Genomic DNA, 55410 nt, shown 5'->3' with positions numbered 1-55410 from the left:
CGCGCCGGGCATGCTTAGCGACGAGTTCGCGCGCACCGTCGTCCTCATCATCGAACACAACCTGGAACACACCCTTGGCGTTGTGCTCAACCGCCGCAGTGAAGTCGCCGTGGCCAATGCGCTGCCGGAATGGCTCGACTACGTGGCTAAACCGCAGGCGCTGTACCTCGGCGGACCGGTCAGCCCCCAGGCCGCCATCGGTGTTGGTGTGACCACCGCTGGCACTGTTCTTGAGGATCACCGGGAGTTCACCCGCTTGGCCAACCGCCTCGTCCACGTGGACCTTCGCATCGACCCCGCCATGCTTGACGGCCTGCTCGAAGGCGTGCGCATCTTCGCCGGTTACGCCGAATGGGTGCCTGGCCAGCTCAATGAGGAGGTTGAGCGCGGCGACTGGTACATCGCCCCCGCCCTGCCCTCCGATGTCATCGCGCCTGCCGGCACCGACCTCTACAGCGACATCATGCGCCGCCAGCCCATGCCTCTGCCGTTGTTCTCTACGTTCCCGGCGGATATTGATGACAACTAACTCTCAGATCCGCTCTGAAATCCGCGGTGGCATCCGGGACACCTGGCTCGTCGGCCTGGGCCTCATCCCTCTTGGCTTGGCGTTTGGCCTGGTCATGGTGCAAGCCGGCTTCGCGTGGTGGTGGACACCAATCTTCTCCATCATCATCTACGCCGGTTCGATGGAATTCCTCGCCGTTCAACTTGTCACCACCGGGGTCGGCCCCCTGTCCGCCGCCATCACCGGTTTCATGGTCAACTTCCGCCACATTTTCTATGGCCTCACCTTCCCGCGCCACCTCATTTCCTCACCGCTCGGCCGCGCGTACAGCACCTATGCGCTTACCGACGAGTCCTACGCCATCACCTCCTCCCGCGCCCGAACCGCACCCAATTCTGGTGCCCGTGTGCTGACCATTCAGATCCTGTGCCAGCTGATGTGGGTGCTGCCCGGCATCGTGGGGGCGTTGCTTGGTACCGCGATTCCGTCCTCAGTGCTTGGCGTCGATTACGCACTGACCGCACTCTTCATTGTTCTGGCCTACGAGGCTTTCCGCGCGAACCCGGATTTCTCCCTGCCACTGACCGCCACTGTGATTGCTGCGCTTCTCGCCGTGCTTGCTCCCAGCTGGCTCCTCATGGCCGGGTTGAGCACCTACTTCCTCGTGCTCATCCTCCGTTATGCCCGGCCCGGCGTCGACCGTGCTCTTGAGCTCCGCGTCCCTCGTCTTTCTTCGGGCGGTGAAAAGTAGTGGGGGTTTTTGGTCTTCCTGAGGGCATCACCTTATCTATGGTCGCCGCGGTACTCATCCCCGTGGCCATTATCACCGTTTTGCTGCGCGCCCTCCCTTTCTCCTTCCTCCGCCTCCTCAAAGGCAGCCCGTTCATCGACTTCCTCGGCGCCACCATGCCCGTCGGTGTCATGACCGTCCTGGTCGTCTACACCTTCTCCACCATCGCCCACGACACTGCCATCCCCCACGGCCTTCCTGCCGCTCTCATCGCCGGGGCCCTCACGCTTGCCCTCCATGCCTGGAAGCGCCGCGCCGGCCTTTCCATCCTCGCCGGAACCGCCGCCTACATGGTGTTGGTGAATTTGGTGTTCTAGTGGGCGTTTTAGCTCGTGTTTTAATGCCCAGGTAGTTTTATTGCCAAATTGAAGTTTTGGCAAACTATTTGGGAACTCGCTTTCCAGAGCTCTTTGCCAGCGTTAATCTGCAGTTGCTGTCCCACGTACTGCTTTTCCTATTCAAGGAGCTCCCATGACGCGCCGTTTCGTTGCTGGTGGCCTCGCAGCCACCACTGCACTATCTCTGTCCGTGGCCAATGACGAAATGTTCAAGTACAAGATCGGCACCACCTTCGACATCTTGCTCGGCACAGGCATTGCAGCTGCCATCCTCGCCCTTCTCGGTGGCGCCGCGCAGCAGCAGGGCCTGATCAAGCTCCCGTTCTAAAAACCCCGGGACTTTTTGGCCTGAACTAACCCCGACCATTTCTCCATGCTCGAACTGAGTGCGGAGAGGGTGGTTGGGGTTTTGGGTTTTTGGGGGGCGTCGATAAGCAAATGGCGCCTTGAGCTGCCGTGAACTTTTCATGAATGCGCTGCTTGAATGGTGGATCGGTCCTAAGCTGTGCGTGCTTGAAACTAGCTTAAGGAGTACCGATGAAGTCCCGTTTTGTTGCTGTCGCGTTGGCTGCATGTGTGCTTGTCGGGGTGGCGGCGCCGGCGCATGCGGAGGCGGGCCACCCTGTTGACCAGCGCAGTTCCGTGAAGCCGGTTCTTGAGCTCAGCTCACCTTCGCACAGCTCGCAGCACTGGTCTTTTGCCACGGATGAACAGCTTAAAGAAAAGTGGGATGCGGCGGTGCGCGTGGGCTTCTTCACCCCCGTGATTGAGCAGATCTATGGCCTTGAGATCAGCGACGTCACTTGGCAGGAGCGTCAGGCGGCGAATGAGGGCAAATTTGAGGCGAACCCGATTCCCAATCAGGTGCTTGGCAGTTCGCTCAAGTGGGACGCGGCGCGCGGGCAACAGCTGGGTACGGCGCTGAACTGGTGGATCGGTATTGGTGTTGCCGCCACTGTTCTGACTGCCGGTGTGGCGGCGTTTTTTGGTGGTGCTTTTGATTAGGTGCAGGGCTTTAACGCTGCTTTAGCTCCCTTTTTCGACGGATTTTCACCCGCGCTGACCTTGGTGTTGTGGATAAGTGTTCGAAAATAGGGCCCATCTAGCGCTTCAAGGCACGGGGCGTGTCGCACCCATATGAAAGTATGTTCGCATGTGCTCAAGGTGAGCGCATGGCAATGACGTCACTTGGGGAAAGGGGGCGACATGAGTGCACCGGTAAAAACGCCGAGTTTTGCCACGGAGAACCCGTCCGATCCGGTCGCGCGAGCGCATTGGGCACTCCGTAAAGCCGAGTATGAGCTGTTCAAAGAGTATGCCGAAGGCGACCGTGAGTTGGTAGACAGCCGCGACTTCGACCAGGAGTACGCGCGGTTATCCAAGTCCACTGGCATGCCAAAGTGGCAGGTAGACCATGCTGTCATGGCCTACATGGCCCTGCGAGAGCTACCTCGCTTGAGGGAATTGCAACGGGAATATCAGCGCTTAGATCTGCCGCGCCTGAAGGCCGTGAGCGACGCGATGGACAGCTTCGGGGAGAACGCATCGCCCGAGGTCTACGCCGCGGTGGATGAGGTGCTGGTGGAGATCTTCACACCACACCGGCACAACGCCGCGCTGCCTACGGTGAGCACCATCAAAAGGAGAATCAACAAGCTCATCGCGGACTTCGACAACGCGGCGGCGTTCTGCCCCGAGAACCGCAAGGAACGCGAGGAGCGCCCCAAAGAGATACCGCCGGGCTCATGTGAAGTCACCTTTCACAATGGCCGCGTGGGCGCTCATGCCAGCGGGATGACCGTGATGGGCGACATTGCCACGATGGCGATGACAAGGGCGGTTATTGACGCGACTGCGCGCGCCCACGCCCTCACCCTCGAAGAGACAGTGCTCAAGCTCCTCACCGGGGAGATCACCCCGTCGGGCAACGCCACCGTGAGCGTCTACGCCCCGAAAGGCCCTGATGGTTCGGTGGATCTGACCAAGTCCGTGTTCTTCCCCGGCTTCGGCTGGACCAACGCGGTGGGAACGGAGAAATTCCACGCGCTCGCTGGACTGAACGGGTTTGAGACCAAAAACCCCGCCACTTTTGTGGACCTCGACTCCACCGCCACGCATACCGTCAACGGTCACGCCGCGCCGGAGAAGGTCAAAGAATTCGTGCGGATGCGTGACGGTCACTGCATCTTCCCCGGCTGCACGGTCCCCGCCCGACGGTGCCAGCTCGACCACCGCATCCCCTTCGAAGAAGGCGGACCCACCACCGCCTCAAACCTCTACTGCCTGTGCCAAAAGCACCACAACGTAAAAACCGACAAAAGGGCCTTCTACCTGCCCGATCCCTTCACCGGCGACATCGTGTGGCTCGTCGCGGACGGTACCTACGTCATCACCAAACCCGCTGGCTTCCTCCGCGACCAGGTCACACCAACAGCACCGCGCTGGGTCTCTACGCTCAGTCAAGTTCGCCGCCACAAGCAAAAAGTCGCCCACTTTTACGCAAAAGCACACACGCTTGTCGACGGCTATGAGGCCGGCACCCCCTACCCCACCACCATCGAAGCGCTGGAGAAACTCGAACAAGAATACGGGCTCAAGTTCCCCTTCGCGCCTGAACCGCCAGCTCAGGAGCCAGATCCGGACTACGAGCCACCGCCGGAGGACGACGAGGTTGAGGAGGAGGTGGGTGCCTAGGTGCCTAAAGCTCCGGGAACTTCGCGCGGGCCTCCGCCCAGAGTCCCTCAAAGTGGTCCGCGGTGACGTGTTCAGCCTCGATGCCTTCGAACTGGTCGTAGGTGTCCGGGTGCGGGACGGTGTCGAGGGGGCGGTTGGCATTGCCGATGACGCGGCCCGCGATAAACGCCCCCGTAATGGCGTGGTCCGGGGTGAGCTCAATCATGCGCACCATGCGACACTCGTGGGGGTTGAGCTCAACGAGTTCGGCGATGTTGACTACGGAGCCAGCGCCCGGGATCGTCAGTGTCGTGCGGACAAAAAGTGGCGGGGTTTTTGGTTCAGGCTGTGGGTCAGACACCGCTTCCCTACTCCTGCTCGCCGGCGATGACATTCCCGCCGTCCTGGGTGACGGGGGCGGGTGTCATGCCGGACTGGGAGGGGCCGTCCACAACCTCGCCGGTGGCGATGTCGAAGACGGAGCCGTGGGACGGGCAACGCACCGTGTTGCCCTTGACCTGGGTGATTGGGCTGCCCTGGTGCGGGCACGTGGTGGAATACGCCACAAAGTTGCCCTCAGTTGGCTGGGCGATGATGAATTTCCCCACGATGACGGCACTGCCCACCGGCACCTGGGTTGCAGCGACCTCAGCTGGAGCGGGCTTGCCACAGGCGGCGAGGAAAGCGCCGGCAAAAGTGGTGGCGGTGCCGAGGATGAACATGCGACGGGAGCAGACGGGGCCGGAAGGGTTCTGGGCTGCTGAGTTCTGAGCTGTCATGGTTTCAGGGTAGCGCGCTTCATGGCGGTGACGTAGGAAGTAAGTTCGGTTTTCAGGGCGTCCATGTCGCGGATGGTGCCCGGGTTGGGGTGGGTGTAGTCCACGTGAGCATCGATGATCTTCGCGATGGCGGAGCCCGTGATGGCGCCGGACGCGCCAGCGGCGATAGCGTCGGCAACGTGCTGCGGGGTGGAGATGCCGAAGCCGAGGAGGACGGGCGGGCCGCCGTAGGAGGTGATGTTGGAAACGACGTCCGAAAGCCCCGTCGTCTGCGACTCGTGCTCGGTGCCGGTCACGCCGTCGCGGGAAATGGCGTAGATGTAGCCACGGGAATGGGCGGCAACGCCTTCGAGGACCTCGGGGCGGGCTTGAGCTGGGGCGATGAAGACGGGGTCGATCCCAACGGCGGTGGCGGCCTCAACGAAGGGGGCGCCTTCGCGTACTGGGGCGTCAGGGACGAGGACTGCGTCGGCACCGGCTTCGTGGAGTTCCGCGTAGAATTTCTCCAGGCCACGGACATACGGCACGTTGGCGTAGACGAGCATGCCGATCGGGGTGTCCGGGTGGTGGCGGCGGATCTCACGGATCTGCTCCATGCAGGAATTCACGGTAGCGCCGCCGTCGAGGGCGCGGAGGTGGGCCTTCTGGATGGTGGGGCCGTCGGCGACCGGGTCGGAGAAGGGAACGCCGAGTTCGAGGGCGTCTGCGCCAGCGTCGATAAGCGTAGAGATGATCTCCACCGCATCGTCGGCGGATGGATCCCCGAGCATGACGAATGGGACAAAAGCTCCCTCATTTTTTGCTTCGAGGGCTTCAAACAGTGCGGTGAAACGGGACATTAGTTGGTTCCCTTCTCTTCGTCAGTAACCACGTACTCCGGGTGATCTTCCAAGGTCCTGCGGACGTGAGCGATGTCCTTATCTCCGCGACCCGAAAGGGACACGAGGATTGTGGTTGGGGTCTGGGACTCCTTGGCTTCGTCTGCGCGCTGCAGCGCGTAGGCCAGAGCGTGGGAGGACTCAAGTGCGGGGATGATGCCCTCGTGCCGGGATAGGTTCTGGAAGGCGCGCAGGGCTTCGGCATCGGTGACGGGCACGTACTTCGCGCGTCCGGTCTTAGCCAAGTGGGCGTGCTGCGGGCCGACGGCCGGGTAGTCCAGACCGGCGGAGATGGAATAGGACTCCTCCACCTGGCCGTCCGGATCACGCATGAGGTAGGACTTGGTGCCGTGCAAAATTCCCATGGTCCCTGCGTAAATAGCAGCGCCATGCTGGCCGGAGTTAACGCCGTGGCCGCCGGGCTCAGCGCCGACGAGCTCCACGGATTCGTCCTCGATGAAGTCAGCGAACATGCCGATGGCGTTGGAGCCACCGCCGATGCAGGCAACGACAACGTCTGGGAGCGCGCCTGTCTGCTCCAGCATCTGGGCCTTCGCCTCAACGGAGATGACCTTGTGGAACTCGCGCACGATCGTGGGGAATGGGTGCGGGCCGGCGGCAGTGCCGAGGAGGTAGTGGGAATTGTGGAAGGTGGCTGTCCAGTCACGCAGCGCCTCATTCACCGCGTCCTTGAGGGTGCCGGAACCGGAATCCACGCCGACGACCTCAGCGCCCATGAGGCGCATGCGGTACACGTTGGGGGCCTGGCGCTCCATGTCCTTGGCGCCCATGTAGATCACGCAGTCCAGGTCCATGAGTGCGCACGCCAGGGCGGTGGCGGTGCCGTGCTGACCAGCGCCTGTCTCCGCGATGATGCGGGTCTTGCCCATCTTCTTGGCCAGCAGTGCCTGACCAATCACCTGGTTGGTCTTATGGGCGCCACCATGCACGAGGTCCTCGCGCTTTAGGAAGATCCGGGCGTAATCGTTACCGCGCGTGAGGTTCTTCGCCTCCCACAGCGGAGTCGGTCGGCCTAGGTAATCGCGGAGGAGACGGCGGTATTCGGCCATGAACTCCGGGTCGTTCCAGGCATCTACAAAAGCCTGTTCTAGTTGGTCAAGAGCCGGAAGCAGTGACTCCGCAACGAACTGTCCGCCAAACTCCCCGAAGTATGCGGGAAGGATGGTCCGGCCGCCGTTACGCGAGTCCGTGGAGCGCGAGTCAGTGGAGTCAGTCATGTGGTTCCTTTTAGTAGTGAAAGTTTCGGATCCGCTCAAACACGGCGCGCAGCGCGCCCGCGTCCTTCTGGCCGGCCCACTCCCCTGCTTGGGCGGGGTATTCGACGCCGGAGTTGAGGTCAACGCCGAGGCAGCCGACAGACAGCGCGGCGTCGAGGTTGTCGGCGCCGATGCCGCCAGCAAGGAGGCTTTTGTTTCGGACTTCGTCGGGGATGGTGCTCCAATCGAATTCAGAGCCGGAGCCGCCGTCCTTCGCATCGAGCACTAGCTTATCGACGTCCCCCGCCAGCCCCCGCGCAACCTCCGCCCCATCGGGGTGCGACATGGAGACGGCGCGCCATATCTCAGGGGCGGGGCTGGCCTCGGGAAGGGTGGCTAGGTCGGTGCGGATGGCGCGAATAAGCTCGTGCTCTTTGGCGAGACTCCCCTGGTACGGAGCGTGAATCTGTACGGCGTGGATGGGGCCGTCGATGCTGGAAATGAGGTCGGCCCAGCCTTCGGTGCGGCGACTGACGGCGACATAGTGGAGACCGGGTTCGTGCGCCATAATGTTCTGCGATGTTTCACGTGAAACATTGCGAGGGCTGGCGTCCTCGAAGATGAGACCACCGTAGACGGCGCCAGCGGCGCGAGCCGCTTGGGCGGCGGACCAGGAGGTGAGGCCGCAGACTTTGTTGGGGCCGTAGACGAGCATGCGGGCGGCCCAGTCGATGTCTGGGGTTCCGGTGAGTTGGGAGCCGACGAGGAAGCCGTCGGAGTGGCCTCCGAGGCGGCGGACAGTTTCCACATCGCTGATCCCGGACTCGGAGACGATGAGGGAGCCTTCGGGGGCAAGGGGCGCAAGGCGTGCGGATCGGTCTAGATCAATGGACAGGTCGTGCAGATTGCGGTGGTTGACTCCGAAGATCCTGGCGCCGAGTTTGGTGGCGCGGGTGGCCTCCTCTTCGTCGATGACTTCTGTGAGGACGTCGAGGCCGAGACGGTCGGCTTCGGCGTGGAGGCGGGTATAGGTGGCGTCGTCAAGCACGCTCAGCATGAGCAAGATTGCGTCGGCGCCGAAGTATCGCGCGGCGTGGATCTGGCACTCGTCGATGATGAAGTCCTTGCACAGCACCGGGAGGTGTGTGGTGGAGGCGACGGTGGCCAGGTGGTTGTAGTCTCCCCCGAAGCGTTCCGGCTCGCAGAGGACGGAGATGCCGGCGGCATAGCGGGAGTAGATCGACGCGATGGCTCCGGGCTCGTAATGCTCGCGGATCATGCCGAGTGACGGCGAGGAGGACTTGCACTCCATGATGAAGCGTGTGCCGGGGCGTGCGAGCGAATCGTAGAGGGAACGCTCGGAGCGTGGCAGGGTCAGCGGGTCCACGTGGGAGATGCGGGCGCGAATTTCGTCAAGGTGACGAAAACGAGACTGGACAATACCCTCCAAAACAGTTGGCAGGCCCTCAGGCTGGCGCACAGAGGATCTACCCTGGTCAGAGGGGTTAAGATTAGGCGCCATAATTCGCGCCCTCGTGCTTGGCTAACCATTCGCGGACGGTGCCGTTGTTGATCAGCTCGGTGGCCTTGGTGACACCCTCGGCCATGGTGTCCGCCTTGTCGTAGAGGTAGAACATCACACCGGCGGTGGCGGCTACGGCATCGCGGTGGGCGTCCGGGCCGGTGCCCTCGAAGGTGGCGCGGATGGCGGCGGCGTTCTCTTCGCCATTGCCACCGGTCAGTTCCTCCAGGGTGTAAGTAGGCAGGCCGAGATCCTGCGGGGTGATGGTGTAGTGCTCGATCTTGCCTTCGCGGTCCAGCTCCCACACGTTGGTGGGGCCGTGAACGGCGACTTCGTCGGTGCCTGCGCCGTGAACGATAAGGGCGCGGCCACGGCCAAGTTCACGCATGGTCTCGGCAATGGTCTGGCCAAGAGCAGGGTTGGCAATACCCATGATCTGGTACTCAGGACGGCCAGGGGCGAGCAGCGGGCCAAGGGTGTTGAACAGGGTGGACACGCCCAGGGACTTACGCACCGGCTGCACGTGGGCGATCGCCGGGTTGTAGGCGGGGGCGAAAAGGAAGGTGAAGTTGGATGCCTCGAACTGGCGGACAGCACGGTCTGGGTCCAGGTCAAGCGGGATATTCAGTGCCTCCAGCACGTCGGCGGAGCCGGACTTGGAGGAGACGGAACGGTTACCGCACTTGATCATCTTCACTCCCCCAGCGGCGGCGACGAGGGAGGCGGCTGTGGTGATATTGATGGTGTTCTTGCCATCACCACCCGTGCCGGCGGTGTCCATGAGGCCCTCACCAGTGATGGGGAACGGACGGCCCGCAGCCAGGAAGGCCTTGGCAGCACCGGCGATATCGGCGAAGGTTTCGCCACGAGTGCGCACGGTGGCAAGGAGGGCGGCGATGTGCACATCGTCATAATCACCCACGGTGAGCGGGGTGAACGCCTCGACTGCCTCTTCCAGCGAGGGGTTCTTGTTATCCAGAAAGCGACGGAAAATTTCGAGGGACTTTTCACTAGCCATTGTTGCTCACCTTAACTTTCTTCTCTAATAATTCCTTCACACACCGCTCCAGCAGCACGGGCCCAGCCGGGGTGAGGATGGACTCGGGGTGGAACTGGAGGCCGATGGACATGCCATCGGTAGTCTGCGCGGCCATGACCACATCGCCGACTTTGGTCTCGGTGCGGGCAAGTACCTCGATGCCGGCGGGGACATCGACAGTGCCCAAGGAGTGGTAGCGCGCCACGGGAACGAGGCGTCCCGGGGTATCGCCGTGCTCGGGGCCACTGTCGATGGTCAGGCCGGTGAAGAGGGGGCTGGCCACGCCAACGTCGCTAAGCGTCATTGCCTCACTGACACCATGGACCGGGCCGCAGGGGCTGACCTTGCCACCGAAGTGCTCGATAAGCGCCTGGTAGCCAAGGCAAATGCCGAGGATGGGAATGCGCCCTTGAGCTACGCGGATGAGGTCCATCATGCAGCCGGCGTCCGCGGGATAGCCGGGGCCGGGCGAGAGGATGATCACGTCGGGCTCGGCGGCAAGCACCTGGTCAACGGAGACGGTGTTGCGGAACACGGTGAACTCGATGGCGGGCTCGGTGATGGTGGCCAGAGCGTCCACGAGGTTGTACACAAAGGAATCTTGATTATCCAGCAGGACAACGCGGGCGGGCGAGTTCATCGGATCACCTCCACGGTCTTGGCCTGCGCCATCGCAATGGCATTAAGCACAGCGTAGGCCTTGTGCAGGGTTTCATCAGCTTCGGCCTGCGGATTGGAGTCACGGACAACACCGGCGCCGGCCTGCACGGTGGCCACCCCGCCGCGGACGTAAGCGGAGCGGATGACAATGCATGTGTCGAATTCGCCGTTGCCACGCAGGTACCCCACTGCCCCACCGTAGGAACCGCGGCGGGTGCCTTCGAGTTCGCGGATGAGCTGGGTGGCGCGCAGCTTCGGGGCGCCGGTCAGCGTGCCCATGTTCATGGAGGCGCGGTAGGCGTCGAGGGCATCCAAGTCGTCCGCAAGCGTTGCGGTCACGCGGGAGACTAGGTGCATGACGCGGGAGTAGCGGTCCACTTGCAGCAGCTCACGCACTTGTCGGGTGCCGGGGCGAGCTACGCGGGCCATGTCATTGCGGGCCAGGTCAACGAGCATGGTGTGCTCGGCGATCTCCTTGGCGTCGGTCCGCAGTTCCAACTCCATGCGCGTATCCAGTTCATGTGTTGCACCACGCGGGCGGGTGCCGGCGATGGGATAGAGCTGCACTTCGCGGGTCGCGGCGGAGAATTTCAGGTTGGACTCTGGGGACGCACCGAAGAGCTCGTACGGCTCCCCCGCTCGATCGAGCCCGCGCACGTAAAACATGTACGGCGACGGGTTGGAATCACGCAGCTGCTGGTAGGCGGCAAAAGCATCCGGGCACTCGGTCGTGAACGCACGCGCCGGGACGACCTGATAAATATCGCCGTTATAAATATTGTCTTTCAGCTTGTCTACATCGCGGCGGAACTCATCATCCGCCAAGCTCGCCTCCACGCGCAACGTCCCCTCGCCCTGCGGGGTTGCGGGCGTGGGGGTGTGTGCGGTGCGGATCAGCTCAGCAAGTTCAAGCATTCGCTTATCGACGTCCCCCGTCCCCCAATCAACCCCCGACAACCTCGCCGTCGACGCGCGGTGATCGATGGTGAGGACGATTTCGGCGAGGATGAACTGGAAATCCGGGTAGGTGTTCGTGCTTTCGGCAACGTCTGGCAGTTCCTCGAACGTGGCCAGGTAGTCGAAGGCGAAACCGCCGACGACCATAGGGAGGATGTCCTCAACGTCGGTGTAGCCCGCATCGCGGGTCAGCGCACGCAGGACCTCGACGGTACTCGGGGCGGTGAGGCGCTCGCGTTCGTCCGCGGCCGTGGACGGCGGGAAACTGAACGTGACCGGCTCACGCGAGGTGAGGTTAGTGCTCAGCTGCTCCGTCAGGCGCGTAATAATCTGCTCCCCCGCTGGACTCAGTGGCTCCGCCACAACATCGTGGCCGTTGCACGTCAAACGCACAGAAGCGCCGAGCACCGCTACGGACTGCAAGCCGGATTTCGTAGTGATGTCCGCCGATTCCAGCAGCACCGTATCCGTGAGCGTTGTGCCCCCAAGGTGAGCGAACAACGCGGAGGCATCAGCGTGATACGCCACGTCCATGTGCTGAACACGGGGTTCAACGCTGTTGGAAGTTCTGTTCATGCCGTCAAGTTTAGGCCGGTGAGTAGGCATTTAATCCTGATCCGCCTCACGCGCTGCATTCCGGAGCGCATCCAGATTTACTGAGGTGGCCGGGGCATCGTCGGCGGGGGTGGTGGCAGTGTTTGCCCTGGCGTCGTCGATAAGCCTTGCGGCACGCGCACCCATGTTCCCGCCGAGCGCACATGCGACTACCGCAAGCACGGCGAGCAGAACAGGGGCCAGCCACAGCCAACCGGAAGCGATGAAGGAAAACGCCGCCCCAAACGCCAGCGCAGCACCCCCGAAGATCAAGTACGGACCCACAACGCGGTGTGCCTGCACCCAAATACCTTCATCCTTGCGCACCTCCGGCACGCGCAAACCAACAATGCTGTTGCCCGGCAGGCGACCCGCAGTGGCGAGCGCGCCGGGAACCAGCAAAGCAAGAGCACAAACGATAAAGATAATTCCGATGATGGCGCCAGCAGTCATGCCTGGAAGTCTACTGATAGGGCGACAGTTTCGTATTGCGGGGTTCCGTGTTGGACAATGCAGGAGTACATGTCAATTCCCGTACAAAGGTTTCAACTATGAACTCTAAGCCGATCACCCGGTCGCTGCTGTTCTGGATCGTCGTGGCCATAATCCTCGGCATCGCCTGCAGCTTCTTCTTCCCCACGTGGCTCGCCCGCATCTTCATCACCTTCAACGGTCTGTTCTCTAACTTCCTGGGCTTCTTCGTCCCGGTGCTCATCTTCGCGTTGATCACCCCGGCCATCGCCGGTCTGGGCAAGGGTGCCGGCAAGTGGCTCGGCCTTACTGCTGGTATTGCGTACGGCTCCACCATCATCTCTGGCCTCATCGCCTGGGGCCTGTCTGTGGCGCTGTACCCGCGGCTGCTGGGTGACCAGAAGCTCATCACGGCTGTTGACGACGTGGAGGAGGGCGCCCTGTCCCCCTTCTTCTCCGTGGAGATTGATCCGCCGTTCGCTGTCATGACTGCCCTGGTGCTCGCCTTCTGCGTGGGTATTGCTATGACCGCCGTGAAGTCCGACACGATGTACAAGTTGGCCACCGAGTTTGAGGGCGTGATTATGAAGGTGGTTACGTCCTTTGTTATCCCGCTGCTGCCGCTGTTTATCTTCGGCATGTTCCTCAACCTGGGTATGAACGACAACATGGGCGCCACCCTCACCGCCTTTGGCAAGGTGCTAGTCCTGGCCGTCATCATGACTATCCTGCTGCTCATCCTCCAGTACCTCATTGCCGGCGCCATCGCTGGCGTCAACCCGGTGACCGCCCTGCGCAACATGCTGCCGGCCTACTTCACCGCCCTGGGTACCTCGTCGTCTGCAGCAACCATCCCGGTGACCCTCAAGTCCACGCTGAATAACAAGGTGGATGAGAACGTCGCCGGCTTCGTCGTCCCGCTGTGCGCAACGATCCACCTGTCCGGCTCCATGATGAAGATCGGCCTCTACGCCTTCGCCGTCATCTACATGGCGGGCATGGACATCTCCTGGGGTCTCTCCCTCGGCTTCATCCTCCTGCTCGGCATCATGATGATCGCCGCGCCGGGCGTCCCGGGTGGCGCCATCATGGCGGCAACCGGTCTGCTCGCTTCTATGCTCGGCTTCAACGACGACATGGTCGCCCTCATGATCGCCGCCTACATCGTCATCGACTCCTTCGGCACCGCCGCCAACGTCACCGGCGACGGTGCGATTGCGCTTGTGGTCAACCGTTTCGCCGCCGGCAAGATGGAGCGCACCTCCACAGAGGATGCTGAGAAGCAGGAGCTTATCGACGAAAGCGCGTAGCTCCGTCTAACCCCTCTTGGCTTTAGCCAAAAACCGATGTTTCACGTGAAACATCGGTTTTTCTTTGTGCGCCTAGGATGGGGCGCATGGCTATGGGATCAACAAAGAAGTTCACCCTCGGCGCACTCAGCGTCGTCGCCCTCGCCGGGGCTGGCGGTGCCGGACTGACCTACGCTTTGACGGACGCGCCCGACCCGGCGCAGTTCGTTGTTGAGGTTGGCCAGGCACCCACCGTGACTATCGACGACCCCCAGGACGTCCTCTCCCCAGAGGACGAAGCCCGTATGCTTCGCGGCGCCGAGCGTCTAGACCACCCCGCCGTGGTGAAGGAACTCCACTACCTCGTCTTCGCCACTAACCACGAGAATGTTCTCGACTCTGTGGAGGAGTACGTGCGTGACACCTACCCGGAGCTCATTGGCAATGCGTCTAACGACGATGGCCGTTTCGCCGACGGCACCGCCATCATCGGCGTTGGCCTTGATCCCCGCCAAGCCTTCGCCTACTACGGCGATGACGTAGCCGCGCAGCTCCAGGTCGATTACGGCCAGCGCGATGAAGAGGTGCTCGACGCCATGAAGCCCGGCGTCCGTGACGGCAACATCCCGGCCGGCCTCTTCGCAGCTGCCAAGACCGCTTTCGACGTTGAAGCCGCCGAGGAATATGGCTTCGACCAAGCAAAGGGTGACCGGGACGGCCTTGCTATTGGTGGCGGCATGGGTGCTGTTGGTGTTGGCACTTTCGTCGTTGTTGGCACCGGCATCTCCCGGTGGAGCCGCCGCCGGAAACTAGAGCAAGCACATGAGGACTACAAGGCCGTGACAGGTGAGTACGCGGCGCTCTCTGGCCGCCTCGACGAAGTGGACATTCGCGCTAACTCACTCTCTTCCGCCTTCGCCGATGCGGAGATGCGCAAACAGTGGGCTGAGGTCCGCGATCGCTTCCTTGGCTACCACGAGACCGTCAGCGGTGCCGGCGGGATCGGCGACATTGACATGACCAATGACAAGCAGGTGCTGAAGAACAGCAAGAAGCTACGCGAGGCCGCTGAGTCCGTCGAGCATGTCTCCAATGCCGAGAACAACATCAACCGGATGTTCAACATCGACAACGGCGACGCCGCCACGCGCCGCACCAGCCTCACCGACCTGCGCGAGGATGTCATGGCCGCCCGCGTCGGCGTGAAGAATGACCGCTTGAGTTACGAGCTCGACCAGCTGCTAGAGCGCATCAACTGGCTCGATGCCAACCCGACGGCCCCGAACTTCATGGACGAATTCGTCCGTGTGCTTGGGGATTACCGGCTGCTCCTCGAGCAGGTGAAGAAGGAAGAGTTCTCCGACGTGAAGGAATACGAGCCACTCCGTCGCCCTGCCGTCTACGACCGCGATTACTACTACTACCCCGGTTACGTCACCTACGCATCCATGAGCAGCTGGCACGACAGCAACGTCCGCGCCCACGAACAGGCCCAGTCCTCCAGCACCAGACCGGGCGTTTCCTCCTCCGGCTTCAGCGCATCGGGTAGCTCCTCGTCGTTCTAGGGAGAGACATCTTGACCGCCGCTATCTACTACGCCAGCTTCTACGGCGCCACCAAGCAGTACGCCGATGAGCTCGCCACCCGCCTTGGTACCACCGCCGAGGAGATCACCGAGGGCAGCGCGTCTGCTATCCGCGCCACCGACGAACCCCTGATCATCCTCTCCCCCATTCACGGGCCATCCCATCCTGGCGTGAAGGTGGTGAAGGAGGTGGGTCAGGAGGGCGTCGAGAAGCGAAAAGTAGCCCTCGTGACAGTGGGCATGACTCTTGACCACGTGGTTGAGGCGCAGGACCCGGCTCGCGCGCTGCTCGGTGATCTGGCTGGGCATGTCAAGCGCTTCTACCTGCCCGGCCGGCTCAATTACTCCGAGCTGAGCCCCAAGCACCGCAACATCATGAAAGGCCTGATCACGATGTTGAAGCTGAAGCCCGGCAAGACCGAAAACGAGCGCATGATGATTGATACTTATGGCAAAGACACTGACCGCGTCGACCTGGACAGGCTCGACGCGATCGTGGAGTGGGTGAAAAAGTAGGGGTTTAGTCAACCGCACCCTGCGATGTTTCACGTGAAACATCGCTAGAGGCGTCCGGGCGCTGTGCTGGTGGGGGTGACCTATTACACTGGCTAACCATGACTAACGCGACTGGACCGGCGTACCGCTACACGGCGGGTATTGCTAATGAGATTGAGCAGAAGTGGCAGAAGTACTGGAACGACAACGGGACGTTTAATGCACCGAACCCGGTGGGCGATCTAGCTACGGGTGAGGGCGATCTGCCGGCTGACAAGCTCAATGTCCAGGACATGTTCCCCTACCCCTCCGGCGCGGGCCTGCACGTGGGTCATCCGCTGGGCTACATCGCGACGGATGTCTTCGCGCGCTACAACCGCATGTTAGGCAAGAACGTGTTGCACACGCTTGGCTACGACGCTTTCGGTCTGCCGGCAGAGCAGTACGCCATCCAGACGGGTACGCACCCGCGCACGACCACGATGGCGAATATTGAGAACATGACGCGTCAGCTGGACGCGCTGGGCCTGGGCCACGACCGTCGTCGCGCGGTGGCCACCACGGACCCGGAGTTTTACAAGTGGACGCAGTGGATCTTCCTGCAGATCTTCAATTCCTGGTTCGATGAGGATCAGCAGAAGGCGCGCCCAATTAAGGAGCTTATTAGCGAGCTTGAGGCAGGCACCCGCACCACCAAGGATGGCCGCGTGTACGCCGACCTCGATGCGGCGGAGAAGCAGAAGGCTATCGACGAATTCCGCCTCGTCTACCTCTCTGACTCCATGGTCAACTGGTGCCCGGGCTTGGGCACGGTGTTGGCAAACGAGGAGGTCACCGCTGATGGCCGTTCGGAGCGCGGCAACTACCCGGTCTTCCGTAAGCGTCTGCGTCAGTGGATGATGCGCATCACCGCCTACTCGGACAGGCTTCTCGACGACTTGGAGCTGCTCGACTGGCCGGACAAGGTCAAGGCAATGCAGCGCAACTGGATCGGACGTTCCCGCGGTGCAGAAGTGACCTTCCGTGCCCAGGGCCCGGCAGGTCAGGAATTCGGCATCGACGTCTTCACCACCCGCCCCGACACCCTGTTTGGTGCCACCTACATGGTTCTCGCGCCGGAGCATGAGCTCGTGGATGAGTTGGTGGCTGGGGAGTACCCGGAGGACGTCGATAAGCGATGGACCTATGGCGAGGCGACGCCGAAGGATGCTGTGGCGGCGTACAAGCGCGCGATCGCGGCGAAGTCTGACGTGGAGCGTCAGGAGAATAAGGAAAAGACCGGTGTTTTCCTAGGCTCGTACGCCGTGAACCCGGTGAGCGGTGAGAAGGTGCCGGTGTTCATCGCGGATTACGTGCTCATGGGCTACGGCACGGGCGCGATTATGGCTGTGCCGGCGCACGATGAGCGTGACTACGAGTTCGCTTCTGTTTTTGGTCTGCCGATCGTGCCGGTGCTTGACGGCGGCAACATCGAGGAAGAGGCCTTCACTGAGGACGGCCCGCACATTAACTCCGCGAATGACCGCGGCCTGGACATCAATGGTCTGGGCAAGGACGAAGGTATTGAGAAGGCTATTGCCTGGCTGGTCAGCGAAGGTGCTGGTGAGGAGCGTATTCAGTACAAGCTGCGCGACTGGCTGTTCGCGCGTCAGCGCTACTGGGGTGAGCCGTTCCCGATCGTGTACGACGATGACGGTGTGGCCCACGCGCTGCCTGAGTCGATGCTGCCGGTGGAGCTGCCGGATGTGGAGGACTACAACCCAGTCTCCTTCGATCCGGAGGATGCGGATTCGGAGCCCGCTCCCCCGCTGGCGAAGGCCACCGATTGGGTGAACGTGACGCTGGATCTCGGCGACGGTGAGAAGCAGTACACCCGCGATACCAACGTCATGCCGCAGTGGGCAGGTTCCTCCTGGTACCAGCTGCGCTACATCGATCCGACGAATGCGGAAAAGTTCTGTGACCTGGAGAATGAACGCTACTGGACCGGCCCGCAGCCGGACAAGCACGGCCCGAATGATCCGGGTGGTGTGGACCTCTACGTCGGTGGTGTGGAGCATGCCGTGCTGCACCTGCTGTACGCACGTTTCTGGCACAAGGTGCTCTTCGACCTCGGTCACGTCAGCTCCAAGGAGCCGTACCGCCGCCTGTACAACCAGGGTTACATTCAGGCGTACGCCTACACGGATACCCGTGGAGTGTACGTCCCGGCCGCTGACGTTGAGGAGAAGGACGGCAAATTCTACTACAACGGCGAAGAGGTCAACCAGGAATACGGCAAGATGGGCAAGTCCCTGAAGAATGCCGTTGCTCCGGACGACATCGCACGCGACTTTGGTGCCGATACGCTGCGTGTTTATGAGATGTCCATGGGCCCCCTGAACACCTCTCGCCCGTGGGCAACCAAGGACGTTGTGGGTGCTCACCGTTTCCTCCAGCGCCTGTGGCGCCTGGTCGTGGATGAGGAGACCGGTGAGGTCACCGTCAGCGATGAGCCGCTGAGCGAAGAGGACGCCAAGCACCTTCACCGCACCATCGCCGGCGTCCGCGAGGACTACGGGCACCTGCGCGACAACACCGTTGTGGCCAAGCTCATCGAATTCGTGAACTACCTGACCAAGACTCGCGAGGCGACCGGCAATGTTTCACGTGAAACAGTGGAACCGCTCGTGCAGATGGTCTCCCCCGTCGCGCCGCATATCGCCGAGGAGCTGTGGGCACGCCTCGGCCATGAAGGCACGATCACGTTCGAGCCGTTCCCGACCTTCGACGAGAGCTTGCTTGTGGACGACACCGTGGAAATCCCCGTCCAGATCAACGGCAAGGTTCGCGCGCGTGTGGACGTGCCGACCGAGGCGTCCAAGGACGAGATTGAGCAGATCGCGCTTGCCGACGACCGCGTGGTCTCCCTCACTGAAGGCAAGAACGTGGTGAAGACCATCGTGGTGCCGGGCCGCATGGTTAACCTTGTGGTCAAGTAGCCGGAAAAGGGAGCCGATGACGAAGCAGCGCACTGCCACGATTGGCGCCCTCGTTGGCTATTCGGGCGTGGTCATCGCCCTGACCATGCTCAAAGCCTTCTACCGCATTGGCTACCTGTGGGACCCCGCCAACCAAATGCGGCGAGGACTCTCCCTCGCCCCGTTCGATGACCTGATCAATGCCAGCTCATGGTTCGGGCCCGTCTTTGAGTATGGCGGGAATTTCACATTCTTCGTGCCCGTGGGCATGCTGGCCTACATTCTTTTTCAGAGCACACCCCGCCCACTTCTTGCAACGACCCTGTTCGGAGCAGGTTTGAGCCTGGCTATCGAGACATCCCAATACATCTTCGCGCTTGGCTACAGCGACATCGATGACCTGCTGATGAACACCCTTGGTGCATTCGTTGGCGCTGTGCTGGCGCGGTTGTTTGGCCCGAAATTCCACTGGCTCTGGATCGGACTCGCTTCCCTAGCGACAATCATCTTCGTCGGGCTGGTTATCGGCGGCGAAAGCCTGGGAGATCCCAGCAAGGTGAAGCAGGTGTAGCAATGACACACTAAAAGCGACCACCCCGCCTATCGCACGGGGCGAAAAGCCTTCTGGGGCTTTTGTCAGCGGGGTGGAACCTTTGAGCAAATTATAGCGCAACGACGGTGCGGCCATGGCGGGCGTTGCCAGCAAGCAGGTCAGCACCAGCTTGGATCGCGCCTTCGAGGTCGACGGTGTCGGTGTAGGAGCGGAGCTTTTCCACGTCGAGGGACTCGGCGAGGATGGCCCATGCTTCATCCCGGAAGGCGTTGGGTGCATCGACGGAGTTGATGCCGGCGAGGTTGACGCCACGGAGAATGAACGGGATCACGGTCGTCTCCAGGTCCGGGCCGGCGGCGAGACCGCAGGCGGTGACGGTGCCACCCCACTGCACCTGGGCAAGCAAGTTGGCCAGTGGGATGGAGCCACCGGTGTCAATGGCGCCACCGAAGCGGACCTTCTGCAAAGGCTTGCCCTTGTTGGCTAGTTCAGCGCGGTCAATGACGTCGATGGCGCCGAGTTCACGCAGGTAATCGCCATGTTTTTCAACGCGGCCGGTGATAGCAGCGACTTCATGGCCACGGGCGGCAAGCAGTTGGATGGCAATCGAACCAACACCGCCGGTGGCGCCGGTGACGGCAACGGGGCCGCGGACGGCACCGTCCTCATGGTCGGGGCGGGAGTTGGTGAAGCGCTCGTAGGCGGCAACGGACATGGCGGCGGTGTAGCCAGCGGTACCGATGGCGGCGGCGGTCCAGGCGTCGAAGGTGGCGGGGACGCGGGTGATCTGGGCGGCGTCGATACGCAATTCAGGCGTGTAACCGCCATTGCGGCGCTCACCGATGCCCCAGCCGTTGACGGTGACGAGCGTGCCGTCCTCAAGCGTGCCCACAGCGTCGATGCCGGGGACGATGGGTAGGGTGCGCACGACGCCCTTGTTGCCGGCGAGAGCCATGCCGTCCTTGTAGTTGACGGAGGAGTGGCTGACGTGAATGAGGGTGTCGCCTTCGCCGGCGTGCTCTGGGGTGGTGTCGACGATCTGCGGGCCGTTATCAGTAACAAGGAGAGTCTTCGTAGCGGTCATAGTCCCCCAGCGTAGGCATATTTCCATAGACTGTGCAGATATGAGCGCGAAGACCCACGACGAACGCGACGTGTTCACCCGCACCGTTTTCCCGGACGGTGAAGAGCCGGACCCGCGGTTCACGCTGGCTAATGAGCGTACGTTCCTCGCGTGGACGCGTACTGCGCTTGCGTTTCTGGCCGGCGGTATCGCGCTTGAAGCATTCGGAATCGGCGGGTTGAGCCCCGAAGTGCGCCAAATTGCGGCGGTGGCGCTCATCCTGGTGGGTGCAGCCATTGCGACGGGCGCGGCAGTGCGGTGGGTACGCATTGAGCGCGCGCTACGGCACAAGAAGCCACTTCCCGCGCCGGGAATCGTGCCGGTGCTGGGGGTTGGTGTGGCCCTGGCGAGCGCCATCGTGTTGGTGGGGCTGTTCTAGGGGTATGGCACGAATTAACCGCTCCCCCATCCCGGTTGTGGACTTGGGCTTGCAGCCAGAGCGCACGGCGCTGTCGTGGACGCGCACCGCATTGGCCATGTTCGTCGCGTCACTGACGCTGCTGCGCTGGTCAGTGCCCTACTCCGCATTGGTGTTCGGGGCGATTGGGCTTCTGTGTTGCATCGCGTTGGTGATCATTGCGCGCAACCGGGCCCAGTACCGCACTGGGGCAGAAGGCATCAAACAGGAACAGGTGAGGGCCAACGTTTTTGGTGTGTTTGCCATCACCATCGGCATGGCCATGTTCGCGGCCATTGGTTTGTTCCTGGTGCTGGACGCGGGCTGAACAGCTTAATCCTCCGGGAAGGTGAGCATGATCTGCAAGACTTCCCGGCCGGGCGCGGTGTGCACGATCTGTTCTGGGGTGGAGCCCTGTTCAAGGACGCCAAGGGCGATGAACAAGTCAACCACAAACTCCGGGTTTTTAGGCCGCTTGGGGTAGCCGGTTGGATCAGCTACCCAGTTGAGTACTTCTTCGGCGTCTTCGGCGTATACAGCGCTGAAGTAGAGGTACAGGTCCTCCTCGAAGCAGGTCAGGAGAACGTCTGCCTCCTCAGCAACGGCTGTTCCACCTGGTAGGGCAAGGAGGTAGTTATCTTCGACCGACAAGTAGTCCCTGACCTCCAGGAAGGAGCGAAGCGCATTGACTGCTGGGACGGCTTCAGCAGCGTGGTTGCCGGGTTCGAGGGCTAAGCCGAAGTTCTCCGCAAGGGTGCGCACATCGCCCGGCCGGAGGGTTCCCTTGTTGGTCAGCTTCACGCCCTCCATGCAGTGGTCTAGGAAGGCACGAATATTGGACACGATGCGGGTGAAGGGATACAGATCAACATCATCCTCGTCGGGGAGGTGGTCGGCGAAGAACTCCGATATCGCTGCGATGACGGCTGGGTTCCGCTCTGGATTCGGGTCGAGGGAAATAATCTGCTGCAGGTCAGGACGAGAACTGATGAAGGAATCGAAATCCTCCGCAATACCCGGCGTGCGAGGGTCCTCCGTGAAATCCTCCGGCTCAGGCATGAAGAAGTCCTCGGAGGAATACGCCATTCGTTCCGCCACGGTGCAGTGATCAGTAGTGGACAAGCGTTCGATAAGGCGCTCCGGTGACATCACTGGCATGAAGCTGAGCAGTAGGGGGGAGATCCGCATGTCGGGCTCTAGGCCAGCGGCAAGGCGCATCGCCTCGCGGTGAAACGCGGTCATCATTTCGGGTCCGCCGCATGCTTCGATGACGTCGGGCCCCTGCGCATCCACAAGCATGGGTGCTGGCGAATCAATCTCGGAGATCCCCAGCACCTCAAGGTGAATAGTCCAGTGCGCCGCCGGGTCATACACGTAGGTCATCTCACCAATATCGCCGATGGCCAGCGCGGTTTCATCCTTCTCATCCGCGCCAGGGGATGCGGTGTAGAGGGTGCGTTGGCCATCTTCCTCAGCGATGTAGATGTGGTTGGTGGTGCCGGAGAAGCCAAAAGCTGCGTCAATAAGCGTGGCGAATGAGCCCAGGTGCATGTGGTCCGAAACATTGACCAACCTGGACACTTGCGGGCTGGAACCCTCCAGAGACAAGAGCAGCGTGATGATCATGTCGCCCACATTACGGCCCAAAAGGCATCCGTGGGGGCCGATATTGTCCACTTAAGTGGACAGCGGGAAAAATATTGCGGTGTGATTAGCGGCCACCAAGCAGCAGCGCGGACACCACGCGATCAGAAGCATTGACCACATTCAGGGTCTTCGCGCCGGGACGTGTGATGGCAATCGTAGCGGGATTCAGGCTTTCATTCTCCAAAAACAGTCCCTTGTCCAGTGCAATCATGCCATGCGTGAAAGTCTCATCGACGACGAACACGAACTCCGCTCCGGGCTCAACGCGCAACTCCGCGCCGAGCATCGGGCGTGCTGTTTGCACGGGGCTTTCTTGCCCAAAAAGCTTGCCGACGAACACCAGGCCCTCCCCCGCCACCCCCGAATCAAACCCAACAAGGGAGAACGGCTTTGGCGAAAATTTGCCGAAGTCCAAGGTGGCAGGCGTGCACGCGCTATCAGTGATGCCGAGCTGAAAGCTGGTGGTGGCAAACGCGTGGGCACCAGGCAGGAGTGTTTCGGTGCCACTCACCCAGGTGAGCACCTGCTTATTGGGGTTAGCGGCGCGGGCAGAGGTCCACCCGCCGAAGGTCTCACCGTCTGCCATGGGTAGGCGACGGAAGATCACCTCCGCAGCACCTGGGCGTGGTTCGGGTGGAGTGAAAGCGGGATCGGTGCCAGTCATGCGGACAGATTACATCAGCGCAAAAGCGGGCGGGCGCGGAAACTGAGCTCGGCTGCGGCAAGCAGAGCAAGGGCGGCGGTGATCAACAGTGTGCCCGGCAGGTACCCAGCGTCCACCGGCAGCGCACCCACTGCGGAACCACTAGCAATGCCCACCTGGAACGTCACCACATAAATAGAGGACGCACGGTTCTGGTTCGCTTCCCCGGCATGGAGGAACAACGTGGTGGCGGCCGTGGGCAGTCCGCCACCGGAAACGCCCAGCAACATGATCACGGCCACGGCGAGAACCAACCCGAGGGCAGGTGCTGTGCCGTCGAGAAGCAGCGCGCAGAAGCCAGCCAAACCAGCACACAAGATCAAGCCCGTTCCCAGGGCATTCATGCGCAGCATGCGGCGGTCAGAGCGTTTACCCGCCGACAACACACCAACGATGCCAAACAAGCCATATGCGAAAAGACCCAGGGCGACGTAGGAGTGGCCAAGGGTGTGCTCCACAAAGAGCCCCAGGTAAGTGTAGGTGCAGAACAGCGCGGTAATCACCAGAGCCAGGTACACCACCAGTGCGGGGAGAGCAGAGCGCTGCTGCACCCCTTCTTCCCTCCCCCGCGGCGGGATGGCGGGCAGAGGGGGCAAGAAGATCATGAGGAGGACAAATGCCACAGCTACGAGCGCACCGAGGATCCACGTGGCACCACGCCAGCCCACGGCATTACCCATGAGGGTGGTCAGCGGTGAACCCGCCACCAACGCCATGGTCGACCCCAAAGAGACCACTCCCACCGCCTTCGCTGTCATGCCCCGTGGGGCCAGGCGTGCAGCCATCGGGTTGACGAGGGACCAAAACAAACCGTGGGTAAGCGCAGCACACACACGGCCTGCCACCAACATCCAATAATTCGCGGCCAAACCCTGCAGCACGATGCCCAGCAGCAGGAAAACCAAGGTGGCCATGAATACCGGCTTGCGGTCAAAGCGGGCAGTCAGCTCCATCAGTGGAATGGTGATGATGGCGACGATGCCTGCATACACCGTCATCAACAACCCCACCTGGCCTTCCGTCACGCCAAGGTCCGCCGCCATCGGACTAATCAAACCGATGGAGAACATCTCAAACGTGACGTACACAAACGCGGCAAAACCCATCGCGTTCAACGGCACGTAGGGGAAAACCTGGGATTGAGAGGACACCTTTGAAGCCACACTGCAACGCTAGACCCGCGTAGGAAAGATTGCATGTTGACGAGGCCACGTTTAAGCAGGAAAAGTGCTAGAACGTGATTATGCCTAATCAACCGCCACCCTGGACCTCGCAGCACACCGGAAAGACGTACCCCACGATCCGGCAATTCGACGGCAAACACCTTGCTGCAGTCGTGCTGTTCATCATGCTGTGCGGCGTGCTCGTGGTTGCGGTGAAACGGCTACCGCGCGGTACCCTCAAAGCCGCCCGCCAGGTCGCCGGCGCGCTCATGGGGATCATCACCACCGTGTACTTCATCTGGGTGCTTAACCCGAAGCGCTTGGTGTGGGATGAAACCGCGCCTTTTCATGTCACTGACCTGTTGCGATACATCACGCCACTGGCGGTGGGCACCGGTAACCCGACTGCGACGGCGCTGTCCTACTACTGGGGGCTCTTCCTCAACCCCATGGCCATTTTCTTCCCGGACATGGCGTATGTGCAGGACAAGAAGTGGCTGCAAGAGCTCGCCTACTGGTACTTCCACATCGCCGCCACCGTGGTACCCGTCGTGCTCACCTTCGGCCTGGGCTACCGGCCGAACTGGAAAGACTGGCGCGTGGTCGCCGGCATCACCATGGTCTGGGCGGCGGTGTCCGGTGTGGCTAACAAGGTCACTGGCGGCAACTACTTCTTCTCCAACGGCCACCCGCGCGGCTGGTCCCCGCTGAAGTTCTTCGGCCCGTGGCCCTGGTACCTGCTCATCTGCGCGCCGGGTCTGCCGTTCGTGTTTGCGCTGATGACAGGTGTGTGGCGCCAGAACCGCTAAAAACCCCGGAACTTTTTAGCACGATTCGCCGCAGGCTCCGCGGGCAGAACCCGGAGCTTCGCCGTGGCGGCCGGGATGGACTCGGCGATCTTCGAGGCGCTCGTTGGCCCCGGCCCGAACTCCGTCTGTGCGGAGAGCCACGCCGCGGTGGCGTGAATGATCACCGATTGCGCCACGCCCAATGTGGCCCCGCCCCACCGCGCCTGCTCACGTGCCATCCGCGCACCCATGATCCCGGCCAGCACATCACCGGAACCAGGCGTGGCCGCCCAGGACGTGCCCGTGTCCACCACGAGCGTGTGGTCCCGCGCCGGGTCAGCCACGATGGTTGCGCGTCCCTTGCGCACAACAGTGCAGTTCAACGCCTGGGAAAGTGCCTGCGCTTCCTCCCAGCGACTCGCGGGGTCAATGCCCAGCGCATCGCGGAGCCGCTCACACTCGCCATCGTGTGGGGTCAGCACCGTCTCTCCGGGCCGCCCGCGCAACAACTCGCGCAGTTCGGGGTCGGTGGAAAGGAGGGTGAGCCCGTCGGCGTCGATAAGCAGCGGCTCCTCGCGCCCCAACAACAACGCCAACTCGCCGCGCGCCTGCGAATCCGTGCCCACGCCCGGCCCGAACACCCAGGCCTGCACGCGCCCCGCATCCTCAAGCCTTTGCTTCACGACGACCTCCGGCAGCCCCCGCACCACCTCCCCCGCCTGCGACCCCGCATATCGCACCATCGCCGGTGTGGCGCGCACTGCACCAGTGGTGGCCAACAATGCAGCTCCGGGATACGTAGCGCTACCAGCGCGAATACCCACGACACCGCCGGTGTACTTGTCGTCGTAGAACCCTGGCTCCATGAGCGGTTCATTGTCGGCGGGCAGTGTGTCAAGGCTGTCCGGCCACGGCTGGGGTGTCTCGCCTGGGACGGCGCGGAAGAGCACAGTATCGCTGGCGCCCACGTCCAGCTCATCCGCGATGGTGCGGCCATCGGCGATGGACGGCTGCGCTAACAACTGAATCCCACACTCCGGCGCCAAACCATGCGCCCGGCGCCATCCGCCAAATGTCACCGTCGCATCCGCCGTAACGTGGATGTCCCCGCGCACCCCGGTGTCCGCGTCGACCCCCGACGGCACATCCACCGCCAACACGTGCACGTACCAGTCCGCCAGGCCGTCGAGCACCTCTCCGACCTGCTCATCCAGGCCGCCAGCGCCCCCGATGCCTGTCAGTCCATCGATGGCGAGGCGGTAATCGCGGCAATCCTCAGGCGCGTCTTTGAGCACCGTGCCGCCCGCGTTAGTGAACGCCTCCAACGCCGGCTCATGCGCACTCCCCCACGCCAACCACGCATCCACCGCGTGTCCCGCCAGGGCCAGCTCCGCCCCGGCATACAACGCATCACCCCCATTGCCGCCCTTGCCCACGAGCAGCAAACACTTCGGTGACTCCCGGAAATCCCCCACAGTATCCGGCCACCTAAGCATCGCCCCTGCCGCCTCAAACACGGCATGAGCTGCGGATTTCATCAGATCATCGGGCGCAGTCTGGGCCTCAAGCAGTGGCTTTTCGGCCGCACGGATCTGTTCAACTGTGTAGGCGTGAAGCATGCCCCCACCCTAGGCGCGTTAACTCTAGCGGTCGAGGGGATTAACCCACTGAACCCCGTGGAAGCGGGCAAAATCACGGTCAAATGAACACACTGAAGTGCCATGCTCGATGGCAAGGGCAGCGAGATGGGCATCGGTGACCAGGTTGCCCACAGCTTCATTGTTCACAGTGAGCATCCGCAGGATATGAGCATGATTGGGGCTCGGGGTTGGGATCCATGTGTTGGGGTGTTCGGCCCATGCGTCTATGAGATCTGATGCTGCTGCCGGAGAAAGCGGATGGTCAAAAAGCCTCGGGTTTGTACAAATACGCTGAAAGGCGATGAGAGATACCCAAGGGAGCCCAACTCTCTCTGGACCGCTTAGTGCTGATTCCAACCAGTCGGAGGCTTCGCGGTGATGAGACGAACTGGAATCGACAGCGTAGATCAGGACGTTTGCGTCAACGATCATCGGAGTATTCCTGCTCATCGAGCAGACCAAGGACCTCACTCACGTTTGTGCAATCCACCTTCATGCCCATGTTGAAGGTCTTCTGGCGGAAAGGTTCCTGGTCAGGCACCACTTTCAAGCCATCGCGGGCAAGCTCATTGATGACGTGACCGATACTCGAGTTCTGCTGCGCGGCCGTGGTTTTGGCGGCCATGTAAACGTCATCGTCCAACCTAATAGTGAGCCTCATGAGGTCAACCTATCACCATTGGTGACGCAGGTAAAGGGACCTTTAGCCTACTGACAGCGCGAACACCAGTACAGTTTGCGGCCCTCAACCACCTTCATCTCAATGGGCGTTCCACACACGTAGCAAGGGTCGCCGGCGCGGCGGTAGACGTACACCTCGCCGCCGTGGTCGTCCTTGCGCGGGGGCCGGCCCATCGCCTCCGGGGTGTGTTCGGGGCGCACGGTATCAATCCGGCCGTGCTCGACGCCGTAGTCCATGAGCTCAGCCAAGTCCGTCCACACGGCATCGAACTCGCTGCGACTCAACTGATTGCCGGGCAGAGCCGGGTGAACCCCCTGCCGGAACAGCACCTCAGCACGATAAATATTGCCTACACCAGCGAAAAGCTTCTGGTCCATCAGCTGCGAGCCGATCGTGCGCCTTGAGCGTGACACACGCTCAAACAAGGCCTCAGGCGGGTCCTTCTCCACGATTGGGTCGAAGCCGGACTTATCCTCGATCGCGTCCGCCTCCCCCTGCCGCAACAACAGGCAAGCCTGAGGTCCGCGCAAATTCGCCGCCACAATGCCATTGGAAATGTGGAGGCGCATCTGCCCCCACTCCTCCTCTGCTGGTTCAAAGCGCAAAGAACCAATCAACCCAAGATGTATATACACAACCCAAGAATCTATCTGTTCAGTCTCAAAAGAGATGAACAGGTGCTTGCCGTGAGCGTGGGCGGAGGTGAGGACGGAGCCGTCGATAAGCTTTGCTTCTTCAGCGAACCTCCCCTGCGGGCTGGTGACCTCGACCTCGCGGCCGCCGAACTCCGTGTTCAGCTGGCGCGCGAGGCGATGAAGAACATGACCTTCAGGCACTTATCTACTTCGGCTCCACCGGGTTCTCAGACACGACGACGCCGTCCGAATCGGCGTAAACGTAGTGGCCAGGGACGAATTCGATGCCGCCGAGACGCAGCACGATGTTCTGCTCCCCCACGCCATCCTTGTTGGACTTACGCGGGTTCGTGCCCAGCGCCTTGCAACCAAACTCCATGGTGGCCACCTCAGCCGAATCGCGGATCGGGCCGTTGATGATCACGCCGGCCCATCCATTCTTCACACCAGCGGCGGCGATCATGTCGCCCATGAGAGCCGTGTGCATGGACGCGTGACCGTCCACGACGAGCACCTTGCCCTCGCCTGGGGAGTTCAGCGTCTTCTTGACCAGGCCGTTGTCCTGGAAGCAAGAAATCGTCTGGATCTCACCGCAGAATTCGATCTTGCCGCCGTAGTTGCGGAACTGGATGTCGCAACTTTGCACGTCCTTGTCGTGGATGTCGGCGATGTCGGCGGTGGCGATGAACTGGATGTCGGTCATATGTGCTCCTTCGTTCGTGGTGTATTTCGGGGATTGATGGTTACTGAGTTTACGCTTTTCAGTGCACGTTTTGGGGCGTGGTCAGTGTCGGGTGGGTTGTATTCGTCCTCCTTCGGGGCTTGATCCCGGCGGGAGTTGTGCACGATTTTCGAAAGTTGAGGGCGCGTCCTGGGAAAATAGTGATTTTGTGCACGATTTTTTAAATTCAAGTCCAGTCGACCCGCCCCAGCCGACCCGCCCCAACCTGAGCAAAGAGAAAACCCGCACTACACAACGGCAGTGCGGGCTTCTGGTCAGATCAAGCTACAAGCTTAGAACTGGCCCTCCTCCGTGGAGCCCTTGAGGGCGGTGGTGGAGGAATTTGGGTCGACGGTGGTGGCAACGCGGTCGAAGTAGCCGGCGCCAACCTCGCGCTGGTGCTTGACAGCGGTGAAGCCGCGCTCGGATGCTGCCTGGAACTCGCGGTTCTGCAGGTCGACGAACGCCGGCATGCCCTCGCGAGCGTAGCCGTAAGCCAGGTCGAACATGGAGTAGTTGAGAGCGTGGAAGCCAGCCAGGGTGATGAACTGGAACACGAAGCCCATCTTGCCCAGCTCCTTCTGGAACTTGGCGATCTCCTCTTCGTCGAGGTGGGAGGACCAGTTGAAGGACGGGGAGCAGTTGTAGGCGAGCAGCTGGTCCGGGAACTCAGCGTGGACGCCCTCGGCGAACTTCTTAGCCAGCTCGAGGTCCGGGGTACCGGTCTCCATCCAGATCAGGTCAGCGTACGGAGCGTAGGACTTTGCACGGTCGATGCAGGGCTCGACACCGTTCTTGACGTAGTAGTAGCCCTCTGCGGAACGCTCGCCGGTGAGGAACTTAGCGTCACGCTCATCAACGTCGGAGGTCAGCAGGGTTGCAGCTTCAGCGTCGGTGCGGCCGATGACCACGGTCGGGACGTCGAGGACGTCTGCTGCCAGACGTGCGGAGGACAGGGTGCGGATGTGCTGCTGGGTCGGGATGAGGACCTTGCCGCCGAGGTGGCCACACTTCTTCTCAGAAGCGAGCTGATCCTCCCAGTGGGTACCAGCGGCACCAGCCTGGATCATTGCGCGCTGCAGCTCGTAGACGTTGAGGGCGCCACCGAAGCCGGCCTCACCGTCAGCGACGATCGGGACGAGCCAGTTGTCTACGGAGGTATCGCCCTCGACGCGTGCGATCTGGTCTGCACGGCTCAGAGCGTTGTTGATGCGACGGACAACGTTCGGTACGGAGTTAGCCGGGTACAGGGACTGGTCCGGGTAGGTGTTGCCGGAGAGGTTAGCGTCACCAGCGACCTGCCAACCGGAGAGGTAGACGGCCTTCAGGCCTGCACGGACCTGCTGAACAGCCTGGTTACCGGTGAGGGCGCCGAGGGCGTGGATGTAGGAGCCGTCGCCCTTGGTGATGCCGTCCCAGAGGATCTCTGCGCCGCGGCGTGCGAGGGTCTGCTCCTCGATAACGGTGCCCTGCAGAACCTCTACCTGCTCTGCGGTGTAGTCGCGGGTAATGCCCTTCCAGCGCGGGTTCTCGTCCCAGTCCTTCTGGATTTCCTGTGCGGTACGAGCCTGTCCTGTGGTGGTCATGTGGTCCCCTTTCTGACGGGATCTAAGTTGGAAGCTTCCACTCAACTTCGTGTTATGGCGTGTGCAGTGGCACAACGCTGTAGACATGGTGAGTTGAGCCACGCCCTTGGCGTTCACGTCCAGTATCCCTATCTGTGAACCGCATAGTCAATACGTATGAGATGTTACGTTTTTTTAGGGGGTGAGTTGGATCGCTGTTTGTTTGTTTCTGGGCAGCTCGCTTATCGACGAAACAGCAGGCCACACCTGTTTATTTCCCCTCGTAGCAGGGCCTTCTTCTATTCGGAGTGGATTTTGTTTTGGGTGAAAAGGCGGGCAAGGAGGGGTGGTTCGATTCACGAATTCGGGGGTGATGTGGGGGTGCGTCGATAAGCAAATGCTTAACGCGGGTGACCGCCATCACTAAGCTGGCCTGCACATGCCCGTGCCACAGGCACTGCCTAGAATGGGTGGGCGAACACAAAGTCTGGCTGAAAGGATCTCACATATGACGACACCGCAATTCGAAGACCGCACCGAGCGCGTCGAGGTGGCTGGGCTGGCTGTTGCCCGCCCGCTGTACGACTTCGTGGTGGACAAGCTGCTCCCAGAGATCAATCTTGATGCTGAGAAGTTCTGGAGCGATGTTGCTTCCTACTTCGCGGACCTGACCCCGAAGAACAAGGAACTGCTCGCCCGCCGTGATGAGCTGCAGGCGACGATGGACCAGTACTACCGCGACAACCCGGGCCAGCCCGATCCGGCGGCGCACGAGGAGTTCCTGCGCTCCATTGGCTACCTGGTAGATCAGCCGCTGGACGGTGCGATCCGCACGGAAAACGTCGATCCGGAGTTCGCCTCTGTAGCTGGCCCACAGCTGGTTGTGCCGATTACGAATGCACGTTTTGCCATCAACGCAGCCAACGCCCGCTACGGCTCCCTGTATGACGCGCTGTACGGCACTGACGCTATTCCGACGGATGGTGGCGCTGAGCCGGGCAAGGGCTACAACCCGGTCCGTGGTGACCGTGTGATTGCGTGGGCACGTAACTTCCTCGATGAGGCTGTGCCACTCGAGGGCGCATCCCACGCTGACGTTGATTCTTACGAGGTTGCAGAAGACGGTTCCCTGAAGATCGTGTCTGAGGGCAAGGAGCTCTCCTTGAAGGACCCGGCAGTTTACCTCGGCTACCAGGGTTCCAAGGATGCGCCGACCGGTATTGTGCTGCGCCACAATGGCCTGCACATCATCATCAAGATTGACCGTGAGCACCCGGTGGGCAAGACCGACCGCGCTGGCGTTGCTGATGTTGTTCTGGAGTCCGCTGTCACCGCGATTATGGACTTTGAGGATTCCGTCGCTGCTGTTGACGGCACTGATAAGGCCGGCGCTTACGAGACTTGGTTCGGTCTGAACCGGGGCGACATCTCTGAGACCGTGACCAAGGGTGACAAGACCTTTGAGCGTACTTTGGCAGATGACGTCACTTTCACCGCTAAGGATGGCTCTGAGGACTCCCTGCACGGCCGTGTCATGATGCTGTGCCGCAACGTTGGCCACCTGATGACCACGCCTGCGATTCTCGTGGACGGCGAGGAGGTGCCGGAGGGTCTGCTCGATGGCATCATCACCGTTGCTGCTGCTATCCCGGGTCTGCGTGAGGGTAATGCGCGCGGTAACTCCCGCGTTGGCTCTGTCTACGTGGTGAAGCCGAAGCAGCACGGCCCGGACGAGGTTGCTTTCACCAACGAGATCTTCGACCGCGTCGAGGAGATCCTGGGTCTGCCGAAGTACACCGTCAAGGTGGGTGTCATGGATGAGGAGCGCCGCACCTCCGTCAATCTGGACGCCTGCATCATGGCTGCTGCTGACCGCCTGGTGTTCATCAATACCGGCTTCCTGGACCGCACCGGCGATGAGATCCACACCGCCATGCAGGCCGGTCCGATGGTCCGCAAGGCAGACCTGCAGACCGCACCGTGGAAGCTCGCATATGAGAACCACAACGTTGACGCTGGTATCGCGCACTCCCTGCCGGGTCGCGCCCAGATTGGTAAGGGCATGTGGGCAGAGACTGATCACATGGCTGCCCTGCTGGAGAAGAAGATTGGCCAGCCACGTGAGGGTGCAAACACCGCGTGGGTTCCGTCCCCGACCGGTGCTACCCTGCACGCCACCCACTACCACCAGGTGGATGTCCACGCTGTTCAGGATGAGCTGCGTGCCGCTGGCCGCCGTGATTCGCTGAAGGGTCTGCTCACCGTCCCGGTTAGCACCGAGGGCGATGTGTGGTCCGCTGCGGAGAAGGCTGAGGAGCTGGACAACAACTGCCAGTCCATCCTGGGTTACGTGGTCCGCTGGGTTGAACAGGGTGTTGGCTGCTCCAAGGTGCCGGACATCCACGATGTGGACCTGATGGAGGACCGCGCAACGCTGCGTATTTCCTCCCAGCTGCTGGCTAACTGGCTCGTCCACGGTGTCATTACCGAGGACCAGGTGTTGGATTCCCTGAAGCGCATGGCTGTGAAGGTTGATGAGCAGAACGCGGGCGACCCGAACTACCTGCCGATGGCCGCGGACTATGACAAGTCCATTGGTTTCCAGGCTGCGAAGGACCTCATCTTCAAGGGCACCGAGTCCCCGTCTGGTTACACGGAGCCGATCCTGCACGCGAAGCGTCGTGAGTTCAAGGCTGCACACGGCCTTGCTTAAACACCCCTAGGGATGTTTAAGCAAGCACTGAGGCCTTAAGCAAGATAAAGCACTGTTCAAGGCCTAGAGCCCAGGCTCCTCCTTGCCCGCGAGACTTTCTCGTAGGCAATGGGGAAAGCCTGGGCTTTTTTGCGTGCCGGGCGTGTAGTCTTTAGTGCCGGATAGCTACGACGCGAGGAGGGACAATGGCGTACTCAGTAGGGTTCGACCGCCAGAAATACGTTGAGTTGCAGTCGGAGCACATTTCCAGGCGCAGAGAAGAAATCGGCGGCAAACTCTACCTGGAGATGGGCGGAAAGCTTTTCGACGATCACCATGCCTCCCGCGTCCTCCCCGGCTTCACCCCGGACAACAAGATCGCCATGTTGGAGCGCATCAAGGACGAAGTTGAGATCGTCGTCTGCGTGGCCGCGCCGGACCTCGTGCGCCAAAAAGTGCGCGCTGATCTGGGCATTACCTACGAAGACGAGGTTTTGAGGCTTATTGATGTCTTTCGGGAGCGCGGCTTCCTCGTTGAAAATGTGGTGATTACCCAGTATGAAGCCGGCGCCGAGCAGGCCGACATGCTGCGCGACAAGCTTGAACGCCTGGGCATGAGCGTGCTCCTGCACCGCGTGATCCCCGGCTACCCGAATGACATTGCGCGCATCGTCTCACCGGAGGGCTTTGGCCGAAATGAGTATGTGCAGACCAGCCGCGATGTTGTGGTGATGACCGCGCCGGGGCCGGGCTCCGGCAAGCTGGCCACGTGCTTGAGCCAGGTGTATCAGGACAATCAACGGGGCACGGCTGCTGGCTACGCCAAATTTGAGACGTTCCCGATTTGGAACCTCCCGCTGGAACACCCGGTGAACCTGGCCTATGAGGCGGCGACGGTGGACCTGGATGATAACAACGTCATTGACCAGTATCACCTGGCTGCTTACGGTGAGCAGGTGTCCTCATACAACCGTGATATTGAGGTCTTCCCGCTGCTGAAGGCACTGTTGAAGGAGGCCACGGGCACGGAGCCGTACCAATCCCCCACGGACATGGGCGTGAACATGGCGGGCTACTGCATCTCTGATGATGAAGCGTGCCGGTATGCGGCCCAGCAGGAGATCATTCGTCGTTTCCTGACGGCGCAGGTGGATTTCCGCCGCGGCGACGTGGATGAGCAGGTGCCGGTGCGTGCCGCGAATGTGATGCGGAAAGCGGGTTTGACCGTGACGGATCGCCCGGTGGTAGCTCCGGCGTTGGACGTCGCGGAAGCCACCGGTAACCCGGGTGCGGCACTGGAACTGCAAGACGGCACGATTGTGACCGGTAAAACCTCCGACCTGCTTGGCCCTTCTGCTGCCGTTCTGCTCAACGCGCTGAAGCTCTTGGCTGGTATCGCGGACGAGGTGCACCTCCTCTCCCCTGATGCGATTGAGCCGATCCAACGCCTGAAAACCCAGTACCTGGGTTCGCGTAACCCGCGCCTGCATACCGATGAGGTGCTCATCGCGCTGTCCACTTCCGCCGCGGAGGACGATAACGCCCGCTTGGCGCTGGAGCAGCTGCAATCCCTGCGGGGCTGTGACGCGCACATCACCACCATCCTGGGTTCCGTCGATGCCGGTGTTTTCCGTTCGCTCGGTGTGCTGGCTACCACGGAACCCCAGTACTGGCGCAAGGCGCTGTACCACCGCCGCTAGGGTTAATTTCCGGCCACAGCAGGAACTTCTTAGACTGGACGCATGCAAGAAAAGATCCTGCTCTACTACCAGTTCCGCCCCATCGCCGACCCGGAGGCGGTCCGTTTGTGGCAGCGGGATCTCTGTGAAGGCCTGGGGCTTTTCGGTCGCATTATCATCTCCCCCGATGGCATCAACGGCACCGTCGGCGGGGAGATGGACGCCTGCAAGACTTATGTGCGCAAAACCAAGGAATACTTCCGCGGCATCGAGTTCAAGTGGTCCGAGGGCGGTAAAGCGGACTTTCCGAAACTCAGCGTGAAAGTGCGCGACGAGATTGTCACCTTCGGGGTGCCAGAAGAATTGCGTGTCGACGCTTCGGGGGTCGTCGGCGGTGGCCGCCATTTGAAGCCGGAGGAGGTCAACGAGCTCGTACAAAAGCGTGATGACGTTGTCTTTTTCGACGGCCGCAATGCGTATGAGGCGGAGATCGGCAAATTCAAAAACGCCGTCGTGCCCGATGTGAATACCACTCACGACTTCATCGCTGAGCTGGAATCCGGCAAATATGACTGGATGAAGGACAAGCCGGTGGTGTCCTACTGCACCGGCGGAATTCGCTGCGAGATCCTGTCCTCCCTCATGATTAACCGGGGCTTTGAGGAGGTCTACCAGATCGACGGTGGCATTGTCCGCTACGGCGAAAAATTTGGGAACCAGGGCCTGTGGGAAGGCTCCCTCTACGTCTTTGACAAACGTATGCACACCGAATTTGGGCCCGAAAATGATCCAGATTTTGTGCAGCTAGGCCACTGCGTGCACTGCGGTGCGCCCACAAATCAGCACTACAACTGTGCTAACGAACCAGAGTGCCGCCGCCAATACCTGAGCTGCCCTGCCTGCCGCGAAAAGCAACCGTATTGCGCAGATTGTTCCTAGCTGGCCTTTTGTCTACTAGGCCTTTTCTAGCTGTCTTTATTGTTCTAGCTGGCCGTTTACGGCCAGCTAGGCGCTGTCGGTGGCCAGGATCCCGATGGTGATGGTCAGCCACCACATGGCAAAGGGCACGATGGGTAGCCAGAATACGCCCATCCAGGGCATCCAGCGCTCGTAGCGGTTGAGCTTGCGCACCATGATGATGGCGCATCCAAGGATGCCGGCGACCGGTGGGATGGAACTGACCACGGCCCACACGGTGCGCCACGTGTTGGTGCATAGCCAGGTTGCCTCCCCCGTTTCGCACAGGGGGCCGCCTGTCATGCGGGCGATGAGGGCGAGGACTCCGGCCACGAGGAAAGTGATGGCCACAGTGCCACCGGCGAACCAGAGGGCCTGTTTTGTGGAGGCTTCATTGCGGGCGTTTACCACTTTCGGGTCCGGCTGATCCGCGAACTCCTCTAGGGTGTGTGGCTCCGGGCGGAGTTTATTGTGGTAATCCGCTGAATCATGCAGGTCATTTTCTGGGTGACCAGGGGCGAAGCCGGGACGATTCTCATGGGAAGCCATGAGCCCGAGTCTATCCCCGCAAGACAATTACTGGAACTGGGGCGTAGCTCAGGAACTCCGCCGTGTGCGGACCGACGTGAACGTAGCCGGAACGGGTTTTTGACTGCGGTGAGGAATCAACGAAGAGCAGGTCGCCCTTCTTCCACTGCTGCGAATCCACCACGGTGCACCAGCCCTCGCCGGCACTCACACGAGTTTCTACCTCAAAGTTCTTCAGCTCCGCGTGCGGGTCTTTGATATTCAAGTCCTGGGCCACGTTCATCACCACATCCCAGGCGCGGTCGAGGAGGGCGAGGGAGGCTTCATTCCATTCGTCGACAAGCGGGCGATGAGTGAGATCATCGTCGAAGTTGTACGTCTCCTCCGGAGAGAAGGCCATGATGCGCAATTCCACATCAAGCGTGAGTGCGAGCGCCGCGGCCAGCCCAATGCCACGCGTGGAGCTGCGCGCAGCTTCCTTCGTGTCCAGGAAGGCGAAGTTCACGCGCGTGATGCCTTTTTTGGCCAACTTGGCGCCCCGCGGAATAATGCCTATTGACGCGGGCGCCGACCGCAACAAAATATCCGTCGCCGAAGCGGGAACAAAGCGACCCTCCGCGGCCTTCGGCTTGGAGCCAAACAGCACAAGATCCGCGTCGAAACGTTGGATTTCCTCTTTGAGCAGCTTGTTACGTGGCTTCCCATCGCGGAAAACCAAGAATTCCTTGTCCCACGCGCGACTGGGCACATGGTGTTTCATTGCCCGCCGCACAGCATGAGTGCGCTCATCCAGGGTGTTTTCAAACCACTTCTTGTACTTCTTGCTCGACGTGGAACGGAACTGTGGCCACGGACGCGGCGCGGTAGTAATCACCCTGATCTCAGCGGGAAGAGATTGCGCGAGCCACCCCGCAAGATGCACCGCTTCTTCCCCGGACTGATCCCAACTCACCGCGATGCGTAAAGGGCGCTCGCTGCCTTTCGACGACAGAAGCGCTGGCAAATGCGAATGTTTGGCCATGTGCTGGAGAGGATCGACGGAGAAATAAGGATGAAGCTAATTAAATCTTATCCGCCCCATGAACCTCCCGTGCCAGTAGGTGTCTCACTTCGGCCCCGGCGCTTGTTGTTAGCGCTTAAGCCAAGTTGTGGGTGGTGTAGAGCTCCGAGAGCTTCTCAAACGCAGGGATGCTGTCCTTGAGTAGCTGAAGGTCCTTAGTGTCGAGGGTGGCCAGCATATCCGTGACGTACTTGGTGCGCTCCTCCGCGACGCGGTCATACTCCTTACGGCCGACCTCGGTGATTTCCACCCGGACACCACGGCGGTCTTCCTTATCGCGGACACGGTGGATCAGATCACGCTGCTCCAGCTGGTGCAAAGTATTGGAGGCCGTTGGCATACGAATACCTTCCTCCTGCGCAAGTTGGCTAATACGCATCGGGCCGGACTCAATCAGTCGCTCCATGATGGACAACTGTGGGCCGGTGAGATCAGACTGCTGTGCAATACGGAAATAAGCAACATAAAGCTTGGTCAAAAACGGTCGCACTTCTGCAGCGATCTCGTGCGCAACATCCACTTTGTTGATCATGCCCACTATCGTAAGCAATTCGTTAATACAAATGCTATTTTCCGCGGAAAATTATCGTATGAAAGTTTTCAGCTCTGGAGTACACTCGCCCACCGTGTTTCGTCTCAGCGCTGAAGTGTCCCACGAATGGGAACGTCGTATGACTTTGCGCGAATTCCATGCGGGCCGAATCCCTCAAGCTGAGCTTTGCGACGCGGACTTCTTGCTCAAAGCCGCCGGTGAACACCACGGAACAGACTCGACCCGCCCCTGCCCTATCTGTGAATCAGTCATGCAGGATGTGCTCTGGATCTACGGTGACAACCTTGGTCGCCGCTCCGGCACAGCGCGCAGCGAGGCAGAGATTGAAGAGATTACGGCGCAGGTAGGACCTATTACTGTCCACCGCGTTGAGGTGTGCCGACACTGCGGTTGGAACCATTTGCTCACCGAAGCTCGGGCAGAAACGGACAGGGCGTAATTGCCCCAGTAGTTCCCCTCGTGCTGTGAATTCAGGTTGAAACAACTACCCTGAAGTAATCTGACCTTACATGTGTCCTACACATCCTGAATAGTTCTCATAGGCAGGAAGAGCACTCCATTGTCACGCGAACCCGATTCCCGTAACTCCCGCAGCCCGCGGGGTGCCCACCCAAACAAGGGCGCGAGCATGCGCAATGAGGGGCCTAAGCGCGCCAGCGCTGACGGCAACTCTTCAGCCACGCCGAAAAAAGCGGCAAAAAAGGTTGTGAAGAAAACGGTTAAGAAAACCGTGAAGAAGACAACGAAGAAGCCAACGTCCGGTGCAGCAACTACCGGCGCAGCAACTGCGGGTGGCGCGAAGGCAGCTGCCACGAAGAGCTCAGATTCTAAAGGCAACCGTGCCAAGCAGTGGTGGACGGCGCTGGCTCTGGCGCTCGCTCTCGTGCTTGCCGTGCCGTTGGGAATTTTTAGTGTGAACTACATACGCGCTGACTTGCCCGCGCCGGACGAGATTCAAACTGCACAGATCTCCACCATCTTCGCCTCTGACAGCTCAACAGAGCTGGCCCGCCTGGTTCCGGCTGAAGGTAACCGCCAGCAGGTCAAGCTTGATCAGGTGCCGGAACATGTGCAGAACGCTGTGCTCGCGGCGGAGGACCGTGACTTCTGGGATAACTCGGGTTTCTCCTTCACCGGTTTTGGCCGTGCTCTTCTCGGCCAAATCACTGGTAATGCTTCCGCTGGTGGTGGCTCGACGATCACCCAGCAGTATGTGAAGAACACCATCGTGGGCAATGAGCACTCCTACACCCGTAAATTCAACGAGCTGGTCTACTCCATCAAGATGACCCACAACTGGTCCAAGGAAGAAATTCTGCAGGGCTACCTGAACACCATTTACTTCGGGCGTAACGCCTACGGCATTCAGGCTGCAGCGCAGGCCTACTTCAACAAACCCGCTTCGGAGCTGACCGTAGAAGAGGGTGCGGTGTTGGCCGGACTGATCCAGCTGCCAAGCCAGTTGGATCCGTGGAACAACCCGCAGGAGTCGGAGAACCGCTGGAACTACGTGCTTGACGGCATGGTTGCAGAAGGCTGGCTGAGCCCAGAGGAGCGCGCCGGGGCGCAATTCCCGGAAACGCGTGATCCGGCCACTTACTCCGCATATACGGAGGCAACGGGCGCGAACGGTTTGATTAAGAACCATGTGATTGAGGAACTGTCTCACATTGGCATCACTGAGGATGATGTGACCAACCGTGGCCTGCAGATCACTACCACCATTGACCCGGTGGTGCAGCAGAGCATCTTGGACACGGCTGAGCAGCAAATGGCGCCACTGCAGGAAGATGCGCGGACTGGTGTGGTGGCGATTGATCCGTCGACAGGCGGAGTGCGTGGCTACTACGGTGGCGACGATCCCTCAGGCTGGGACTACGCAAACGCAGGTTTGCAGACCGGTTCGACGTTCAAGATTTTCGGTTTGGCTGCCGCACTGCAGCAAGGCATCCCACTGTCAGCGATGTATGACTCCTCCCCCGTCACCGTGGGTGACACGCGAATTACGAATGACAGTAACAGTGGCGGTGGCATGACCACCATGGCCGAGGCGATGAAGAACTCGTACAACACGTCTTTCATCCGCATTCAGTCGGACCTGGACAACACCACCTATGACACCGCTGATACCGCACACGCCCTGGGCGTGGCGCGTTCCCTGCCCGACGTTCCGCAGACCCTCCGCGAGCCGGACGGCAGCAAGCCGTACGACGGCATCGTCCTGGGCCAGTACCAGTCCCGCGTGATGGATATGGCTACCGGTATGGCCACCTTGATCAACCGTGGTGTGTGGCACCCAACCCACTTTGTGCAGCGCGTTACCTCCGCTGACGGTGAGGTGCTCTACGAGTTTGATCCGGATTATAAGGAGCGCCGCATCTCCGGCCAGGTGGCCGACAACGTTATCCAGGCCATGCTGCCCATCGCCGGATGGTCCCACTCCGCTTTGGCTGGTGGTCGCCCCAGCGCCGCTAAGACCGGTACTTCCCAGTTTGGCAACACCGGTGGCACGAAGGATGCCTGGATGGTTGGTGGCACTCCTGAGCTGGCTGTGGCTGTGTGGGTGGGCACCGCAGACAACACGTCCCGGATTTACAACGCGTGGGGTGGCAACATGTACGGCTCCATGACGCCGGGTTCCATTTGGAAAGGCGTGCTGGATAGCTCCCTGGCCAACACGGACTTCAAGCAATTCCCCACCGCCACCCCCATCAATTGGGGCGTGAACCCGTACACCGGTGGTACGTACCCGATTACCCCGATCTACACCAACCCGTCTGGTCCGCCGGAGGGTGATTCACCAGATGGTGCGGATGGTCCAGGACCAGCTCCTGAGCCCGCACCGGAACCGCTGCCAGACCAGGTGCCGGTACCTGACCTGGATCTCGGAGATTTGTTAGACGAGCTAGTGGGTTAGGGGTTTGATGTGACAACGGGATGGGCACATCCTGCTGACCGTGTACAACCTGCGCTGACGGAGCCCGTCGCGCAGGGAATGGTGGCCGCACTCGGCGGACCGATGGGGCGGTTCGCTCAGATCGGTCGTGGCCGCTGGTGGACGCCGTTGCGTGCCATCATCTCGGTCGCGTGGGTGTTTCTTGCGCTTGGTGTGCTCGCTAAATCCAACTGTGCGCGTGGCAAGCTGATTGATGGTTCCTTGCACCTCAACTGGGACGGAAACCGCCAGTACACCTCCTTTTGCTACAACGACATCGTCCCGCTTTACGGTGGGCGCGGGCTCGACCAACCCGGCTTTGTGTACGACTACTCGTGGGTTGAAGGTGATCTCACCCGGTACATGGAGTACCCGGTGCTCGCCGGACTTTTTCAAGGAGCCATGGGTTGGATTGCGCGCACGACCTACCCGCTCATGGACTGGGCGTTGCCGGAGTCCGGTTGGTATTTTTACATCACTGCGTTTGTCATGGCGCTGGTCTGGGTGGGCACCGCGCGCATGGTTGCAGAGCTCTCTGGCAACCGAATCTGGGACACGATCCTGGTGGTGGCCTCTCCCCTGCTGATCATGCACGCGTTTACGAATTGGGATATTCCCTCCATCGCCTTCATGGTCGGTGCCTTGTTGGCGGCACGTAAGAAGAAGTTCTGGCTGGCCGGTGTGCTCATTGGTTTTGGCACCGCCTTCAAAATGTGGCCCTTGTTCCTGCTTGGTGCCTACCTTGTCATTGCGCTGCGGAAGAAGAACTTCGTGCCTTTCTTGCAGATGCTCGCCGCGACCGTCGTGTCCTGGCTCGTGGTCAACGTGCCCATCATGCTGCATAACTACGACGCATGGCATGAATTCCAGCGCCTCAATACCGAACGCGGCTGGGAATGGACCACGATCTACGCCGTAATCGCCCGTGCTTTCGGCTGGACCGGATTCGATTCGGGTGGCGGTACTCCGGTCATCTTGAATGCGGTGACGCTCGGACTCTTCCTCGCCGGCTGCGTCTTCGTCCTCATCGTTGGACTGAAAGCACCACAAACCCCGCGCGTGGCGGAACTCTTCGTCCTCATTATTGGGTTCTTCCTGCTCTTCAACAAGGTGTGGAGCCCCCAGTACTCCCTGTGGCTCGTCGTGCCTGCGGTGCTAGCACTGCCCCACTGGCGCTTGCTGCTCACGTGGATGACAGCCGACATGCTCGTCTGGCCTATTCTCATGTGGCACATGATGGGAACCGATAACCTCGGTCTGCCTGGCGCCGCACTCAACATCATCGTGCTCATCCGTGATGCACTGATCGTGGCCATCATGGTGCTCGTTGTCCGCCAAATGTATGGCCGTCGCCGCGACAAAGTCCGCGATGCGCACTACGGCTGCGACCCCCTACTCACCACACCAGCGGATTGGGAGGAGGCTAAGCAACATTGGGAACCGCAACAATCCTTGGAATCTGCTCCATCTTCATTGCCTTCGCCCTCTTCGGTGCCTGCTTCTGGGCAGTCGTGAGGAAGAAGCCCGTCGGCCTCGCCGTCACACTCGGCATCCTGGCATTCATCTTTATGACGATCCTGCCTGTCTCCCTCGCTGTTTTCTTCGCGGCGCCGAACCCCTAGGGTTTGTCGGTACGGTGGAAAGGCATGAAGAAACTATCGACGATTGCAGTTGCCCCCACCCTCCTCTTCCTCGCCGCGTGCAGCGGCGCCCAGGAGCCACAAACGATGCCGGAGACAACGACGAAAACAGCGACTGAAACAACTGTTGTTCAGCAGGATACGTCTCAGCGTGAGCTGCCTTCCGCAGTCAGTGGATACACCGAGAAGGCCGAAGCCGAGCTTATCCACGAAGGCGTGACCAAAGACGATGTCGACCGCGTTCTCACCGCTGCTCAGAACAACGATTCCGCGGTAGCAGTCGAGTGGGACGATGACGGCTACTGGGAGATTGAACTCGGCGATATTGATGTTGACATTGATCCGGACGGGCTTGTTCTGGATGTGGACAGGGATGACTAGGGGCCCCGTAGGCGTCGATAAGCAATTTCTCCCTGCTTGAGCCCTGGGGTACGCTGGTGTGGTTGCTTGACGTAAGCGACCCTCCTGCCACTGCCACAAGGGTGGTGGCCGACATCAATGAAACGACCATAGGAGGTGATGAGGTCCCGTGCGTCACTACGAAGTAATGATCATCTTTGACCCGAGTCAGGATGAGCGCACCGTTGCCCCGTCCCTGGACAAGTTCCTCGAAACTGTCCGTAAGGATAACGGCAAGGTGGAAAATGTTGATATCTGGGGCAAGCGTCGCTTTGCCTACCCGATCGACAAGAAGGAAGAGGGTGTCTACGCAGTAGTCACCCTGGATTGCGAGTCCGAGACCGTTCAGGAGCTCGACCGCCGTCTGAACCTGAACGACAACATTCTGCGAACCAAGGTTCTGCGCACCGACAAGAAGTAAGCGCGAACTTTTAGAACGAGGCTTCTTTCGTGCCGGTTTAAACCAGTGCACAAGGGCTAAATCCCAGCGCATGGGCAATGTTCACCCTAGGTTATATGCTTGGGTGTGCAAGAAAACCAGCACAACTACATGGACTCATTCGCATAAAGGTATAGGTAAGGACGAAACATCATGGCACAGGGCGAAACTCCCATCACCGTCGTAGGCAACCTCGTTGCTGATCCGGAACTGCGCTTCACGCCGGCTGGCGTGGCCGTAGCTAACTTCCGTATCGCATCCACTCCCCGCACGTACAACCGTGACACTGGGCAGTGGGACGATGGGGATGCTTTGTTCTTGACATGCAATGTGTGGCGTGGGGCTGCTGAGAATGTCGCAGAATCCCTGACCAAGGGCATGCGCGTCATTGTCAATGGCCGTTTGCGTCAGCGTTCTTACCAGACCCGCGAAGGCGAAAACCGCACGGTATTTGAGGTCGAGGTCGACGAGGTCGGCCCATCCCTGAAGTACGCTTCTGCTTCCGTTTCCCGGAACCCGCGTGAGGGCGGTTCCGGCGGTGGCTTTGGTGGCAACCAGGGCGGCCAGCAATTCCAGAACAACCAGAACACTGGTGGTTTCGGCGGTCAGAGCCAAGGTGGACAGAACCAGGGCAACCAGTCCCAGGGTGGTCAAAACCAGCCCGCGAATGATCCGTGGAACTCTGCTCCTCCCGCCGGTGGATTCGGCGGCATGGACGATGAGCCACCGTTCTAAAGACGCAGCATTTCAATAACAACGAACATCTTTCACGAAGAGGAAGGGTAAGGATTCATGAAACTGATCCTCACCGCTGCCGTTGAGAACCTTGGTGAACCCGGCGATATTGTCGAGGTCAAGGACGGCTACGGACGAAACCTTCTGCTCCCCCGCGGTCTGGCCATCGTGGCTACCCGTGGCGCTGAGAAGCAGATCGAGGACATCAAGCGTGCCCAGGAGCAGCGCTCTGTGCGCGACCTGGAACATGCGAAGGAGCTGCGTGATCAGCTCGACCAGCTGCAGGGCGTGACCGTTAAGGTCCGCACCGGCAACAATGGCAAGCTGTTCGGCTCTGTGAAGCCGGCTGACATTGTCGCTGCCGTTGAGGCAGCTGGCGGCCCGGCTCTGGATAAGCGCCGCGTTGACGTGCCCAAGGGTTTGGTCACCCGTACCGGTGGCTACCAGGTCAAGGTCAGGCTCCACGATGACGTGGAGGGCAAGGTGAACTTCGAGGTCGTGAGCGCTTAATTCCGCTTCACGGCGATTGATAGGGCAAAGCCCCTACATCAGTCCAACGACAACAGCATTTAACGCGGGTCCCACTTGTGAGGAGTGGGGCCCGCGTTTCTTTTCTTAGACTCCCATTAGGTTATTCACATGGCCTGTGGATAAAAGGTGGATAACTTGCGTTTGAGCATTTACTTAGGTAACGAAACGGTAAAAATAAGGTGATTCTCAGGTACCAATTGAACCTGCTGGTAAGGGTTTTATTCACGAGTTTTCGCCCCTTTCTAAAGCGAATAAAAAGCCTTTGACCTCGTGCGTTATGGACAGGTGTGGAGATCTAGTCGAGTTATCCACAGGTTATCCACAAGTGGTGGAGAGTCCGTGTGGAAACTGACGTTCATTTTGAAGAGTTATCCACAGCGGGTTGTGGATAAGTCTGAGAAAGCGGGAGAGTTCCCCCGCGCGGGGTAACATCTACGGACAATCGGGGTTAATGGAGGTTAGGCATGACGGTAGGCGGAAACACGGCTGGCAACGGCGAGGGCGGCGACGCGAACGGCTTTGACGGAGATAGCTTTGATAGCTTCGCAGACGGCGCGGTCCCACCGCCACCACCGCCGGAGGAGTCTGGCTCACGGGGCGGTTCTTCCCGCTTTAAGGATCGGCCAGATCGAAGCCGTGGGTTTAGCAAGGACCGCACGGATTTAACGGAGTACCGGCAACCCCCACACGACCGGCAGGCGGAGCAGGGCGTGCTCGGCGCTATGCTGCTCAGCGCATCCACGGTCGTCGATGTGACTGAGGAGCTGCAGCCGGAGGATTTTTATTACCCGGCGCACCAGTTGATCTATCAGGCTATTTTGGAGCTTTATTCGCAGGGCTCGGACATTGATGTGCTCATCGTTGCTGGCCGGCTCGATCGCATGGGCAACTTGGAGCGCGTTGGGGGTGCTCCGTACTTGCACACGCTGATCTCTGAGGTGCCTACCGCGGCGAATGCACGCTATTACGCGGACATCGTTGCGGAGAAATCCACGTTGCGTCAGCTTGTGGACGCGGGAACGCGCGTTGCCCAACTTGGCTACGAGGGCGGCGAAGGCATGGAAGTCGATGCCCTTGTGGACCGCGCTCAGCAGGAGATCTTCTCCGTAGCGCAGAAACAGACGGGTGAGGATTACCGTCCGTTGTCGGAACTGCTTAAACCCACAGTGGATGAGCTTGCCGCCTACGAAAAGGACGGTGGGCTTGCGGCGGGTGTGCCTACGGGCTTCATTGACCTGGACCGCTTGACCAACGGCCTACATGCTGGCCAGATGATTATTATCGCGGCACGCCCTGGTGTGGGTAAGTCCACCCTGGCCATGGACTTCGTGCGTTCGTGTTCGATCCATAACGGACTGACTTCCGTCATCTTCTCGCTTGAGATGAGCGCCTCGGAGATTGTTATGCGTTTGCTCTCTGCAGAGACGGAGATCAAACTGTCTGCAATGCGCTCCGGCCAGATGGAGGAAAAGGACTGGGAGAAACTCACCGACCGATTGCAGCAGATCCAGGCCGCACCGATCTTCGTGGATGATTCCCCGAACCTGACCATGATGGAAATCCGCTCCAAGGCCCGCCGTCTGAAGCAGCAACACGGTCTGGACTTGGTGGTGCTGGACTACATGCAGCTGATGAGTTCCGGTAAGAAGGTGGAATCACGCCAGCAGGAAGTCTCGGAATTTTCTCGCCAGCTGAAGCTTCTGGCCAAAGAGCTTGAAGTCCCCGTGATTGCTATTTCACAGTTGAACCGTGGCCCGGAATCACGCACGGATAAGCGCCCACAGCTGGCGGACCTTCGTGAGTCCGGTTCGCTGGAGCAGGACGCGGATATCGTTATGCTGCTGTACCGCCCAGATTCCCAGGACAGGGACAATGAGCGCGCCGGTGAGGCTGACATCATCGTGGCTAAGCACCGTGGCGGCCCGATTGACACGATTGCGGTGGCACACCAGCTGCACTATTCGCGCTTTGTCAACATGGCCCGCGGCTAAACCCGACGCGCGTTACGCCAACGCTTTGCCGCGTTGCTCAGGCAGCGTGAACGCGGCAATGCCAGCGACGGCAAAAGCAGCAGCGAAGACTCCGAAGACCGCCATTGATCCACCCCATGCCAACACCGGGGGAACAATAAGCGGCGCGATGATGGAGCCGATTCGGCCAAAGGACGCCCCGGCACCCGTGCCGGTAGCGCGGATGGAGGTGGGATAGAGCTCCGGCCCAATGGCGTAGAGCGCACCCCACGCACCGAGGTTGAAGAAAGAAAGCAGGCAGCCGGCAGCGATGATCTGCCACGGCGCGGCAGCAAGACCGAAAAGTACTGCGGAAAACGCAGAACCCGCCAGGAATGTGGACAGAGTGATGCGCCGGCCCCAGATCTCAATGAGCCACGCGGCTGCGGCATAGCCCGGTAGTTGAGCAAGCGTAATAATCAGCGTGAAGCTGAAGGAGCGCACGAGGGTAAAACCTTGATCCACCAGCAAGGACGGGATCCAGATGAAGGCGCCGTAGTAGGACAGTGACACGCCAAACCACACGAGCCAGAAAGCGGCAGTGCGACGGCGTAAATCGGGGCCCCAAATTCCGCCGCTGACCTCAGATTCGTTCACAGCAACAGGAGAGTGGTCTATCTTCGCTGGATCAGCAGCAGATTCGAAGGAGGAGACGATCGCCTCTGCCTCTTCGTGCCTGCCCTTCGACTCGAGGAAGCGGACCGATTCCGGTAAGCCCATGCGCACGTAGATGGCATACAGCGCTGGCACCGCACCGAGAGCGAAACCCCAGCGCCAGCCGTTTTCGCCCTGAGAGACCACGAAAGTGCCAATCACCGCGGCGAGGATCCAGCCAACTGCCCAGAAGCCCTCGAGGATGACCACCATTCGGCCCCTGCTGCGTCGGGGCGCGAACTCGCTGACCAGGGTGGAGGCCACCGGAAGTTCCGCACCAAGACCCAATCCGACGAGGAAACGGAAGACCATAAGAGCACCGACGGACCAGGCAAAGGCAGATGCGCCGGTGGCCAGACCGTAGAGAAGCAAAGTGACTGCGAAAATCTGGCGGCGACCAAACTTATCGGCCAGAAGCCCACCAAGCGTGGCGCCGATGGCCATGCCAATGAATCCGACAGAAGCAATCCAAGATGTGGTGGATTTATCAAGGTTCCAGTGCACCGCTAGCGCCGCGATGATGAAGGACACCAGGCCAACATCCATGGCGTCAAGCGCCCACCCGATGCCGGAGCCAACCAGAAGTCGGCGGTGTTTGGATGTGACAGGCAGGCGGTCAAGCCGCTCATTACGGGTGGTCATGGCGGAGAATCTTACTCAACCACGACGCAGCCTCAAGGAATTGGTCACAACAAACACGGAAGAAAACGCCATGGCGATGCCGGCCAACATCGGGTTGAGCAGACCAAATGCGGCCACAGGGATGAGGATGACGTTGTAGGCGAAAGCCCAGAACAGGTTGCCCTTGATGGTGCGTAGCGTGCGTCGAGAAAGGCGGATCGCATCGGCAGCGCTGCCCAGATCATTGCCCATGAGGGTGATGTCCGCAGCCTGGATGGCTACATCCGTACCGGAGCCCATGGCCAAGCCTAGGTCAGCGGTGGCAAGCGCGGCAGCATCGTTGACGCCGTCGCCGACCATCGCCACGGTTTTGCCTTGGGATTGAAGCTTTTCTACGACCTCAACCTTCCCCGCTGGCAGAACCGATGCCGTAACGCAGTCCTGGTCTATCCCCACTGCCCGTGCCACAGCGTGTGCTGCACCCGGGTTATCACCGGTGAGCAAATACGGTGTGAGGCCCAAGGAACGCAGATCCGCGATTGCCTGCGCGGACGTGTCCTTAATGGTGTCGCTCACCGCAATGACCCCAGCATCCGTGCCATCCACAGTGACGGTGATGGCGGTGGCACCTTCCGCTTCATAGGCTTCGGCTTCCGCACCAAGGCCCCGGCCGACGGTCACGCGGGAGCCACGGACAAGCGCCCGCACGCCTTGCCCCGCTTCGGAGGTGAAGCTCTGTGCTTCGGGGATCTCAAGTCCACGCTCCTGCGCCGCGGTGACAATTGCTTGGGCGATTGGGTGCTCTGAACCAGATTCCACAGCCGCCGCGAGAGCGAGCAGTTCGTCCGCGTTCAAACCAGCATCTGCCGCCGGGGCCACAGCATCCACCGACATGTTGCCACTGGTCACAGTGCCTGTTTTGTCTAGAACGATCGTGTCCACTTTGCGTGTGGACTCCAGGATCTCCGGTCCCTTGATCAGCAGGCCTAACTGCGCACCGCGACCGGTGCCCACCAGAATTGCGGTGGGTGTGGCCAGCCCCAACGCACATGGGCAGGCGATGATGAGCACAGCAACAGCAGCGGAGAACGCCGCCGGCGTGTCGTGCCCCAGGAGCAGGTGCACCACCAGAGTGATCAGTGATGCAACAATCACTGCAGGCACAAAAACTCGGGAAATACGGTCCACCAGGCGCTCAACTGGCGCCTGTCCGGCCTGCGCGTTGCGGACGAGCTCGATCATCTGCGCCCACGTGGTCTCCGACCCCACACGGGTGGCCTCAATGATCAGGCGGCCAGACAGGTTTACTGTCGTGCCGGTGACGGTGTCACCCTCGCCGATGTCTACAGGGACGGATTCGCCGGTGAGCATGGAGTTGTCAATCGTCGATAAGCCTGATAGCACTACGCCATCCGTGGCAATCTTCTCGCCCGGGCGAACCACAAACTGATCACCGACCTGCAGATCAGCAGCTGGGATGCGCACCTCTTGGCCGTCGCGCAGAACCGTGGCAGTCTTCGCGCCCATGGTGGCCAACTCGCGCAGAGCCTCGGAGGAACGCCCCTTCGCCTTCATCTCAAACCAGCGGCCGAGCAGCAGGAACGTGATTACCACCGCGACGGTTTCAAGATAAAGCGGTGGCGCTTCCTGCGCACTGGTGCCCGCAAACTGCACCCACAGTGCCCACAGTGACCACACGTAGGCAGCCGTGGTGCCCAGTGAAATCAGTGTGTCCATGGTCACCGCGCCGTGGCGCAGATTCGTCCACGTCGCGCGGTGGAAAGGGGCACCGGCCACGAAGTAAACCACCGTGGTCAGCGCTAGCGCGATCCACTCCCAGCCCGGGAACTGAACCGCCGGGACCATGGAAAGCACGGACACCGGTACGGTCAGCACCGCCGACCAGATCACCGTGCGCTTGAGCTTCTCCGTCTCCGCATCACGCATCGCGTCTACATCGGGGGTCGGCTCATCGGGCTCATCTAACCCAGCACTCGCCGCGCCCCCCACAACAAAAGCCTCATAACCTGCATCACGGACGACCTGCATGAGGGCATCCGGGTCCGTCAACGACGGATCAAAGTCCACCGCCGCAGTCTCGGTGGAAAAGTTCACCGTGGCATCCACCCCAGCGACCTTGTTCAGTTTGCGTTGCACACGCGACGAACACGAGGTACAGGTCATGCCCATCACGCCCAAATCGAGGTGCGATGGTGTGGGGGTGCTTGTCATGTCTAACTCCTTACACAGCCAGATCGGTCAAGCTAGTTAAGCCAGGGTGTAACCAGCTTCCTCGACTGCATCAGCAATCTGCTCACGGGTGAAACCGGAGCCAATGACTTCGACGTCACCCGTCGTGTGATCAGCGTTAACACCGGTCACGCCAGGGACCTCGCTGATCTCCTCCTTGACGCTGGCCTCACAGTGGGCGCACGTCATGCCGTCAACATTAAAAACAGTTTTTTCAGTACTCATGGGATTGATGGTAGACGACTCATGGGATTGATGGTAGACGCACTTTAGACGTCGATAAGCGAAAAGCCCGCGTATTCGACCGCGTACTCGATCTGCTCATCCGTGAAACCTTCACCCGTGACCTGCATGAGGCCGGCTTCCACATCAATGTCCACACCCTGCGTGCCCAGCACCTCGCTCACTTCAGACTGAAGTTTTTCAACAGACGTGGTGTCCTGCGGTCCTTCGAACCTGTAGTTCTTGGTCACAATTGCTCCTTTTCTGCCCCGAATGGGAATGAATCGAAACTGAGTGGGGTTGAACTCACTGATAGACGTTACCCGAGCAGACGAAAAGGATTAATAATGAGCACCATTAACGTCACTGAAGACACATTCACCCAGGTTATTCAAGACAACGACATTGTCATCGTGGACGCATGGGCCGATTGGTGCGGGCCGTGCAAGGCTTTCGCCCCGACATTTGAGAAGGCATCAGACAAGCACGAAGACATCGTCTTTGCCAAGCTCGACACTGAAGCCAATCAGGGTCTCGCTGCCGCGCTTCAGATCCAGTCGATCCCCACTCTCTTTGTTTTCCGCGAAGGCATCCTTCTCGGCCAGCAGTCCGGTGCGCTGCCTCCCGCCGCGCTTGAGGAGTTTATCCAGGCCACCCGCGACGTGGACATGGAGCAGGTCCATCGTGACATCGCCGCGCAAAACGCGCAGCAGGATGAGGCTTAAGGCTTATTCGCTTAGCGACGGATTAGCTGATTTCCACGTAAACTCGGGTCCGTATTTGCTCCCAACATGTTAAGGACGCGCAACCATGGCTAACCCGTTCAGCAAGGGCTGGAAGTACCTCATGCAGTCGTTTGATTCTGCGATTGATGAGAATGCTGATCCGAAGGTCCAGATCGAGCAGGCCGCCAACGCGGCGAAGGAGCAGCATAACGCGATTACGCGCCAAGCTGCGGAGATCATTGGCCAGAAGAAGCAGCTGGAAATCAAGATCAACCGGCTGCGTGAAACTCAGGCGCAACAGCAGGAGAAGACCAAGACCGCACTGCAGATGGCGGACAAGGCCACGGCAGAGGGGGATACCGCGAAAGCGCAGGAGTTCAACAACACTGCCGAGGTACTCGCCACACAGCTGGTAACAACTGAGCAGGAGCTCGCAGATCTGACTGCGCAGTACGCGACGGCAGAGCAGGCAGCAAAGCAGGCTGAGGAAGAACAGCGCAGGTCTGAAGCACGTTTGGAAGAGCAGCTCGCCGAGGTCAACCGCCTCCGTGCCCAGGTGGATCAGGCCAACATGCAGGAGATGTCGGCGCAGGCCATGGACACCATCGGCCAGTTCCGCACGGATGATTCCGTGCCCACCCTGGATGGTGTGCGTGACAAGATTGAGCGCCGCTACACCACCGCACTTGGCCAGCAGGAACTCGCCGAATCCAACCCGGACAATGTCATGTCAGAGATTGAATCCGGTCAGGCTAACACCGATATTGCTGCGACCTCCAAGCTGGCGGAGATCCGCGCAGCTATGAAGAAAGAAGCTGCTACTAACGGTGAACTCACCCCAGACACCGAATCCGACTAGTTCTAGGTCTGGTTCCTGCGAATATTGATCAGTACCGCGCGAATCCCCGAGTGGAAACCATCGCGCAGATTGACGCGCTGGTTCTCACTCAACGTGTACTCATGCAGAGTTTCACAGGCGAACTGGAGGAGCGGGCGATCAATCTCTGGTGGCAAACCACCGCCGGACAGCATGTGGGCCTTGTCGCGCTGCTCTGAAGAAGCGGCGTTATCAAACCACCACGTTGCATACTGTTGTCCCACGTCAAATGGAGTTTGAAACCCGGAGGAAGTCCACACCTCCTCCGGCAGTGGAACATAACGCGAACGCAGCTTGCGGCGCGGTGCCATCATGGATGGCTTTGGCGTGTGGCTTGCACCAACGTCACTGGTCGTGTCCGCCAGCTGTGCCGGGGAAGGTACGGTGGCCCTTTCAGGTTTCGGCATAGCCTCCTGCGTAGCCTCTGGCTCGGAGCTGGGGGCTTCACCGGCGGCGTCGATAAGCTGCGCGGATAGTGGTTGCTCACCGTCGGGGCGCGGAATGTCGCACATGCCCTCGTTGTCCTCCATTTCGGCATCGGCGAGGGGGCGTTCGCGGATGCTTGGCGGGAGGGGCCCTTCGAGAACCTGCAGTTGCATGGCGTCGGCGAAATCCTCGCGCGGATCGAGGATCGTCGTGGTGTCACATGCGTGGCGCAGGGCCGACGACATAGAATCCCAACCGAAGCCATAGAGGTGCACGCGGATGCCGGCGTTCGTGGCTTCCTCCACGCCTGGGATCATGTCAGCATCGCCACTGACCAGTACAAAGTCAGTGAATTGGCCACGCATGGCGTTGACCACGACGTCGGCCACGAGACGGGTATCCACACCTTTTTGTGTGCGACGTTCACCCCATTCGATGAGCTGGCCGGTGCGCAGCTGCACGCCATCACACGTGCGCAGCGCGCGTTGGTAGCGGTGCGGGCCTGAGTCGGGGATGCCGTCGTACCAGTACTGACGGTGAATCGGCTGATCAAGCTGCTGCGTGATCATGCCGGAAAGATTGGCAACAACCTCCGGGAGATCAATTTCTAACTGTGAACGTGCACCTGTCTCCCACGAGTTGTAAAAGCTCGCGAGCAGGTAAGACGTGTCCACAAAGACGAGTGTGCGTTCAAGCATGGCTCCTGACTTCCGTATCTATTCATGTAATTAAAAGTTTTGTCGCTCACCCAGTTTGCCTGACTTGTATGGCTCTCGCTGAGAAATCGCATTGACCAGGTCGAAGAAGGCGCACGTGAGTGATTTCTGCTTTGTTCAACGTGTTTTCATTGTGAAAAATTTCGCTTGGTTGTACGGTTGGTTAATCAACTAATTAACCGGAGGTGAAAGGTGGGCAATGACACAGAACCGTTATTCCTTCAGATCGCACGGCTAATCCAGGACCAGATCATGGACGGCGAACTCAAGCCCGGCCAACGCGCCCCATCAACGAATGAGCTCGCCGCATTCCACAGCATCAACCCCGCCACCGCGCGCAAAGGGTTGACCTTGCTCGTCGAAGCAGGAGTCCTAGAAAAACGCCGCGGTATCGGAATGTTCGTCACAGAGGGTGCACCCGAGCGCATCGTCGCCAAGCGCCGCGAGGACTTCGCTGGCGACTACATTGCACCGCTTATCGACGAAGCCTTGCGCCTGGGCTACGCCCGCACCGACCTCCACGACCTCATCGACCGCGTCGCAGAAAGTAGAGGAATGTACCAATGACCATTTATGTCTCACGTTTGGCTCACAGCTTTGGCAAGAACGACGTCTTGCAGGGCGTCACCGTGGACTTCGGCCCCGGCATCCACGGCTTGCTCGGTCGAAATGGTGTGGGTAAATCCACGCTGCTGAAGATCATCGGAGGCCAGCTCAAACCTGATTCAGGCATGGTCAAGGTTTTTGGTGAGCGCCCCTTCGACAATGCCCGCGTCATGGATAACACCTGCTTGACGGGTGTGGATACCGCCTACCCGGGTTCGTGGTCCGGCACTGACGTGATCAAAGGTGCGCAGTTGCGTTACCGCACGTGGAATCAAGCGCTTGTCGACGAGCTCACCGCCGATTTCGAGATGGGCGATGCCCTGAGCACCCGTTACGACAAACTTTCTCGCGGACAGCGCGCCATGGTCGCCATCATTATTGGGCTGGCCTCGGGCACGGAGCTTTTGCTTCTCGACGAACCCTATGTCGGCCTGGATACCCACAACACCGATGTGTTCTACCGTCATCTTCTCGCCCAGGCAGATTCCGGCCGGACGATCGTGATGGCCACGCACCATATCGACGACGCGGCGAAAGTCCTGGATGATGCGGTGATTCTGGGACGCGACGGGGTCGTGCTCAAGCAATGCGCCCCTGAGGATGCCGATGATTTCGCTGTCGCGGGCCCGGACCTTGTGCCCATTTACGACGCCCCGCGTCATGCCCGCGCTGCCACTTTCGACGACCTCATCGAGCACTACTTGGAGGTGTCCTAGATGAACACGAGCCTGCTCGGATATTTCCGCCACCAACTTGTCGCAGCACCGCTGACGCGTCTGATCTGGATGGTCCCGATACTTGCGATGCTCGCATCCGGGCTGCTTCATGTCACCCGCGATTCGCCTGTTGCTGTCATCTTTGGCCCAATGATCCTGACGGTCGTCATGATCGGGGCGTTGTCGTCGGAGGACACCGCCTACACGGCGTACGGAATGCCGAAGTCACGCACCATGAAACTGACTGCGATGGCGGTTGTTCCCGCCGTGGTGTTCAGCGCGGGCATTGCATTACTCGCGCGCCCGGACTGGGTTGGCATTGCGGGCGCACTCGTGGCGCTGGTGTCGGGGCTGCTCTTCGGCGGGCAATACATAGCCGGCGATGGAGTGGCTGATGACCGGAAGGCGGGTTCGCACCTTGGAAGCGGCAGCTTCGAATTCGAATTGATCTTTAAACCGCAGCTGCTGTGGGCTCTAGGTGCGGGTAGTGCGCACTCACTCATGATCCCTTTGACCAGCTTCATTGGTAACGACACATTGCGTCCACTCCTTGGTGGCCTGCCGATCATGATCTGGTATTCGGCATATTGTATGCAGGGTCTCGGAATTACCGGTGCGGCAACGGGCGCAAGCTACGGCGTGCCCCGACGACAGTGGTTCGCATTGTCATGGGCGGCGGCCATCGCCGCGGTGGTGGTCTATATCGTTGTGGCCGGGTTGTTCAGTCCCGTGACGGGCACCTGGCCAGCGGTGATAGTTACCGGTGCCGGCGGTTTTGCGTGTGCTGTTTTGGGTGGGGCCATGAAGATCTGGCGCACGGAATTAGGCATGCTTCCCGCCTACATGATGTTCTTCATCGCAAATGGGGCATCGGATACTCAAAGCTTCCTCGACGGCGCAGTCATCTTTGCGCTGGCCACAGCGGGAATCATCGCATTGGTCGGCATCGTCATTCAGGCTGGGTATCTCATGGGTTTAATCAACCCAAAACATGCTCAAAAGAACCGTTAAAAAACATGAGATAACCAGGGGATTTGTGTTGTTGGTTGGGTGTGTGTAGTTTTGTGT

General features: G+C 60.4%; 57 protein-coding genes (1 of these 57 only partly in view). 30 read left to right on the top strand and 27 right to left on the bottom strand.

What is annotated here, in order from left to right:
• The 6 genes from HMPREF2129_RS04905 to HMPREF2129_RS04880 form a co-directional block, all read left to right on the top strand.
• A protein-coding gene (locus HMPREF2129_RS04905; protein ID WP_034663893.1) for a YqgE/AlgH family protein crosses the window boundary here: on the top strand, positions 1-529 show its 3' portion. It extends 80 nt beyond the left edge of the window; the window shows 529 of its 609 coding nt (coding positions 81-609); its start codon lies off the left edge, out of view; it ends in the stop codon at positions 527-529.
• Positions 519-1259, top strand: coding sequence for an AzlC family ABC transporter permease (locus HMPREF2129_RS04900; RefSeq protein WP_034663891.1), 741 nt, complete (start codon positions 519-521; stop codon positions 1257-1259). The genes HMPREF2129_RS04905 and HMPREF2129_RS04900 overlap by 11 nt, the downstream gene beginning before the upstream one ends.
• 38 nt (positions 1260-1297) lie before the next feature.
• Complete coding sequence (locus tag HMPREF2129_RS04895; protein WP_052092795.1) at positions 1298-1615, top strand: branched-chain amino acid transporter permease; 318 nt, start codon at positions 1298-1300, stop codon at positions 1613-1615.
• Between the two features lie 154 nt (positions 1616-1769).
• The gene (locus HMPREF2129_RS04890) at positions 1770-1964 is read left to right on the top strand and encodes a hypothetical protein (protein WP_034663888.1); all 195 of its coding nucleotides are present in this window, start codon (positions 1770-1772) and stop codon (positions 1962-1964) included.
• A gap of 209 nt (positions 1965-2173) precedes the next feature.
• On the top strand, positions 2174-2641 hold the full coding sequence (locus HMPREF2129_RS04885) for a hypothetical protein (RefSeq protein WP_034663887.1): 468 nt from the start codon (positions 2174-2176) through the stop codon (positions 2639-2641).
• 201 nt (positions 2642-2842) lie between these two features.
• A complete protein-coding gene (locus tag HMPREF2129_RS04880; protein ID WP_034663885.1) occupies positions 2843-4330 on the top strand; it encodes an HNH endonuclease signature motif containing protein in 1488 nt (495 codons plus the stop codon).
• Between the two features lie 4 nt (positions 4331-4334).
• Here the strand turns inward: HMPREF2129_RS04880 and HMPREF2129_RS04875 are convergent, their stop codons facing one another.
• Genes HMPREF2129_RS04875 through HMPREF2129_RS04835 form a run of 9 tightly spaced genes read right to left on the bottom strand, consistent with a single transcriptional unit; the run spans position 4335 to position 12408 of the window.
• Positions 4335-4670, bottom strand: coding sequence for a hypothetical protein (locus HMPREF2129_RS04875; protein ID WP_084576560.1), 336 nt, complete (start codon positions 4668-4670; stop codon positions 4335-4337).
• 7 nt (positions 4671-4677) lie between these two features.
• Positions 4678-5031 (bottom strand): Rieske (2Fe-2S) protein, encoded by a 354-nt coding sequence (locus HMPREF2129_RS04870; protein ID WP_034663911.1) that lies wholly within the window; start codon positions 5029-5031, stop codon positions 4678-4680.
• Between the two features lie 53 nt (positions 5032-5084).
• The gene (gene trpA / locus HMPREF2129_RS04865; protein WP_034663883.1) at positions 5085-5927 is read right to left on the bottom strand and encodes a tryptophan synthase subunit alpha; all 843 of its coding nucleotides are present in this window, start codon (positions 5925-5927) and stop codon (positions 5085-5087) included.
• On the bottom strand, positions 5927-7204 hold the full coding sequence (trpB, locus tag HMPREF2129_RS04860) for a tryptophan synthase subunit beta (RefSeq protein ID WP_034663882.1): 1278 nt from the start codon (positions 7202-7204) through the stop codon (positions 5927-5929). Before trpB ends, trpA begins: the two co-directional genes overlap by 1 nt.
• 10 nt (positions 7205-7214) lie before the next feature.
• Positions 7215-8705: a bifunctional indole-3-glycerol-phosphate synthase TrpC/phosphoribosylanthranilate isomerase TrpF gene (gene trpCF / locus HMPREF2129_RS04855; protein WP_052092785.1), complete on the bottom strand. Its 1491-nt coding sequence runs from the start codon at positions 8703-8705 to the stop codon at positions 7215-7217.
• Positions 8695-9723 carry an anthranilate phosphoribosyltransferase gene (trpD, locus tag HMPREF2129_RS04850; protein WP_034663880.1) on the bottom strand — a complete coding sequence of 343 codons (1029 nt, stop codon included), beginning with the start codon at positions 9721-9723 and terminating at the stop codon, positions 8695-8697. Before trpD ends, trpCF begins: the two co-directional genes overlap by 11 nt.
• Positions 9716-10384, bottom strand: a complete 669-nt coding sequence (locus tag HMPREF2129_RS04845; RefSeq protein WP_034663878.1) for an anthranilate synthase component II — start codon at positions 10382-10384, stop codon at positions 9716-9718. Before HMPREF2129_RS04845 ends, trpD begins: the two co-directional genes overlap by 8 nt.
• Positions 10381-11937 carry an anthranilate synthase component 1 gene (locus tag HMPREF2129_RS04840; RefSeq protein WP_034663876.1) on the bottom strand — a complete coding sequence of 519 codons (1557 nt, stop codon included), beginning with the start codon at positions 11935-11937 and terminating at the stop codon, positions 10381-10383. Before HMPREF2129_RS04840 ends, HMPREF2129_RS04845 begins: the two co-directional genes overlap by 4 nt.
• Positions 11938-11967: 30 nt before the next feature.
• Positions 11968-12408: an SdpI family protein gene (locus HMPREF2129_RS04835; RefSeq protein ID WP_034663874.1), complete on the bottom strand. Its 441-nt coding sequence runs from the start codon at positions 12406-12408 to the stop codon at positions 11968-11970.
• Between the two features lie 98 nt (positions 12409-12506).
• On the opposite strand from HMPREF2129_RS04835, the gene HMPREF2129_RS04830 reads away from it, so the two are divergent.
• The 5 genes from HMPREF2129_RS04830 (at position 12507) to HMPREF2129_RS04810 (ending at position 19326) form a co-directional block, all read left to right on the top strand.
• Entirely contained in the window at positions 12507-13736 is a 1230-nt protein-coding gene (locus HMPREF2129_RS04830) for a dicarboxylate/amino acid:cation symporter (protein ID WP_034663873.1), read from the top strand.
• 86 nt (positions 13737-13822) lie between these two features.
• Positions 13823-15280 (top strand): DUF5129 domain-containing protein, encoded by a 1458-nt coding sequence (locus tag HMPREF2129_RS04825; protein WP_232218103.1) that lies wholly within the window; start codon positions 13823-13825, stop codon positions 15278-15280.
• A gap of 11 nt (positions 15281-15291) precedes the next feature.
• Complete coding sequence (locus HMPREF2129_RS04820; protein ID WP_232218102.1) at positions 15292-15816, top strand: flavodoxin domain-containing protein; 525 nt, start codon at positions 15292-15294, stop codon at positions 15814-15816.
• A 98-nt stretch (positions 15817-15914) separates the two neighbouring features.
• Positions 15915-18776, top strand: a complete 2862-nt coding sequence (gene leuS / locus HMPREF2129_RS04815; protein ID WP_034663867.1) for a leucine--tRNA ligase — start codon at positions 15915-15917, stop codon at positions 18774-18776.
• A 16-nt stretch (positions 18777-18792) separates the two neighbouring features.
• Positions 18793-19326, top strand: coding sequence for a VanZ family protein (locus tag HMPREF2129_RS04810; protein ID WP_034663865.1), 534 nt, complete (start codon positions 18793-18795; stop codon positions 19324-19326).
• 91 nt (positions 19327-19417) lie between these two features.
• On the opposite strand, the gene HMPREF2129_RS04805 is transcribed toward HMPREF2129_RS04810, so the two are convergent.
• Positions 19418-20392 carry an acrylyl-CoA reductase family protein gene (locus HMPREF2129_RS04805; RefSeq protein WP_034663863.1) on the bottom strand — a complete coding sequence of 325 codons (975 nt, stop codon included), beginning with the start codon at positions 20390-20392 and terminating at the stop codon, positions 19418-19420.
• A 40-nt stretch (positions 20393-20432) separates the two neighbouring features.
• Here HMPREF2129_RS04805 and HMPREF2129_RS04800 point away from each other — a divergent pair, with 40 nt between their 5' ends.
• Together HMPREF2129_RS04800 and HMPREF2129_RS04795 are read left to right on the top strand one after the other, a co-directional pair.
• Positions 20433-20810, top strand: a complete 378-nt coding sequence (locus tag HMPREF2129_RS04800) for a YidH family protein (protein ID WP_034663861.1) — start codon at positions 20433-20435, stop codon at positions 20808-20810.
• 4 nt (positions 20811-20814) lie between these two features.
• A complete protein-coding gene (locus HMPREF2129_RS04795; protein WP_034663860.1) occupies positions 20815-21156 on the top strand; it encodes a DUF202 domain-containing protein in 342 nt (113 codons plus the stop codon).
• Positions 21157-21161: 5 nt separating this feature from the next.
• Here HMPREF2129_RS04795 and HMPREF2129_RS04790 read toward each other — a convergent pair whose 3' ends face one another.
• The 3 genes from HMPREF2129_RS04790 to HMPREF2129_RS04780 all read right to left on the bottom strand — a co-directional run bounded on the left by HMPREF2129_RS04790 (position 21162) and on the right by HMPREF2129_RS04780 (position 24284).
• Positions 21162-22454 carry an IS1096 element passenger TnpR family protein gene (locus tag HMPREF2129_RS04790; protein ID WP_034663858.1) on the bottom strand — a complete coding sequence of 431 codons (1293 nt, stop codon included), beginning with the start codon at positions 22452-22454 and terminating at the stop codon, positions 21162-21164.
• 85 nt (positions 22455-22539) lie between these two features.
• Positions 22540-23139: a pirin family protein gene (locus HMPREF2129_RS04785; RefSeq protein WP_034663856.1), complete on the bottom strand. Its 600-nt coding sequence runs from the start codon at positions 23137-23139 to the stop codon at positions 22540-22542.
• Positions 23140-23153: 14 nt separating this feature from the next.
• Positions 23154-24284: an MFS transporter gene (locus HMPREF2129_RS04780; RefSeq protein WP_052092794.1), complete on the bottom strand. Its 1131-nt coding sequence runs from the start codon at positions 24282-24284 to the stop codon at positions 23154-23156.
• 137 nt (positions 24285-24421) lie between these two features.
• On the opposite strand from HMPREF2129_RS04780, the gene HMPREF2129_RS04775 reads away from it, so the two are divergent.
• Complete coding sequence (locus HMPREF2129_RS04775; RefSeq protein ID WP_034663906.1) at positions 24422-25150, top strand: YwaF family protein; 729 nt, start codon at positions 24422-24424, stop codon at positions 25148-25150.
• On the opposite strand, the gene HMPREF2129_RS04770 is transcribed toward HMPREF2129_RS04775, so the two are convergent.
• The 6 genes from HMPREF2129_RS04770 to aceA all read right to left on the bottom strand — a co-directional run bounded on the left by HMPREF2129_RS04770 (position 25147) and on the right by aceA (position 30393).
• On the bottom strand, positions 25147-26748 hold the full coding sequence (locus HMPREF2129_RS04770; RefSeq protein ID WP_034663854.1) for a bifunctional ADP-dependent NAD(P)H-hydrate dehydratase/NAD(P)H-hydrate epimerase: 1602 nt from the start codon (positions 26746-26748) through the stop codon (positions 25147-25149). The genes HMPREF2129_RS04775 and HMPREF2129_RS04770 overlap by 4 nt on opposite strands.
• A gap of 24 nt (positions 26749-26772) precedes the next feature.
• Entirely contained in the window at positions 26773-27201 is a 429-nt protein-coding gene (locus HMPREF2129_RS04765; protein ID WP_034663852.1) for a type II toxin-antitoxin system VapC family toxin, read from the bottom strand.
• Positions 27191-27430 carry a hypothetical protein gene (locus HMPREF2129_RS04760; protein WP_034663850.1) on the bottom strand — a complete coding sequence of 80 codons (240 nt, stop codon included), beginning with the start codon at positions 27428-27430 and terminating at the stop codon, positions 27191-27193. Before HMPREF2129_RS04760 ends, HMPREF2129_RS04765 begins: the two co-directional genes overlap by 11 nt.
• Positions 27431-27477: 47 nt before the next feature.
• Positions 27478-28287 (bottom strand): Fpg/Nei family DNA glycosylase, encoded by an 810-nt coding sequence (locus HMPREF2129_RS04755; protein ID WP_034663848.1) that lies wholly within the window; start codon positions 28285-28287, stop codon positions 27478-27480.
• A 4-nt stretch (positions 28288-28291) separates the two neighbouring features.
• Positions 28292-28789, bottom strand: a complete 498-nt coding sequence (gene rraA, locus HMPREF2129_RS04750; protein WP_034663846.1) for a ribonuclease E activity regulator RraA — start codon at positions 28787-28789, stop codon at positions 28292-28294.
• A 311-nt stretch (positions 28790-29100) separates the two neighbouring features.
• Positions 29101-30393, bottom strand: a complete 1293-nt coding sequence (gene aceA, locus HMPREF2129_RS04745) for an isocitrate lyase (protein ID WP_034663844.1) — start codon at positions 30391-30393, stop codon at positions 29101-29103.
• A 487-nt stretch (positions 30394-30880) separates the two neighbouring features.
• Between aceA and HMPREF2129_RS04740 the strand changes: the two genes are divergently transcribed.
• The 3 genes from HMPREF2129_RS04740 (at position 30881) to trhO (ending at position 35682) form a co-directional block, all read left to right on the top strand.
• On the top strand, positions 30881-33085 hold the full coding sequence (locus tag HMPREF2129_RS04740; protein ID WP_034663842.1) for a malate synthase G: 2205 nt from the start codon (positions 30881-30883) through the stop codon (positions 33083-33085).
• A 185-nt stretch (positions 33086-33270) separates the two neighbouring features.
• Positions 33271-34764, top strand: coding sequence for a DUF1846 domain-containing protein (locus tag HMPREF2129_RS04735; RefSeq protein WP_034663841.1), 1494 nt, complete (start codon positions 33271-33273; stop codon positions 34762-34764).
• Between the two features lie 42 nt (positions 34765-34806).
• Positions 34807-35682 (top strand): oxygen-dependent tRNA uridine(34) hydroxylase TrhO, encoded by an 876-nt coding sequence (gene trhO, locus HMPREF2129_RS04730; protein ID WP_034663838.1) that lies wholly within the window; start codon positions 34807-34809, stop codon positions 35680-35682.
• A gap of 66 nt (positions 35683-35748) precedes the next feature.
• On the opposite strand, the gene HMPREF2129_RS04725 is transcribed toward trhO, so the two are convergent.
• The 3 genes from HMPREF2129_RS04725 to HMPREF2129_RS04715 all read right to left on the bottom strand — a co-directional run bounded on the left by HMPREF2129_RS04725 (position 35749) and on the right by HMPREF2129_RS04715 (position 37820).
• Entirely contained in the window at positions 35749-36249 is a 501-nt protein-coding gene (locus HMPREF2129_RS04725; protein WP_034663837.1) for a hypothetical protein, read from the bottom strand.
• A 10-nt stretch (positions 36250-36259) separates the two neighbouring features.
• A complete protein-coding gene (locus HMPREF2129_RS04720) occupies positions 36260-37249 on the bottom strand; it encodes a universal stress protein (RefSeq protein ID WP_034663835.1) in 990 nt (329 codons plus the stop codon).
• Between the two features lie 115 nt (positions 37250-37364).
• Positions 37365-37820 carry a MarR family winged helix-turn-helix transcriptional regulator gene (locus HMPREF2129_RS04715; protein ID WP_034663833.1) on the bottom strand — a complete coding sequence of 152 codons (456 nt, stop codon included), beginning with the start codon at positions 37818-37820 and terminating at the stop codon, positions 37365-37367.
• Positions 37821-37914: 94 nt separating this feature from the next.
• Here HMPREF2129_RS04715 and HMPREF2129_RS04710 point away from each other — a divergent pair, with 94 nt between their 5' ends.
• The 8 genes from HMPREF2129_RS04710 (at position 37915) to dnaB (ending at position 46511) form a co-directional block, all read left to right on the top strand.
• On the top strand, positions 37915-38280 hold the full coding sequence (locus tag HMPREF2129_RS04710; protein ID WP_034663905.1) for a DUF5318 family protein: 366 nt from the start codon (positions 37915-37917) through the stop codon (positions 38278-38280).
• Positions 38281-38469: 189 nt separating this feature from the next.
• On the top strand, positions 38470-40758 hold the full coding sequence (locus HMPREF2129_RS04705) for a transglycosylase domain-containing protein (protein WP_084576558.1): 2289 nt from the start codon (positions 38470-38472) through the stop codon (positions 40756-40758).
• A gap of 78 nt (positions 40759-40836) precedes the next feature.
• Complete coding sequence (locus tag HMPREF2129_RS04700) at positions 40837-42291, top strand: glycosyltransferase family 87 protein (RefSeq protein ID WP_084576556.1); 1455 nt, start codon at positions 40837-40839, stop codon at positions 42289-42291.
• Between the two features lie 131 nt (positions 42292-42422).
• Positions 42423-42797: a hypothetical protein gene (locus tag HMPREF2129_RS04690; RefSeq protein WP_034663828.1), complete on the top strand. Its 375-nt coding sequence runs from the start codon at positions 42423-42425 to the stop codon at positions 42795-42797.
• 148 nt (positions 42798-42945) lie between these two features.
• The gene (gene rpsF / locus HMPREF2129_RS04685; RefSeq protein ID WP_084576554.1) at positions 42946-43236 is read left to right on the top strand and encodes a 30S ribosomal protein S6; all 291 of its coding nucleotides are present in this window, start codon (positions 42946-42948) and stop codon (positions 43234-43236) included.
• 171 nt (positions 43237-43407) lie between these two features.
• A complete protein-coding gene (locus HMPREF2129_RS04680; RefSeq protein WP_034663824.1) occupies positions 43408-43989 on the top strand; it encodes a single-stranded DNA-binding protein in 582 nt (193 codons plus the stop codon).
• 57 nt (positions 43990-44046) lie between these two features.
• Positions 44047-44499, top strand: coding sequence for a 50S ribosomal protein L9 (rplI, locus tag HMPREF2129_RS04675; RefSeq protein WP_034663823.1), 453 nt, complete (start codon positions 44047-44049; stop codon positions 44497-44499).
• A 485-nt stretch (positions 44500-44984) separates the two neighbouring features.
• Positions 44985-46511 (top strand): replicative DNA helicase, encoded by a 1527-nt coding sequence (gene dnaB, locus HMPREF2129_RS04670; RefSeq protein WP_052092778.1) that lies wholly within the window; start codon positions 44985-44987, stop codon positions 46509-46511.
• Positions 46512-46523: 12 nt separating this feature from the next.
• Here dnaB and HMPREF2129_RS04665 read toward each other — a convergent pair whose 3' ends face one another.
• Genes HMPREF2129_RS04665 through HMPREF2129_RS04650 form a run of 4 tightly spaced genes read right to left on the bottom strand, consistent with a single transcriptional unit; the run spans position 46524 to position 50527 of the window.
• Entirely contained in the window at positions 46524-47825 is a 1302-nt protein-coding gene (locus HMPREF2129_RS04665) for an MFS transporter (RefSeq protein ID WP_034663821.1), read from the bottom strand.
• Positions 47826-47840: 15 nt separating this feature from the next.
• Complete coding sequence (locus tag HMPREF2129_RS04660; protein WP_034663819.1) at positions 47841-50036, bottom strand: heavy metal translocating P-type ATPase; 2196 nt, start codon at positions 50034-50036, stop codon at positions 47841-47843.
• Positions 50037-50072: 36 nt separating this feature from the next.
• Positions 50073-50279 carry a heavy-metal-associated domain-containing protein gene (locus HMPREF2129_RS04655; RefSeq protein WP_034663817.1) on the bottom strand — a complete coding sequence of 69 codons (207 nt, stop codon included), beginning with the start codon at positions 50277-50279 and terminating at the stop codon, positions 50073-50075.
• Positions 50280-50323: 44 nt separating this feature from the next.
• Entirely contained in the window at positions 50324-50527 is a 204-nt protein-coding gene (locus tag HMPREF2129_RS04650; RefSeq protein WP_034663816.1) for a hypothetical protein, read from the bottom strand.
• Positions 50528-50623: 96 nt separating this feature from the next.
• Here HMPREF2129_RS04650 and trxA point away from each other — a divergent pair, with 96 nt between their 5' ends.
• Both trxA and HMPREF2129_RS04640 read left to right on the top strand, forming a co-directional pair.
• Positions 50624-51001 (top strand): thioredoxin, encoded by a 378-nt coding sequence (trxA, locus tag HMPREF2129_RS04645; RefSeq protein ID WP_034663814.1) that lies wholly within the window; start codon positions 50624-50626, stop codon positions 50999-51001.
• A gap of 85 nt (positions 51002-51086) precedes the next feature.
• Positions 51087-51860 (top strand): PspA/IM30 family protein, encoded by a 774-nt coding sequence (locus HMPREF2129_RS04640; protein ID WP_052092775.1) that lies wholly within the window; start codon positions 51087-51089, stop codon positions 51858-51860.
• Between the two features lie 2 nt (positions 51861-51862).
• On the opposite strand, the gene HMPREF2129_RS04635 is transcribed toward HMPREF2129_RS04640, so the two are convergent.
• Complete coding sequence (locus HMPREF2129_RS04635) at positions 51863-53002, bottom strand: NYN domain-containing protein (protein WP_034663813.1); 1140 nt, start codon at positions 53000-53002, stop codon at positions 51863-51865.
• Between the two features lie 210 nt (positions 53003-53212).
• Between HMPREF2129_RS04635 and HMPREF2129_RS04630 the strand changes: the two genes are divergently transcribed.
• The 3 genes from HMPREF2129_RS04630 to HMPREF2129_RS04620 are packed head-to-tail and all read left to right on the top strand — an operon-like array spanning position 53213 to position 55353.
• Entirely contained in the window at positions 53213-53587 is a 375-nt protein-coding gene (locus HMPREF2129_RS04630; protein WP_034663811.1) for a GntR family transcriptional regulator, read from the top strand.
• Complete coding sequence (locus HMPREF2129_RS04625) at positions 53584-54342, top strand: ATP-binding cassette domain-containing protein (protein WP_052092772.1); 759 nt, start codon at positions 53584-53586, stop codon at positions 54340-54342. The genes HMPREF2129_RS04630 and HMPREF2129_RS04625 overlap by 4 nt, the downstream gene beginning before the upstream one ends.
• Positions 54343-55353 carry a hypothetical protein gene (locus tag HMPREF2129_RS04620; protein WP_034663810.1) on the top strand — a complete coding sequence of 337 codons (1011 nt, stop codon included), beginning with the start codon at positions 54343-54345 and terminating at the stop codon, positions 55351-55353.
• The last annotated feature ends 57 nt before the right edge of the window (positions 55354-55410 follow it).

This window comes from Corynebacterium tuscaniense DNF00037 (assembly GCF_000759055.1).
Taxonomy (GTDB): Bacteria; Actinomycetota; Actinomycetes; order Mycobacteriales; family Mycobacteriaceae; genus Corynebacterium; species Corynebacterium tuscaniense.
This window is presented reverse-complemented; position numbering and strand designations above follow the sequence as displayed.

Bases quoted from the DNA above. Each gene is read 5' to 3' on its own strand.
- HMPREF2129_RS04900 (WP_034663891.1), top strand. From the start codon at position 519: ATGACAACTAACTCTCAGATCCGCTCTGAAATCCGCGGTGGCATCCGG.
- HMPREF2129_RS04895 (WP_052092795.1), top strand. From the start codon at position 1,298: ATGGTCGCCGCGGTACTCATCCCCGTGGCCATTATCACCGTTTTGCTG.
- HMPREF2129_RS04890 (WP_034663888.1), top strand. From the start codon at position 1,770: ATGACGCGCCGTTTCGTTGCTGGTGGCCTCGCAGCCACCACTGCACTA.
- HMPREF2129_RS04885 (WP_034663887.1), top strand. From the start codon at position 2,174: ATGAAGTCCCGTTTTGTTGCTGTCGCGTTGGCTGCATGTGTGCTTGTC.
- HMPREF2129_RS04880 (WP_034663885.1), top strand. From the start codon at position 2,843: ATGAGTGCACCGGTAAAAACGCCGAGTTTTGCCACGGAGAACCCGTCC.
- HMPREF2129_RS04870 (WP_034663911.1), bottom strand. From the start codon at position 5,031: ATGTTCATCCTCGGCACCGCCACCACTTTTGCCGGCGCTTTCCTCGCC.
- trpA (WP_034663883.1), bottom strand. From the start codon at position 5,927: ATGTCCCGTTTCACCGCACTGTTTGAAGCCCTCGAAGCAAAAAATGAG.
- trpB (WP_034663882.1), bottom strand. From the start codon at position 7,204: ATGACTGACTCCACTGACTCGCGCTCCACGGACTCGCGTAACGGCGGC.
- trpCF (WP_052092785.1), bottom strand. From the start codon at position 8,705: ATGGCGCCTAATCTTAACCCCTCTGACCAGGGTAGATCCTCTGTGCGC.
- trpD (WP_034663880.1), bottom strand. From the start codon at position 9,723: ATGGCTAGTGAAAAGTCCCTCGAAATTTTCCGTCGCTTTCTGGATAAC.
- HMPREF2129_RS04845 (WP_034663878.1), bottom strand. From the start codon at position 10,384: ATGAACTCGCCCGCCCGCGTTGTCCTGCTGGATAATCAAGATTCCTTT.
- HMPREF2129_RS04840 (WP_034663876.1), bottom strand. From the start codon at position 11,937: ATGAACAGAACTTCCAACAGCGTTGAACCCCGTGTTCAGCACATGGAC.
- HMPREF2129_RS04835 (WP_034663874.1), bottom strand. From the start codon at position 12,408: ATGACTGCTGGCGCCATCATCGGAATTATCTTTATCGTTTGTGCTCTT.
- HMPREF2129_RS04830 (WP_034663873.1), top strand. From the start codon at position 12,507: ATGAACTCTAAGCCGATCACCCGGTCGCTGCTGTTCTGGATCGTCGTG.
- HMPREF2129_RS04825 (WP_232218103.1), top strand. From the start codon at position 13,823: ATGGCTATGGGATCAACAAAGAAGTTCACCCTCGGCGCACTCAGCGTC.
- leuS (WP_034663867.1), top strand. From the start codon at position 15,915: ATGACTAACGCGACTGGACCGGCGTACCGCTACACGGCGGGTATTGCT.
- HMPREF2129_RS04810 (WP_034663865.1), top strand. From the start codon at position 18,793: ATGACGAAGCAGCGCACTGCCACGATTGGCGCCCTCGTTGGCTATTCG.
- HMPREF2129_RS04805 (WP_034663863.1), bottom strand. From the start codon at position 20,392: ATGACCGCTACGAAGACTCTCCTTGTTACTGATAACGGCCCGCAGATC.
- HMPREF2129_RS04800 (WP_034663861.1), top strand. From the start codon at position 20,433: ATGAGCGCGAAGACCCACGACGAACGCGACGTGTTCACCCGCACCGTT.
- HMPREF2129_RS04795 (WP_034663860.1), top strand. From the start codon at position 20,815: ATGGCACGAATTAACCGCTCCCCCATCCCGGTTGTGGACTTGGGCTTG.
- HMPREF2129_RS04790 (WP_034663858.1), bottom strand. From the start codon at position 22,454: ATGATCATCACGCTGCTCTTGTCTCTGGAGGGTTCCAGCCCGCAAGTG.
- HMPREF2129_RS04785 (WP_034663856.1), bottom strand. From the start codon at position 23,139: ATGACTGGCACCGATCCCGCTTTCACTCCACCCGAACCACGCCCAGGT.
- HMPREF2129_RS04780 (WP_052092794.1), bottom strand. From the start codon at position 24,284: ATGGGTTTTGCCGCGTTTGTGTACGTCACGTTTGAGATGTTCTCCATC.
- HMPREF2129_RS04775 (WP_034663906.1), top strand. From the start codon at position 24,422: ATGCCTAATCAACCGCCACCCTGGACCTCGCAGCACACCGGAAAGACG.
- HMPREF2129_RS04770 (WP_034663854.1), bottom strand. From the start codon at position 26,748: ATGCTTCACGCCTACACAGTTGAACAGATCCGTGCGGCCGAAAAGCCA.
- HMPREF2129_RS04765 (WP_034663852.1), bottom strand. From the start codon at position 27,201: ATGATCGTTGACGCAAACGTCCTGATCTACGCTGTCGATTCCAGTTCG.
- HMPREF2129_RS04760 (WP_034663850.1), bottom strand. From the start codon at position 27,430: ATGAGGCTCACTATTAGGTTGGACGATGACGTTTACATGGCCGCCAAA.
- rraA (WP_034663846.1), bottom strand. From the start codon at position 28,789: ATGACCGACATCCAGTTCATCGCCACCGCCGACATCGCCGACATCCAC.
- aceA (WP_034663844.1), bottom strand. From the start codon at position 30,393: ATGACCACCACAGGACAGGCTCGTACCGCACAGGAAATCCAGAAGGAC.
- HMPREF2129_RS04740 (WP_034663842.1), top strand. From the start codon at position 30,881: ATGACGACACCGCAATTCGAAGACCGCACCGAGCGCGTCGAGGTGGCT.
- HMPREF2129_RS04735 (WP_034663841.1), top strand. From the start codon at position 33,271: ATGGCGTACTCAGTAGGGTTCGACCGCCAGAAATACGTTGAGTTGCAG.
- trhO (WP_034663838.1), top strand. From the start codon at position 34,807: ATGCAAGAAAAGATCCTGCTCTACTACCAGTTCCGCCCCATCGCCGAC.
- HMPREF2129_RS04725 (WP_034663837.1), bottom strand. From the start codon at position 36,249: ATGGCTTCCCATGAGAATCGTCCCGGCTTCGCCCCTGGTCACCCAGAA.
- HMPREF2129_RS04720 (WP_034663835.1), bottom strand. From the start codon at position 37,249: ATGGCCAAACATTCGCATTTGCCAGCGCTTCTGTCGTCGAAAGGCAGC.
- HMPREF2129_RS04715 (WP_034663833.1), bottom strand. From the start codon at position 37,820: ATGATCAACAAAGTGGATGTTGCGCACGAGATCGCTGCAGAAGTGCGA.
- HMPREF2129_RS04705 (WP_084576558.1), top strand. From the start codon at position 38,470: ATGCGCAATGAGGGGCCTAAGCGCGCCAGCGCTGACGGCAACTCTTCA.
- HMPREF2129_RS04700 (WP_084576556.1), top strand. From the start codon at position 40,837: ATGGTGGCCGCACTCGGCGGACCGATGGGGCGGTTCGCTCAGATCGGT.
- HMPREF2129_RS04690 (WP_034663828.1), top strand. From the start codon at position 42,423: ATGAAGAAACTATCGACGATTGCAGTTGCCCCCACCCTCCTCTTCCTC.
- HMPREF2129_RS04680 (WP_034663824.1), top strand. From the start codon at position 43,408: ATGGCACAGGGCGAAACTCCCATCACCGTCGTAGGCAACCTCGTTGCT.
- rplI (WP_034663823.1), top strand. From the start codon at position 44,047: ATGAAACTGATCCTCACCGCTGCCGTTGAGAACCTTGGTGAACCCGGC.
- dnaB (WP_052092778.1), top strand. From the start codon at position 44,985: ATGACGGTAGGCGGAAACACGGCTGGCAACGGCGAGGGCGGCGACGCG.
- HMPREF2129_RS04665 (WP_034663821.1), bottom strand. From the start codon at position 47,825: ATGACCACCCGTAATGAGCGGCTTGACCGCCTGCCTGTCACATCCAAA.
- HMPREF2129_RS04660 (WP_034663819.1), bottom strand. From the start codon at position 50,036: ATGACAAGCACCCCCACACCATCGCACCTCGATTTGGGCGTGATGGGC.
- HMPREF2129_RS04655 (WP_034663817.1), bottom strand. From the start codon at position 50,279: ATGAGTACTGAAAAAACTGTTTTTAATGTTGACGGCATGACGTGCGCC.
- trxA (WP_034663814.1), top strand. From the start codon at position 50,624: ATGAGCACCATTAACGTCACTGAAGACACATTCACCCAGGTTATTCAA.
- HMPREF2129_RS04640 (WP_052092775.1), top strand. From the start codon at position 51,087: ATGGCTAACCCGTTCAGCAAGGGCTGGAAGTACCTCATGCAGTCGTTT.
- HMPREF2129_RS04635 (WP_034663813.1), bottom strand. From the start codon at position 53,002: ATGCTTGAACGCACACTCGTCTTTGTGGACACGTCTTACCTGCTCGCG.
- HMPREF2129_RS04625 (WP_052092772.1), top strand. From the start codon at position 53,584: ATGACCATTTATGTCTCACGTTTGGCTCACAGCTTTGGCAAGAACGAC.
- HMPREF2129_RS04620 (WP_034663810.1), top strand. From the start codon at position 54,343: ATGAACACGAGCCTGCTCGGATATTTCCGCCACCAACTTGTCGCAGCA.